This is a genomic window from Psychrobacter sp. NG254, assembly GCF_015277735.1.
Lineage (GTDB): Bacteria > Pseudomonadota > Gammaproteobacteria > Pseudomonadales > Moraxellaceae > Psychrobacter.
In genome coordinates this window covers 461,372-519,042 of sequence record NZ_JADHDA010000002.1, presented here as the reverse complement: position 1 = coordinate 519,042, position 57,671 = coordinate 461,372, and the positions used below count along the sequence as shown (strand labels likewise).

Below are 57,671 nucleotides of genomic sequence, written 5' to 3'. Positions count from 1 at the left end.
TTCCGTGCCGATGCGTAATACCTTATCCTTCGTTGCCGCTGCTTCAGTGGCCTCAGGGTTGGTATCAGCTGCGCTGTCTGAACCATTACTACAGCCAACGATGGCAAAGGCCGTCGCCAGTGCGAGTAACGGCATAGAAAGACGACTGGCCGTTATCGCATGAATAACAGATTTGCCAGTCATGGCAGAGGCTGGGGCACAATGGTTGCTCATAGTCATCCTTGAGTTTTTCTTTAGTAAACAGCAATTTTTGATGTATAGCATTTTTAGCGAGTCAACAGTCAACTCGCTAAAACACATATTAGTTAGCTGGCGCTTCTTCTGTAGCAACGTCGGTGGCATCATTAACGACCGCTTTACTTGCAGCAGCGGTTGAGCTGGTACCGAAATAGCTGCCCGTGATTTGATCATAGGTGCCATTATCTTTTAGCTCAGCCAATGCCGCATTGAATTTTGCGACTAATGGATCGCCCTTGCGGAATGCTATACCCATCGCATCATCATCGGTACTGATTTCTTGACCTTTGACTTCATAGTCTTTACCAGCGTCTGTTTTTAGCCAGTCGATACCGGTTACTTTATCAGACATCATGCCGCGTACTCGACCTGAAGTCAGATCTAGATAAGCGTTGTCTTGGGTGTCATATAGCTTGATATCAGCATCTGCATGCTCGTCTTGTAGATACTGCGACGCCACGGTTGAGCGCTGTGACGCGACTGGTAGACCTTTTAGCGACTCAACGCTTAAATCATCGCCTTTTTTACCGATCAAGATGATACCGCTATGGAAATACGGGTCACTGAAATCAACCACTTCTTTACGCTCAGGCGTGATAGACATACCAGCAATGGTCGCATCGAATTTTTGGGCATTTAGACCTGGAATCAAACCATCCCAGTCTTGAGAGATGACTTCACATTTGGCTTTCATTTGGGCACATAGAGCATCAACCAGCTCGATCTCATAGCCAATCAATTTGCCATCAGCATCGGTATAACTAAAAGGCTTATAGCTTGATTCTGTTGCGATTTTTATGTTCAATGGCGCTTCGGCTTCGGTCGCTGTATCCGCGGCAGCATTTTCTGCTGGTTCTGAGCTGTTGCTACAACCTGCCAGCATGAGTATTGCTGCACTAAGCGGCGCTAGCCACAATGCTTTTTTGCTCATTGATGATGTCATTGAAATTGTCATACGGGTTATTCCTTAATATGTTTATCAACCGTGTCGTCATTTGCCAATTACTAAGCCAGCTTATGAATACGACTCATAAGCTCAGCTCAATCCTTAAGACTTATTCACCAAAGTTTTTCTGCTCAAGGCGTGCAAGCTCACCGTTATTACGGATTTCGCTCAATGCTTTATCAAAATCTGCTTTGAGTGAGTCACCTTTACGCACAGCGATAGCAATATTGTCATCGTTATCAATCTCATCACCAACAACGCCAAAGCCTTCTTTATTGTCGGCTAACCATGATTTGGCAGATACTTTTTCAGCCAAAACCGCATTGCTACGACCAGACTTTAGGTCTAAATAAGCGTTGTCATAGTTGTCATACAATTGAACGGTGTTGCCTTCTTTGCCTTCGTAGTTATCTTGCAGATAAGCACCTGGCGTCGTAGAGCGTTGACCGCCTAGCGTGACGTTGCTGATCGCCATAGGATCAAAGCCACCATCATTACTGGTGAGCCATACCATGGTATTGGCAAAGTACGGTTCGCTGAAATCAACTTTTTCTTGACGTTCCGTCGTGATAGACATGCCGGCTATTACCGCATCATATTTTTGTGCCAATAGTCCTGGGATAATACCATCCCAATCCTGAGCGACGATTTCACACTTGGCTTGCATCTGGTCACACAAGGCATTGGCAACATCGATATCAAAACCTGCCAAGCTGCCATCAGCGTTGGTGTAGTTGAATGGAGGGTAAGCGCCTTCGGTTGCAATACGAATGGTTTTGCCAGTCGTTTCTGCAGCAGCTGTGTCAGCGTTGGCATCGGTGGCTTCATCGGCAGGTTGACTACAGGCGCTCAGCATTAATGCAGCGGTCATGGTCATCGACGACCAAAGTAGGCGAGAATTCGACATCATACGTTCCTTAAATTCTGATGGGTTTTGACATAAGTTTTGATAGGATTTTCTGACTTAGGGTTCTGATACTTTGTTCTCTGACGTCCCTGCCAGACAAGCAATATAGATAGCAAAATATATAGGCAGTCGCTAATATTGACCACCTATAAACCTTTTGATAATACCTGACTAAAATATCAAAAACAAACGTTTTGCATACTCACAGATATCATCAAGCAATAAATAGCCAACAATAGTTACGATAAGGTGATTTTTATACTACTTATAATATGGTTCTGTCAGGAATCAGCCGTTACTAGATATTAGCAGATGCTGTATTTTGAATTGGATTTGAGTTTGAGCTTGGTAAGGTCTGTATGGCGGCAAACGCTTTGCCACCATACAGATTAAGGAATAACGAATGTCATATTAGGTCGGGCGATGCGATGCCATAAAGTCTTTGACACGTTCAGAGGTAGGATTGTCAAATACTTGCTCAGGCGTGCCTATCTCTTCAACAACTCCTTGATGTAAAAAAACCACTTTGCTGGAGACTTCACGGGCAAAGCGCATTTCATGGGTAACGATAAGCATCGTACGTCCCTCTTCTGCCAGCTCGCGCATGACAGCAAGCACTTCATTGACCAATTCAGGATCTAGCGCAGACGTGGGCTCATCAAATAACAAGACTCGCGGCTGCATTGCTAATGCACGGGCAATCGCCACACGCTGACGCTGGCCACCAGATAGGTTCGCAGGATAAGCATCTTTTTTGTCAAGAAGACCCACTTTATCGAGTAGTTTCTCTGCATCACTAATCGCTTGGGCTTTTTTAATCTTGAGAACCTGCGTCGGTCCTTCGATGATGTTTTGCAAAATAGTTTTGTGCGGCCACAAATTAAAGTTTTGAAAAACAAACCCCACGCGAGCACGCAAGCTCTCTAATTGTTTTACATCTACAGCCTGCAGCTCACCTGATTTATTAGGCTTTAGCATTAGCTCTTCATTGCCAATGAGAATGCGACCTTGATTTGGGTTTTCGAGCAAGTTAATACAGCGCAGCAACGTCGATTTGCCTGAGCCAGATGAACCCAAAATAGAGATAACATCGCCATCATAGGCGGTGAGTGACACACCTTTTAGCACGTCTAATGAGCCATAGCTTTTATGGATGTCTTGTAAGTCTAGGGCGATAGGCCGAGTCGGAGTTTTTGCAGTATCAAGCATGGTTCAGCAGACTTCCAATAAATATGAGTGAATACACGAATAAAAATAAATAAGAGCCGTATATATAGTGTCAGTAGCACTATCGTGATAATGCGATGCCTGAGGCGGCAAAGAGAAAAATGCCGTATTGTCTCTTATTACACAGCAAAAAGGCAAATCTTGTGTTTAACCAGTCAGTTAGTCACTACTAACTAATGATAGATATTTTATAAGCGACTATTATAAATAGTCGACCTAAAAAAGCCCAGACTGCGTTTATCGCTCTGGGCTTTATTTTATCACTTTAGCGCACTAGACGTGGTTTTATCTGATGAGTCTAAGTCGACCATTTACCAGTAACTGCTGACATGCCTAGTGCTGGCAGCAATTAATAGGTCGAAACGTGCTCTGAATCCCCTGTACCATCCATGACTTCTGCATCATCTGCTGTCGCCACTGCCACATCATCGTTATTGGTAACGTCCATACCCTCATCATCAGCACTGGCCACAGCAACATCATCGGAGCTGGTCGCCGTTGCATTTTCTTCAACGCTCGTTTGTGCATCGACGGTTGTGTCAGTCTCAGCCTCCATTGGTGTCTCATCTTTTTTGCCGCAGGCACTTAAGGTTAGCGCTGCTGCGACAAGACCAACGGTTAGCCAGTTTTTGTAAGTCGTGTTTTTAGTAGCCATGTCATTCTCCATTATTCGTCATAGGATGGTTCATTGCTATCTGTTGATAGCGTCGCCTTACTAATGCCTACTATACTGAGGATGTCCTACAGCTACCTTAGTAGTTACAGCGCAGTTCTGTTGAAGGCACGTAAAAACCGTGTGCTTTGTTTATCGTGTCTATATCAAAAACCTCTCGCCTTACGCTCAAAGCTTCTGTCAATCTCCTAATTAAACTTGGCAAACTTGCTCATGAAGAATCACTAAACCGTCTCAAATAAATCTTTATAAACCTATGACAGGGCGGAATCTGTTCACAAAATCATCTTTACTATCGACTCAATCTGCTCTATGTTAAATAGCGTAATGCCCTATCGCTATTTAAGTAGGCATTAAAAACTGCTATTTTTGCTAAATTTTCGCCTTTTTGGGCGCTTTTATTTATATAAAATCCATATAACATAAGGAAAATAATTTATGAGTCAATCAAATACGACCGATATCGCCACCTATATGCAATCTGTTGGTAAGCAAGCTCGAGCCGCTTCTCGTGCACTTGCTGCTGCCAATACTGGCGATAAAAACGCTGCGCTCATGGCGATTCATGATGAGCTGGTCGATGCTAAGCAAGACATTCTAGCTGCCAACAAGATTGATATGGATAATGGTCAAAAAAACAATCTCGATAGCGCCCTACTTGATCGCTTAGAGCTAAACGAAGCGCGATTTAACGGTATGCTACAAGGTCTTAAAGATGTCGCAGGTCTCCCTGATCCAATCGGTGAAGTTACTGATATGACCTATCAGCCATCAGGTATTCATTTGGGCAAGATGCGTGTGCCACTTGGTGTGGTTGGTATGATTTATGAGTCGCGTCCTAACGTGACGTTAGAGGCCGCATCACTGGCGCTAAAATCAGGCAACGCGATTATCTTGCGCGGTGGTTCTGAAGCATTTGAGTCTAACCAAGCGATTGCTAAGTGCATCATCAAAGGTCTCAGCCATACCGACCTATCTGAGCATAGTGTACAAGTGCTACAGACGACCGATCGCGCTGCTGTTGGTGAGCTGATTACCATGACTGAATACGTCGATGTCATCGTGCCACGTGGCGGTAAAGGTCTGATTGCTCGTATCAGTAACGATGCCAAAGTCCCTGTGATCAAGCATCTAGACGGCAATTGCCATACCTTTATTGATAGCGATGCTGATCCTGAGATTGCGATCAAAGTCAGCGTCAATGCCAAGACTCATCGCTACGGTACATGTAATACCATGGAGACCTTACTGGTCGATGAAGCAGTCGCTAATGAGCTACTACCTAAAATTGCCGAAGCCATCATCGCTGCTGATGATGCAATGCAGCTGCGTCTTGATGACAAATCACAAGCCATTCTAAATGACAATGCTGCACTTAAAGGGCATCTATCCGCTGCCACGGCTGAAGATTGGGATACCGAATATCTTGCGCCTATCCTAGCGGTAAAAACCGTCTCAGGTATTGACGAAGCCATTGAGCATATCAATACGCACGGCAGCCATCATACCGATGTCATCATCACTGATAACTATACCAAGTCGCAACGCTTCATCCGTGAAGTAGATTCAGCCAGCGTGATGATTAACGCCTCTAGCCGCTTTGCAGATGGCTTTGAATACGGGCTTGGTGCTGAGATTGGTATCTCGACTGATAAAATCCATGCGCGCGGCCCTGTCGGACTCGAAGGCCTGACGTCGCAAAAATGGATCGTCTATGGTCATGGCGAAACCCGTGCATAGGTAATGCAAGAATGCTTTACTAACCTGAGGATTAATGCTTAAGTTAAGCAAGAACGTCAGCTACCGTGCTGGCGTTTTTTAATGTCAATTACCTAGGATGGCACAATCATGCAGAGTGGCAAGATTAAACATTGGAATAAAGACAAAGGCTACGGCTTTATTGATGTAGACAACCAAAGCGAAGACGTGTTTTTTCATGTAAGTACAGTACGGTTGTCACAGCCCATAACGGAGGGTCAGACCATTTATTTCAATAGCAAACGCAATGAGAAAAACCAATTGCGAGCCACTGAAGTCACTTCTACTGACCTCAGTCTTCAAGACGATGTTGATCACGGTTTACCTAAGCCTATGACTAATAATAGTAATGCGCGGAACCAAAATACGAGAAACAACAGCAAGGTTCGACCACATAACAGTAGTCGACCTAAAAAAAGCCCCCTATCTACCTTGATGAGTCTCATCGCGATTATCGCCGTCGCTTTTTATTTCTTTGATGATCTAAAATCAACCATTTTTGCAGATGATGTCGCCCCAACTACCCTATCGCAAACTGCATCTGGCAACACAACACAAGCAGTCTCTGGTTCTGCCTTCACGGGTGATGCACAAATAGACCAAACCATCACCCTTATTCAACAAGGCGGGCCGTTTCCTTATCCCAATAAAGACGGCACGACGTTTTATAATCGTGAAGGCAAGCTGCCTGCTCAGTCGCAAGGCTATTATCATGAATATACTGTACCCACTCCTGGCGTCTCACATCGCGGGCCGCGCCGTATCGTCACAGGTGGATATCCGCCTACCGTCTATTACTTAACTGTCGATCATTACGATAGTTTTCAAAAACTGCAGGTGCCCTAACATGGAACGAGCAGACATGAAAAAAGAAAATACTAATCAAGAAAGTAAGAACCAAGCCATCCACTACGTTCATCAAGACCACATTAACCAAAACGGTACAGCACTATATGCAGGCATTCCCCCTCAGGCTGTTACCATACTCGTGGGTGACACAGTGGATAAAACCACGCTACTGGCAAGTCTAGGCCACGCCTGTGATTTTCCCAGTTACTTTTCGCATAATTGGGACAGCGCATGGGACTGTCTGACAGATAGCGAGGTGGTGCACTTAACGCTTGATTTGACGGTGGTGAAGAGGATAAATACCGAAGACTTCAATGTTTTTAAGAGCCTCATTGAAGATGCTTATAGAGATTTTGGCAAACCAGAACTCTGGATTATTGTGCCATCTGAGGATGCCGTTTAGTCTAACTGTCAAAAGATTGGTCACCGATCATTATTCGTCATCATAGAAACCTGAATTCGAGATAAAGCCATATTTATCCCGAATTCAGGTTAATTTATTTTATAGAAAGGATTAACGTATGGAGATTACTTTAAACGGTTATTACACCTTGATATTGGCCACATTAGTACTATTACTTGGGCGATTTTTGGTAAGGAAAGTCAAGTTTTTAGAAGACTTTAATATTCCAGAGCCTGTCGCTGGTGGATTGATTGCGGCAGTCATTGTGTATGCCCTTAATTTTATTTGGGGCTACAGCTTTAATTTTCATCAGGGCTTACAGACAGCCACCATGCTGATGTTCTTTGCTTCTATCGGTCTGAGCGCTGATTTTGGTCGACTAAAAGCAGGTGGTACTCCGTTACTGATTTTTACTATTGTGGTATCAATATTTATTATCCTGCAAGACGTCGTTGGCGTGACAATGGCAAGTGCATTAGGACTTGATCCACTGCTAGGTCTGGTCACAGGCTCTATCGCGCTTACAGGCGGTCATGGCACCGCTGGCGCATGGGGCACTGTGTTAGAGCAAGAGTATGGCGTGGTAGGCGCGACGACGTTAGGCATTGCTGTTGCGACCTATGGCTTGGTCGCAGGTGGTATCGTGGGTGGCCCTGTGGCACGTCGATTGATTAATAAACTTGGCTTAAAGCCAACGCCTGCCAACCTTAATCCAAGTGATGTTGAAAAAGTAGCAGGCGCGCAGTCGTTATACAGTACCAAACACAGTGAAAAAGAAGCCAGTGACAATCAAGAGATGTTTGAGAAGCCTGACAACATCCGCCTCATTACCGCATCATCTACCATTGAAACCTTAGCACTATTTGCTGGTGCATTGGCTTTCGCTGACTTGATGACCATCGTTGCTGAAGGAACATCGTTTGAATTACCTACCTTTGTATGGGCACTGGCAGGCGGTGTGATTCTTCGTAATTCATTAACCATGATATTCAACTTTGATATGTTTGACCGTGCCATCGATGTGATTGGTAATGCCTCATTGAGCCTATTTTTGGCCATGGCGTTGTTGTCATTAAAGCTGTGGGAATTGACAGACTTGGCAGGCCCTGTACTCATAATCTTACTGGTACAGACATTCGTTATGATTTTATACGTTTATTTCATTACCTTTAAGGTCATGGGCAAAAACTACGATGCGGCGGTGCTATCGGCAGGTCATTGTGGTTTTGGTATGGGTGCAACGCCAACCGCGATTGCCAATATGCAAGCAGTCACTGACCGTTATCTGCCTTCGCCTAAGGCGTTTTTGATTGTGCCAATGGTTGGTGCATTCTTCGTTGATATCGTCAATGCGACAGTCTTGCAGATATTTACGAAGTTGCCGTTTATGTAAGCTAATGCTGTCGTAGCGCAAAACTTGATCAAATTAGAAAACACAAAAAGCCCGCCAAGACTACTCTTGGCGGGCTTTTTTAATTATCAAGCTATAATAGAGTATTCAATCAAACCCATTATTTATACTTTTTAACTTCACCACTTTTCACACGAGCCACGAAAGAATTAACCTCTCTTTTCACAACTGGCATCAAGAAGTATAGACCGATGATGTTAAAGATAGCCATAGCGAACAGAGCTGCATCTGAGAAGTCGATAACGAAGCTAAACTGTACGATAGTACCGATAACCACGAAAATCAAGAAGATAAGTTTGTATATCATCTCGCCAGCTTTACCTTCACCGAACAGATAAGTCCAAGCTTTTAGACCATAGTATGACCATGAGATCATCGTTGAAAAGGCGAACAATAATACCGCGACAGCTAAGAAGTACTGGAAAATTGGCGCTGTTTCCATAAAGGCGGCACGGGTTAGATCCACACCAGTGATTGCTTGTGTTTGCAAGTTTGCGGCAGTGTTCACCCCAGAGATAGTAATAACGAGCGCCGTCATAGTACAGATAACAACCGTATCAATGAAAGGCTCTAACAGCGCTACTAAGCCTTCAGTAGCAGGCTCACTTGTTTTTACCGCTGAGTGAGCAATAGCGGCTGAACCAACACCCGCTTCGTTAGAGAAAGTCGCACGTTTTAAACCTTGAATCAACGCACCAATAAAACCACCAGCCACGCCAGCACCAGTGAAAGCACCTGTGAAAATCTCTCCAAATGCGGCGCCGATATGATTAAAGTTTGCAACCAATACGATGACACTCATTGTGATATACAACAAAGCCATAAAAGGTACAACTTTTTCGGTCACTGCTGCAATGCTAGGCATACCACCAAGGATGACCGAACCAACCAAAAGAGCCAACCCAATACCAAAGAATATGCTGTAATCCGTTGGAATGCTAAAAGTAGAGCTCATGACTGCAAAGGCTTGGTTACCCTGAAACATGTTACCAGCACCAAAAGTGGCCAATATACACATAAGGGCAAAACCGACGGCTAATACCTTACCCAATCCACCCATACCACGTTCAGCCATACCGCGGCTTAGGTAATACATAGGGCCACCTGATACGACGCCAGATGGTAGTACCGTACGGTATTTAACACCTAGCGTACACTCTACAAACTTGGTCGCCATACCGAACAGACCAACCATAATCATCCAAAAGGTAGCGCCAGGTCCACCAATAGCGAGTGCTGCACCGACACCTGCGATATTACCAAGACCGACGGTACCTGACAAAGCCGTGGCTAGTGCTTGAAAATGGCTAACCTCGCCTTCTTCTTTGACAGCAGGGTTTGGATCAGTATATTTGCCTCTAACAATATCTAAAGATAAGCCTATATGGCGAAACTGAATAAAGCCAAAATAAAAGGTAAAGACTAATGCGGCAATTAATAACCAACCTACAATGAGCGGAAAGCTTACGTCGCCAAGAGGTACTGAAAAGAAAATAAGATCGACGAACCAGCCAAATATATTGGCCATAAAGGCATCGAGGCCCGCACCAAATGCTGCTAGACCTCCTTGTTGTTCTGCTGCTTGCGCAAGAGTAGTGCTAAGTAATAGCATCGTTGCGACTAAAGATTGTTTTTTCATGTAAATCCCTTTAGTGAAAATAATATTTATATAATTATTCAATCAATTACAGCGATACTAATACAAAGTGTAATTATTTATTATAATTTGTATTAGTATTATTACTCGATGTTCAATGCCAACTATATACTAATGCTTTTATATAAACAAAAAAATTTACATATTTTTCTTAATTAAACATCAACTTAACTCTTTAAGGCTGATAGCCGTACTCAACCAAGCTCACGGTAATTATCGATAAATATCGGTAATATTTTCAGTATAAATAACCAACCTAAATATAATTAAAAGGGCGAGATGACCACATCAACATAGGTTTGCGTTGAAGGGCCTAATACTTATAGAGCGTAAGAACAAAAAAACCGCTAAGCAAAAGCTTAGCGGTTTTTTTATTGCCATTCTAAAGTTTACTGATTTTTAGCATAGACTGGCAACTCTGCACAAATCGCTTCTACTTTAGCGCGTACTTCAGTAGCAACCACTTCATCACCGCGGCTGTCTAGTACGTCACAGATCCAACCTGCCAACTCGCCCGCTTGTGCTTCGTTGAAGCCGCGAGTAGTAATCGCTGGCGTACCGATACGGATACCAGACGTTACGAACGGAGATTTTGGATCGTTTGGTACAGCGTTCTTGTTCACAGTGATGTGAGCGTCGCCAAGCCATTTATCGGCTTCTTTACCCGTCATTTCTTGCTTAACGAGGCTGATCAGCATGAGATGGTTTTCAGTACCGCCAGAGATGACTTCATAGCCACGATCTTGAACGACTTTCGCCATCGCTTTAGCGTTTTTAACCACTTGCTGCTGATAAGTAGAAAAGTTGGCTTCTAATGCTTCTTTAAAGCAAACCGCTTTTGCCGCGATGACATGCATCAACGGTCCACCTTGGTTGCCTGGGAATACCGCAGAGTTTAGTTTCTTAGCTAGCACTTCATCACGTGCCAAGATCATACCTGAACGTGGGCCACGTAGGGTTTTGTGCGTAGTCGTAGTCACTACATCAGCGAAAGGTACTGGGTTTGGATAAACGCCACCAGCAACTAGACCTGCAACATGAGCCATATCAACCAATAGATACGCGCCTACTTCGTCCGCGATGTCACGGAAACGCTGCCAATCGACCACTTGTGAGTATGCTGAAAAACCAGCAATAATCATTTTAGGCTTATGCTCACGTGCTAGAGCGTCTACTTGGTCATAATCAATCAGGCCAGTGCCATCTACCAATCCGTACTGTACGGCATTGTAGTTCAGGCCTGAAAAGTTGATGTGTGCGCCATGCGTTAAGTGACCACCAGCGTCTAGGCTCATGCCCAATACCGTGTCATTGGCTTCTAGCAATGCTAAAAATACCGCAGAGTTTGCTTGACTACCAGAATGCGGCTGAACGTTGACGTACTCAGCACCGAACAACTCTTTTGCACGGTCAATGGCCAATTGTTCAATGACATCCACATGCTCACAGCCACCGTAGTAACGCTTACCTGGATAGCCTTCTGCGTACTTGTTAGTCAGGTCAGTGCCTTGCGCTTCCATCACTGCTTGTGAGCAGTAGTTTTCAGACGCGATCAATTCGATATGGTTTTCTTGACGAACGCTTTCTGCGGCCATCGCTTCAGCAAGTACTGGATCAAAATCTTTGATAGAAATATCTTTAAACATAGTGATGTCCTAAGTAGTGACTGTCATTGAAAAAATGTCATTGAAAAGAAGCTGATAGCCTGCCCACAATAAAACAACTACTGCGTCAACGTCGCTCGAGATATGTTTGATACCTCTGCACTCTGTTTTTTTACAATCTGTTTTATGGTATGACCATTATTGTGAATGGCGTCTATTAGCAAAGAGTAAAATAAGAACAAACACAGGCGAGTGGCCTGCTATTAACTTGACTGATTCGTCAATAAAATCGATATACATTTGCATCGATATCACTGCGAAAGATTAAGTGTAACATGAAAAATTGTGCTGCGAACGCAAAAAAACCTCACCTTAAGATGAGGGAATTAAATGGCCCTATAACGCAGATAAATAGCCAATAAAATAAAGGATTTATCCTCTTCAAATTCTATCATCCATGCTTTTTTATATGAATATTGACATTAAATATTTTTATAGGTCGCTAGATAAAAACGCCGGCAAGAACGTTTCACTGATCATTAGCGTGCGGCCATACCAATCATAACGCGTTTGCCGTTGCCAGCCCTCGGCGGTATGACTTATAAAACGCTGGTTTGGTAGAGTACGGCGGCGCTTGAATAACACGTAGCCAATCGGTGTGCTTTTGAGTTGCTGAAGACGACGTGCGCTTCCTTGCAAACTCGTTAAGGGAAAGATACTTTGCGCTTGCACCCATGGCGCTTCATCACAGCCGTATAGCTCTACTTCACGCACCCATGCCAGCATCGGACGACCCAGCATCCTACCTTGCAAGCCCAGTTGCTTTTTTTGTACCAAGCTCAGTCGTCGATAACCCTCAAAGCTGCGTTTCACGCGCAGTGGCTGCCCTGCTCTGTCTTCTAATATAGCAGTGAGAGAGCCTTCAGCATTTAGCCAAGGCAGCAGCTCAGTCGGAGGTGACAGAGGGTTAAAGCAAGACGTTTGAGTACTGGACATAGTTAACGGCTAATTATGAAGTATTAAATAAGAGGGGCTGGCACTCATTGTTTATATCAAAAGACTACTGGTTCACATCAAAATCCGGCATATTATCCGCATTAAAAGGCAATGCCTCAAATGCCTGCTGTCGATACTGTGCCATATGCTCGCGATCTCTGGCACAAAAATCGCCAATCGCCGGTACAAAACGTGGATCATAGATACGGTGCAGCGAGTGTGTCGTCGTTGGAATAAAACCACGTACCAGTTTATGCTCGCCTTGCGTACCGGGATCAAAGGACTTCAGCCCTTGCTCAATAGCGAACTCAAGCCCTTGATAGTAGCACAGCTCAAAATGCAAACTGTCATACTCACCAAGTGCGCCCCAATAACGACCATATAAGGTAGCATTATCAACAACATCACCATCAGCCTTGTCGCTATCGAGCTTATCATATAAGAACAGACTACTAGCGATGATCTCTCCACTGGCATCAAGTGCCTGCGCGAGCATTATATGCGCAGACAAGCTCTCTGCCAATGCCATAAAAAAATCTATCGTCAGATAAGGCTGCTGTCCGCGTACTGCATATGTCATTACATAACAGTGATAAAAAGCCTTCCAGTCTTCATCACTGATAGCATCACCGCACTTTCGCTGGCATACGATGCCCTGTTCTGCTACTTTACGGCGCTCAGCTCGAATGGTTTTGCGTTTTTTGGCTTTTAGGGTCATCAAAAATGCATCAAAATCTGCAAATGGCTTACTATCATTAAGTAAGTCTTTATTTTGCCATAAGAACTGGCAGCCTTGGCGCTCAAGTATCGGCATATCGATAGGCGCAGATTCTACGCCACGCTCTTGCGCGGCTATCGCCAGCGCCACATCGACCTCAGTCGGCATAGAGCTGGTCGCAACAGATGCCAGCTCAGATGTGACAAACAGTCCATGCCAGCTTGAAGCACCCACTTGTTGAGCGATATCGTCGACACCTGCGATGGCAGTTTTGAGGATATCCTCATTTAACGTCTCCCCTGTTGCCAACCACAGACGCTGACCCGTAATCGGCGTATAGGGTACGCTGCTGACTAATCGCGGATAATAGTCCACGCCGTAGCGCGCGTAAGCCTCTGCCCACGCATGATCAAACACAAACTCCCCGCGATGATGACCCTTTATGAATACGGGCATCACGGCCACAGTTTGCAATGCATTTTCTGCAGTGCTGTCTATCAAGCTATCGGCACTATTTTCACTATCAGCATAGTCAGCGACACGGTGTACCAAGATAAATATCGGTAACCATCCCGCCTGCTCACCAATGGCACCGGTATCCGCCAACGCTTGCCAAAATTCAAATGACATAAAAGGCGTGTCTGGGGTCTGCCACTCAGCCTGACTCTGCCAACTGGTATCATTAATCAGCGCATACTCTAAACTCATACTTTTTGTCATTATTATAGTCGCTATATATTTATCGATAACCGATTGATTAGTGACCTAGCCTAGCAAATTTTTGATAGTTTGCTGTCACAATTTGCAAAAATTCATCTATATGCAATAAAAAACCACCTACTATAATATAGGTGGCTGTGTTTTATGATGATGCTTATATCCTACTCTCAATCTCATTATAAAAGCCAATGAAACGACAGTAGTTTTATGGAAAAGATGATATCGAAGCCGATGACTGTTAGAATAAGGTTGTTATTAGCTTAATATAATTAGAAACCATAGGATATAAGCTAAAACAGTATACTTAGTTCATGGTATACGATTGACATCCTATCGGATTTATCATGGATTGATTATAATATGCCTTCAATGACCCGTTTTAAGTCACTCTGATATAGAGCATTGACTTACCATTTCACGATGTCATTGCAATAAATATTAGAAAAACAAAATGTATTATCAGTCTCAATATCTCTCAAAAGATACATGTGATGTACTTGATATAAGCGTATCATGCATTACTGCATAGTATCATTGACCCATATTCGACACTATCTCTGAGCTTTATTATTCACTACAGCCTAAAGGAAGATTATACTAATATGTCAAAAATTATTTATACAAAAACTGACGAAGCCCCAGCGCTGGCGACTCTGTCGTTTTTACCGATTGTAGAAGCATTCACCAAAACTGCAGGCGTTGAAGTTGAAACCAGCGACATCTCTGTTGCTGCGCGTATCTTGGCAGAATTCCCTGAGTACTTGACCGAAGAGCAACGTGTTCCGGACAACTTGGCTGAGCTTGGTCGTCTGACGCAAGACCCAAATACCAACATCATCAAACTGCCAAACATCAGTGCCTCTGTACAGCAGCTAAAAGCCGCTATCAAAGAGCTACAAAGCAAAGGCTTTGCGCTACCTGATTTTCCAGAAGATCCACAGACTGATGAAGAAAAAGAGCTACGTAAGCGTTATGGCAAGAGCTTAGGCAGTTCAGTGAACCCAGTACTACGTGAAGGCAACTCAGATCGCCGTGCACCGAAAGCGGTAAAAAACTTTGCCCGTAAACACCCACATTCAATGGGTGAATGGAAACAGTGGTCAAGCACGCATGTGTCACACATGCATGGCGGCGACTTCTATGATGGCGAGCAATCTATCACGTTAGACAAAGCCCGTACCGTACGTATGGAGTTGTTGCTGGATGATGGTACCCAAAAAGTATTAAAACCTAAAATTGCCTTGCTAGATAAAGAAGTCATCGATCTAATGGTGATGAGCAAACAGGCATTGCTAGAGTTTTATGAGACTGAAATGGAAGATTGCCGCGAAGCTGGTATCTTGTTCTCACTACACGTAAAAGCCACCATGATGAAGGTATCACACCCTATCGTGTTTGGTCACGCCGTTCGTATCTATTACAAAGAAGCCTTTGAAAAACATGGTGCTACGTTTGAAGAATTGGGCATCAACGTCAATAACGGTATGGCTGATCTATACGACAAGGTTGCAACACTACCAGCCTCAAAGCGTGAAGAGATTGAGCGCGACTTGCATGCGTGTCAAGAGCATCGCCCACGTCTGGCCATGGTTGACTCATCGAAAGGTATTACCAACTTCCATTCGCCAAGCGACATTATCGTCGATGCGTCTATGCCTGCTATGATTCGTAATGGCGGTAAAATGTGGGGTGCTGACGGCAAACTATATGATTGTAAAGCGGTCATGCCAGAGTCTACCTTTGCCCGTATTTACCAAGAAATGATCAATTTCTGTAAATGGCATGGTAACTTTGATCCAAAGACAATGGGTACCGTTCCTAACGTTGGCCTAATGGCTCAAAAAGCTGAAGAGTATGGTTCACACGATAAAACGTTTGAATCTAGTAATGCTGGTATTGCCCGTATTGTCGATATTGATACTGATGAAGTATTACTCGAAAAACGTGTTGAAAAAGGTGATATCTGGCGCATGTGTCAGGTCAAAGATGAGCCAATCCAAGATTGGGTAAAACTTGCTGTACGCCGTGCTCGTGAATCAGATACGCCTGTTATCTTCTGGTTAGACCCATACCGTCCACATGAGAACGAGCTGATCAAAAAAGTTAAACTGTATCTAAAAGATCATGATACCGAAGGCTTACGTATCGAAATCATGTCTCAGGTTCGCGCCATGCGTTATACGCTAGAGCGTGTCGCTCGTGGTCTAGATACTATCTCTGCGACTGGTAACATCTTGCGTGATTACCTCACTGACTTGTTCCCTATTCTAGAGCTAGGCACCAGTGCCAAGATGCTATCGGTTGTACCACTAATGAAGGGCGGCGGTTTGTTTGAAACTGGTGCGGGCGGTTCTGCACCAAAGCACGTTGAGCAACTTATCGAAGAAAACCACCTACGTTGGGATTCACTTGGTGAATTCTTGGCCTTGACCGTCTCTTTGGAGCATTTGGCCGAGAACGACAAAAATACCAAAGCCAAAGTGCTGGCCGATACGCTAGACAAAGCCACTGAAACACTGCTGTTGAATAACAAATCGCCATCACGTAAGACAGGTGAAATTGACAACCGTGGCAGTCACTTCTACCTAGCTATGTACTGGGCTGAAGCGCTAGCGGCGCAAGACGAAGATGCAGATCTAAAAGCCAAATTCAAACCGCTTGCACAAACTCTGCAAGACAACGAAGCCGCTATCATGAAACAGTTCAATGATGCTCAAGGCAAATCAGTCGATATCAAAGGCTATTACTTAGCTGATGAGAAAATCGCTGAGCAAGTCATGCGTCCAAGCGTGTTATTTAACGAAGCATTGGCATCGTTGTAGTTTGTTTAGATAGCTTGCTAATGTGATGATATTTGATTGTCTTCTTGTTTTTACGTAAAGGCGATCAAATTAATTTAGAGTAAAAGAAACACCTTAACAGTCTTAGGACGTTGAGGTGTTTTTTTATGGCTCATATATTTATAATTCTCATAAAAGCATCGTCGTTTATACAAAATCATAATTGGCTGGTTGTCTTTAAAATTATTAACAACAACCTTTTTAGCCACTTATTTTACATTGCACTTATCCTACAACAAAGTGATGACGATGCAATTATATTTGACTACTACTGTTAAGATCAGCTGCTTCTGCCTAGCCCATTTCTAGTAATCTGTTAGCATTATCTCGTTAGACAGCATGAGCGAACCTGCGAATAGTGAAAAAACACTTTATAATAGCTTGTAGGCTTCATCAAAAAAACTATAACAAAGTGAGCCATACTTCAATCCTGATAGCTATCAGATAACCAGAAAAAATGACTCACTTATATTTAGGAAATTTCCGCTTATGCCGACCTCTAGTCTCGTCTTATTTAACAAGCCTTATGGCGTGCAAAGCCAGTTCCGAGATGACAGCAATAATGATCACACCACGCTATCGGAGTATTTTACAGATAAGTCGTTGCGAGTGGCAGGTAGACTCGATGCTACATCAGAGGGCTTATTGATGTTGACCAATGATGGACGAGTCAACAAAGCCATCACTCAGCCACCCTCTGCTGCTGGCTTTGCGAGAAACAAGCGTAAACAAGCAAAGACCTATTTAGCACAAGTGGAAGGCGTAGCAACGGCGGCGCAGCTGAAAGAGCTTACCACTGGTGTTGCCCTAAAAGACGGTAAGACATTGCCTGCAACTGCCATCACAGTAGAGGAAGCTGATTTGCCTATGGACTTATGGCAGCGTGACCCGCCTATTCGTGAGCGCAAAAACATACCAACGTCGTGGCTTATGCTGACGATTTATGAAGGCAAAAACCGCCAAGTCAGGCGTATGACCGCTCATGTTGGTCTGCCTTGTCTTCGTCTGATACGCTGGTCAGTGGCAGGGTTTGAATTGGGCGACTTGGCCGTTGGTGAGTTTATACGGATTGAACTCAATAGCGAGCACTATCAGCAGTTGGGTATTTCTTAATAGCTGATGTTCTAAATTTCTGGTTAAAACATTATATAAGAAGAAGCGTTCAACACTATGCAAGAGGTTAGGACAAAAATCATATTGATAACAAGACATTGATCACAGATAGCTATAGAACGACCAAAAATTTTCGTCGATATTCTGAATATAAGTTTGATGAACCATTTAAGTTTAACCCTGACTTTACGTATTGAATGGACAATGCAGCAGGTTTGACCATGGGCGACGCAAGAATGAATTAACTGTCAAAAATAAAAAAACCAGTCAATTTAAACACCCTGTGATAGGGATATTATGATTGATAGGCGTGTTATTGAATTTTATATAGCAAAACGTTAAATAATAAGGAACGTTCCATGGAAGTAAAGGAAATAAATACTACCTTAGGCTTGGTCGAGCAATTACATGCATTACTAATTGACTGTGTTGAGAGTGGTGCGTCTGTTGGTTTCTTAACGCCAGTCGACGAGCGAGAAATACAATCATACTGGTCATCTGTAGAGACAGAACTTACATCAGGACTTAGGAAATTGTTTCTTGCATACGACGACGGAAGCATAATAGGCACAGTTCAACTTTCACTCTGTTCTAAGCCTAATGGTTCACATAGAGGAGAAGTCGAAAAACTCATGGTTCATACGGGTGCTCGAGGTAAAGGTGTTAGCAAGAAACTAATGTCGCTACTAGAAGGTGTAGCATCTGAGATCGGTTTGTCATTACTTGTACTTGATACCCGTTTAGGTGACATCGCATCTTCGTTATATCGTGCTATTGGTTATACTGAGGTGGGTCAGATTCCGCAATTCGCACGTAGCTCTACCGGAAAGCTAGAAGGAACCGTTTACTTCTTCAAAATACTGTAATTTAGGGTCTGTTGCAGGTTTTGAATTGGGAGACTTAGCCATTGGTGAGTCTGTAAACATTGAACTCAATAGCGAGCACTATCAGCAGTTGGGTATTTCTCAGTGATTTATCATTGTTGGATGAACCGTATCGGTATTTATTATAAAATAAATAAACTAAAACTGATTAAACTACGAGTCGTTAAACATCGTGTCTCGAATGGGTAAGGTTTATCTGCTAAGATTCAGCACGTCATTGGTTATGTATAGTCATCAGTTATTACCATGGGTTTGATCCATCTATCGTTTGGTTCTTTATAATAGGGATATGTCATGATTGCTTCTCATCGTTTGGTATTATTGGCCACTAGCATCTCTGCGGCGCTTATATTGAGTGCGTGTCAGCCAATGACAGAGAGTAATCAATCAACACCTGTAGAAGAGGCGACGACGCCTGTCACTGATATGTCCCATAGCGAGCATGATAGTACAGATGCTGATTCGCTCACAGACAGTGACAACGTCGCTGATGACTCTAAAACGTCTGATATGCTCAGAGACTACACCAAATCGATGAGCCAGATGCACGATGAGATGATGGTTGGTATGAATTATAACGACCCTGATACAGCGTTTGCTAAAGGCATGCTAGGGCATCATCGCGGTGCCGTGGATATGGCAAAAATCGAGCTAAAATACGGTACTGATGATGCCATGCGCCAACTTGCCCAAGACATTATCACAGCGCAACAAGCTGAAATTGATGTTTTGAATAAATGGCTAGCCAGCCACCCTGACTCTTCCAAACCCAAACCCAATACTGAGGCGATGCAGCAGGCCTATGCCAAAGGTATGAGTGACATGCATGGTGAGATGACATTGGGTGTTGCTGATCCTATTGCTGACATGGCGTTTGCACGTGGTATGTTGCCGCATCATATTGCTGCTGTAAATATGGCAACAACTCAGCTCATATATGGAACTGATGAAGAAATGCGCGTACTGGCACAAAACGTCATCGATACTCAGCAGACTGAGATTGATTTGATGAAAAATTGGATTGCCGCGCATCAGACGATGGATAATACTAAACACACAGCGGTTCAAGATAGCGATGCTAAAAATAACGATGTAAAGAGCGACGCTACTGAAAAGTAAAACCTGATTGCCATGACTGAAACCTCTAAAAACAAAACCCCTTAACAAGCCTTATGGCCTGTTAAGGGGTTTTTTAATGATACCTTGTATCTTAGACGATGGCGTTTATGATAGTGGACGCGTCATCACATTGAGCCACGTCTCCCACCCTGCCTGTCCTTGCAGACCATCTTCCTGACCCTCTAACCCTTTGTCGGCTTTTGCCAAGCGTAGACTGACTTTATAAGGAGATGAGTCATCATGACTGTGCTCTCGCCCCATATGGTCTTGGCGTTTTTCCTCGGTGAGTATGCTCGGCTGTACCTGCACGCGCAGTAGCTCATCACGGCGAAACAAATGACAATCAACCGCTCGTTTTGTATGACTCAGTGCCGCTAACTGTTTGGTATCTGCCTTGATACCATCAATCGCAATAATGACGTCATGTGCTGAAATACCCGCTCTAGCAGCCACACTATCACGCATCACCCGGTTGATTTTGAGTCCAGCAGGTGTATCATTACAGCGCATTCCCCATGGCACATGCTTGCTAGCACTCTCTTTAGTATTTGCCTGTATTTTGATACCATTTGCGAGCAGCAATGCTTCAATAGGTAGCTCTTCGACGCCATTGACATAACGGCGTTCAAAATCCTCCCACTCTGCCACTGGCATAAACTGCCCAATCACGGCGCCCATATCAGTGCTGTTGATACCTATGCGCTTGCTGTCATTTTGCTTGGCCTTATCATAAAAAGCTTTGACCACATCAAATAAACGATAGCGACCACTGGTATTTTTGAGCAAAATCAAATCCAGACAAAGGGCTACGAGCGCGCCTTTATTGTAATAGCTGATACCTGCATTACCGGTATTTTCATCGGTACGGTACAACTTAATCCAAGCATCAAAGCTGGACTCTGCAACGCTTTGATACGCACGCCCCGGTGTTTGATAATAGCGATTGATTTGCTCAGCCAACAGTTTTAGATAGCTTGGCTTATCAATCACGCCCGACGCTTGCAGCATAAAATCATCGATATAAGAGGTAAAGCCTTCAAACACCCACAGCAACGGTGTAAATGCCTCACGGCGCAAATCAACATCGATCATGACATCTGGGCGGACCGTTTTGACCCACCATGAGTGAAAGTATTCATGACTACATAGACCCAAAAATCGCTGATAGTCTGTACTCGGTATTTTTGGTTCATCAGCATTTGGTAAGTCGCGGCGCGGCGTAATCAGACTGGTCGAGTTGATATGCTCAAGGCCACCATAATCCTGACCGCTGGCAAACGTCATAAAAGTATAGTTATGGAATGGGGCATCACCCAACCAGTTCAGGTAAGTCTGACAAATTTTAGTCACATCTTGCTGTAGCCTGCCCATATTAGCGCTGTGCTTGCCTGACAGATAAAAGTGGTGTTGCAGCGTTTGATGCTCATTATTCTTAATAATAAAATCAAATTTTTGCTGCTCTGCGATTTCAAAAGGATAATCGATCAGCTCATGATAGCTGGCTGCTTGTAACTCATAACTGTGCTGGCTTCCCGTTTGCTGTTCGTTCGCTAGCTCATTATCAAAATGCATGTGAGTAGACGCTAAGCCGCAAGCTAGCAATATATTATTGGCCTCTTTATCTGCCATAAATGCGTCTGGTACAATCAAGCCAACCCCTACTGGTGAGTGCTCTTGTCCATCGATGGCCAATGCCAATGAGGTAAAGTTGCCATATAGACGCTGCTGATCTACATAGGCGGTACGCACCGACAGATCATAACAGTAGACTTCGTATTCCACGACCACCGTTTTCCCTGCACTGACCGCAGGCAGCTGCCACGTATGCTTATCCAATTTTTGCGCGCGATAAATGTCAGACTGTTTGTTTTCATCTGTGATTCGATAATGGACCGCTGTGATATTTCGAGCAAACTCACGCATCAAATAACTGCCCGGTATCCACGCTGGCAACCAAAGCTGCGGCGCATCAGTGGTCGCCATAAAACTCAGTGACACATCAACCAAATGCTCAACAAAGCGGGCAAAATTGAATTGGTAATAGATATGGCTCATCGTATTAATGCGTGCGTCATCGTGGCTGATTGAGACATCGCTCGTTGACTGATGATCGGTCGTTTTATCAAATGAAGTCATCGTCTTTCTCATCCTTATTTTTATCGTTATGGTAAAAGTGGTTTCTTAGAAACGCAACTTATGAACCCTAAATAGCCAGTAGCTATCAACTGACTATAGAAAATAGCAGCTATTATTGTAAATTGTCGCATTAATTAGATTTTTTTATGTTTTTTGCCTTGAAAGTTATGTGAGCCATCTCAATTAAAGATGCTAACTGCTACAGTTACTTTAATAAACTGATGATAATTGACTAATGATATGGCTATTTGGCTTGCTGATTGGCTTTTTTAGGTTTATTGCAACCACATTTAATTTTTTACATCGATATATTTAGGATATTTTATGACTACTATCGCAAAAGACACTGCCGTCAAATTCAATTACACGCTAAAAGATGACGAAGGCAATGTACTTGACCAGTCACCAGAAGGTCAGCCACTAGCGTACCTACATGGTCACAGCAACATCATCCCAGGTCTAGAATCACAACTAGAAGGCAAATCTGCTGGCGAAAGAGTGAATGCCGTTGTTGAGCCTGCTGATGGCTACGGCGAATACCAAGAGCAAGCAGTACAGCATGTACCACGTGATAACTTCCAAGGCGTTGAAGACATCCAGCCTGGTATGCAGTTTCAGTCAGAAGCCGGTGGCCAAGTAATGTTGGTAACCGTTACTGATGTAAACGATCAAGAAGTCACTGTTGATGCAAACCATCCGTTGGCTGGTAAGCGTTTGACTTTTGACGTTGAAATCCAAGAAGTACGTGCAGCAACTGAAGACGAATTAAACCACGGCCATGTACATGGTGCAGGTGGCGTTGAGCACTAATCTCTTTTTAGAGTATAGTGAAATGATTGGGTAATGGATGACTATTGATTCCGTTATTTGGTCGAAGGCTCAGTAGAGATATCTACTGAGCCTTTTTTATGCGCTTTAATAGCGGATATCTTTTCTGTATGGATGATTATAGATAGGCTTGAATATGAGTATAGGGAACAAGTAGCTAATCATCAGTTAACCATTAAGGATTCGACTAACTATCATTAGCTGTTGGTCATTAGCAGTTGGTCATTCATGTGATGAGAGCCATGCTGTCACAGTCCATAATTAGGATATTACAAGGGCATATCCTAATACCCAGACGTAACAAAGCCGCATAACGACAAGCATCATGCGGCTTTTATTACTAACCATCCATGTTAGCGTTACGTGATACCTAATCCCGGGGCATCTCATAACAGACAGGCATCCAGCCTTATTATCCTTAATCAGCAAACCACTTATCCCTAGTGCGACCCGTACGATACCAATCCCTAGTATCAATGAACCGTTTCGTTCAATCGTGCCGTACAGTTATAATCGCAGATTGACGCATTATTGGTAAGAGGTGTTAACGTCAATCCATGTAAGCATATGCTTACATGGATTACAAAGCGCCCTATTGAAAAGTACTCTTATGATCCGCTTTGTGCCAGCTTTTCTTCAGGACTGACTGGTCTTAGAGGGTCAGCGCTCAGCATGATATAAGCGGCTTCAGTAATGAATGCTTCGTCTTCTGGTAACTCTGGACGCTCAGACTCTTTCATACGACTGCGCTCTTCAAACTTAGCATCCATCGCAGCTTGATAAGTGTTCCAATTAGAGTATGGGCGCTCTCCAGTCGCTATCAGGCGTTTGTTCTCAGCTTCCAATGAGCGCTTTTCAATCAGCTGCATCTTAGCACGGCGACTATTGATATCTAAGGGAACTGGTTTTTTCTCATCGTCCATATTACGTATGTCATTGAGCGTTGATAAGTACGTAAACTGCGGGCTCTTTTCCTGACGGATTTTAGATTGCTGATTGAGTGTCGCCAAGGTGTCACTGGTGAACTTGCCTTCAGGCTTATAAGGCGAGGTTTTAATAGTGTCCCAAGGTAACGCATTTTTCTGAGCGCGCTCACCAAAGGTGGCATCATCGTAGATATTGACCAGCTCGACATCTGGGACAACGCCTTTATTTTGCGTACTACCACCAGTGATACGATAAAACTTGCGCTGAGTCAACGTGGCCGAACCTAGTGCCAGACTATCGAGCTGGATTTGGGCAGAGCCTTTGCCTGTTGTGGTGCTACCAACGACCAGCCCTCTACCATAATCTTGGATAGCAGCGGCAAAGATTTCACTGGCTGAGGCAGAGGCCAAGTTTGTGATGACAGTCACCTTGCCATTATAGAGCTGCTCACCACCATCATTGTCGCGATAGACTTGGATATTACCTCGATTGTCACGAATCTGTACCAATGGACCACTCTTAATAAAGAAGCCCAGCATCTTGGCAACCTCATCTAACGAGCCACCTGGGTTATTGCGTAGATCCACCACCAAGCCATCAATGTTCTTTTTGTTCAATTCTTTTAGGGCTTTTTCGGTATCGATACTGACACTACGGTAGTCTTCACCATTGCGGCGGGCACGGTAGTTCAAATAAAAGCTAGGTATCTCTAATACGCCGATACGCTTCGGTGTTTTATCGATATTGGGGCGTTGTACTTCTACGACGCGCTGGGTCACCCCTGATTCTTCTTGTTGAATAATGTCACGCACTACGGTGACCGTGCGGGCACTGGCGTCTGGTGTATTTGGCTGACGCAATTTGAGTGTCACTGAAGTACCGCGTTTACCACGAATCAAGCTGACAATCTCACGCGTAGACCAACCCACCACATCGGTCATAGTCTCGCCGTCTTTGGCGATACCCACAATCAAATCATTCGGTTTGATTTGACCAGATTTGGCCGCTGGGCCGCCATCTACCAAGGTCACAATACGAGTATAGTCTGGGTTTTTACGATCAGGACGAATAGAGACACCGATGCCTTCTAGTTGTAGGCTAGATTGAATCTGCAGTTCTGTCGCTTGAATCGGTGCATAGTAGTTACTGTGCGGATCGTAAGTCAGCATGGCCGTGTTTAGGACGGTTTCCATGACTTCGTCATCTTTTAGACGCTTAAACTGCTCTTGCTGGCGTGACAAACGATTTTGCAAAATCTCACTTGGCGTACGCTCATCATTGCGGACCAAATCCTGCCCACGCGTGATATCTGGATTGCTTAAAAAAACTTTTTCTTTGGCTTTTTCGTCTTCTTGACCCAGTGTGATACTGATCAGTTGGAACTTTAGCTGACGCGCCCAATAGTCACGTTGCTCTTTCTTGGTTTTAAAATGATTGAGCTTTTCCCGATCAAGGATGATGGTCTCATCGCCAGTCAACTTAATATCTGTTTTGAGCATTTTGGTTGCCATCGCAAAATACTCATTTGAGCGTTTGCGATAACGGTTAAATACCTCTACCCCTGCAGACAAATCACCTTGCTTGAGGCGAGCACCAAAGTCATCGGCGTATTTTCTCTTAAGCTCGTCCACATCTGACTGCAAAAACAACGTATGGTTTGGGTCCAGACTGTCGATATACATGGAGAGTATTTCACTGCCAGTTTTGCTGTCCAGTGACTGATTGAGATAATGACTACGATCCAACAAAGCGGCAACTTGGCGCGTGGTAACTTTTTGTTCTGGCGTCTGTATAAATTCCCCAGTATTGGTTTCTGCTACCGCTGTACCATAACTTTGGGTCAGGATAATACCAGCGATGCCCACGGATGCTGCGCTGAGTAACCACTGTGCCGGTTGTTTTTTCATCATATATACCTAGTTAATTAAAATGGATTGTATTATTGGTTTTATTTAGATTACGAATGGCTACGTTCACGATTGTCCAAAAGTGCTGTCTACTCTTATTCATGCTTAGCGGTCACAATGCTTTATTTCATGATCTCTGAGCGTTCAATTACTATTATTAGATGCTGATATATAGTCAAAAATCAATCAATACTAGCACGCTCATAAACGTCGAACTGTCTCAAACTGTATAAGCAATATTACACGCTACGCCTGCACATACCAAACTTTCTATTACTTTTATTACATAAGAGACATAGGTGTTCTGGACGTAAATTTGATATCGTTCATCCATTTTAAAATCGAGATGGCTCCACTCACACGGCCGCTAGCATAAACGCGCTTCAACACCCATCACGCTGACAAATATTAGGCACTAGGCATTTATAATAAAGGCACATAGGTGTTAACGTATCAATCTCATGTCGAACGGACTATATTTATTTTAACGTCATAATCTACCTTATTATGCTCGGCTCATAATAGCTGTCATAATAGCTGTCATAACCAGCATATCTCTATAAAGGCAATTTTTTGATAATGGCGAACAGTTTTTCAATACCCTTCGTTCGCCATATAACACTGTATAACATAATAAGGATTACGCGATGTACGGCGTCTTAATGATAGATATTGATAGTACTGCACTGACGGCTGAAGATATCAGTTTGATCAAGCAAGCACAGGTTGGCGGGGTCATACTGTTTGGTCGTAATGTGACCGATGCCGCTCAGGTGCGAGCTCTGTGTGATGATATACGCTATCACAACCCCGATATCCTCATTGGTGTCGATCAAGAAGGCGGACGAGTCGCCAGACTGCGCCAAGGATTTACAGAGTTGCCTGCGATGGGCCAATTGGGTGAGTTGTTCAATACAGACCCGAGCCGAGCACTCAACTGTGCTTATGATTGTGGCTATCTGATGGCCGCTGAAGTAATGGCGGTTGGGATCGATTTGAGCTTTGCGCCAGTGCTAGACAGAGACGGTATCAGCCAAGTAATTGGTGACCGTAGCTTTCATCATGAACTGCCAGCCATTACCGCATTGGCCACACAGTTTATGCGCGGTATGAAAGCGGCTGGCATGGCAACTACGGGCAAGCACTTCCCCGGTCATGGTGCTATCGCGCCTGATTCTCATGTGTCAGAAGCCATCGATACGCGTAGTTTGGATGAGATTATCAATAGCGATATGCAGCCCTTTGCACAGACACTGCCGTGGCTTGACGCACTGATGCCAGCACATGTGATTTTTTCGCAAGTGGATGATAAGCCAGCAGGATTCTCTAAAATTTGGCTAAAAGACATCATTCGCGATCAGCTGCAATTTAAAGGTGTCTTATTCTCCGATGATTTGTCCATGGCAGGGGCAAAAGCGGCTGGTGATGTCAGTGCGCGTGTCAAAGCAGCCATTGGAGCGGGCTGCGATATTGCGCTGGTATGTAATGATCGCATTGCTGCTCATGAAGCGGCCGCTGCTGCTCAAGATTTGCCGTACCCCAATCAAAAGCGCATCAAAACCATGTGTGGCAAGATACCAAAATGGCATGGTGACCTTGAGTCTACTTGTCAGCAGTTTGACTACTGGCAACAAGCGAAGCAGAACATCACGCAGACTTTTTTTGACGATCCATCTGAGACTACGATTACGGCAAAGCATCATGAACCAAAAGATCCCACTGCTTATAAATAATGGGTTAATATTTTGATGTATTAACTGATGACATATCCTCATCCAGTCCACTTAATAAAAAACCGCACCTTAATAAGGTGCGGTTTTTTATTATTGAACACTATTAGAGTCAGTGTGTAGTCAATAGGCTCTGAAAGAGGGGGCTATGGATCAATTGGCTGACGTCGCATCATCACCATCTGGTAACAAGTCATCATTATTGCTATCTAATGGGTTCAAGTCAGGGTCAAGTGAGTCACTGTTGATAGTCATACCATCGTTTGCGCCGACAACCTCGTCATTGACCATAAACTCAATACGGCGGTTACGAAAGCGGCCCTGTTCTGTTGAGTTATCTGCCACAGGTTCTGACTCGCCCATGCCTTTGGTCACCAATTTGCTTGCATCAATACCTTTAGAAACCAAATAGGCTTTGACTGAATCAGCACGCTCTTGCGATAGCTTCAGGTTATAAGCATCAGACGCTTGACTGTCTGTGTGGCCGATAATCATAAGCTCCATGTCAGGAACTTCGGTGATAATTTTTGTCGCACGATCTAAAAATGCTTTGTTTACATCTGGAATCACTGCCTCATCCACTTTAAAGTTGATAACTTGGAGACTCAGCGCACGAGCCACATCACGTGGATCTGGATTTTCACCCAGATTATTCATGGCAACATCTGCAGCAGCCAAGCTATCATCGATCTCACCTTGCAAATCTAGCGGGCCTTCTGCTTGTACCATCATCGCAGGAGCAGCCGCTTGTAAGTCAGCTATCAGCTTATCAAGTGCGGCTTGATCAGGGGCATTGACCGTGATTGTATCGCCTTTAATAATCATACTCGCATTTGGAATGTTTTTGATAATAGGCAATATCGTTGCTAGTTGGGCCGCCGCGGGCATGTCTGTTGCAAAGCTATCATCAACATCCGCACGGCATTTATTGGCTTCATCACCAAACACACTGGTCAAAACATTCATCACATTGGTCTGTAAGGTCTCATCACCGACGCTTAGATTGCAGGCATACAACTGTCTATTTTCACCTGTAGCAATACGCAACGATGCTGGCTGAATATCCGCTATCGCTGCACCTGACTCATTACCTTGTGCCACTTGCTGCGCTACGGCCGCCGCTGGTGTGGCTACAGGTTCAGGATTTTCTTGACAGCCTCGCAACAACGCCCAAGCCAATGCACCCAATATAATCAAGCCAATAATCGGTAGCAGTGCTTTCATAAAGCTACCTTGCGGCTCTTCTGTACGTTGTAGGGGGGCTGTGCTCACAGTATCAGAAAGAGGCACGCCTGCCGACGTAGCGGCTAGTGCGCTGGCTGGCAAAACTGCCGCTGCCCATGCAGGCACATGATGCTGATAACTACCCAGATTGTCATGCAAAAACTGCGGTACAGGTGTGGCGCCAGCTAAACTCTTGATTTCGTGAAAGGCAAGCGGCGCTGCCATGGCAATCAGGCCACGTGAGTCCGTCACATCTACATCGTGCTGACTTGCCAGCTCACGAGAAATCTGGTCACGCTGCCCCCCTTCTTCCCAAACCCGATCATAAAAAGCATTGTCATCACGGGCAATGGTTTCGTGAGCAAAACGATCATAAGTACTGGCATCTGCGAGTCGCGTCGCAAAAATGGCATAAAACTGCTCAAGTAGATTCTTTTTCGCTGGGCTACTGCCCTCCTCTAACACTGCTGGACTGACCGTGCGTGTCAGATGACTGATAATATCCATCATATAATTCTCCCCTTAATTTTTATTTGGGTATGTTCTCATTTTAAAATAGTAATAAGAATAGACTAATAACGCTTATTTCATGCTGTTCTAGTCTATAGCCTTACTTAATGATAGATATTATAAGAGCATTAATAGAACCGTCACAGTCGATGCGTTGTTGTACAAATGCTACATTAAGTAATATTTCCGTCATTACACGTAATCGTGAAGTGAGGAACACTCTGACTCCTGATGGTTGAGTACAGAGCGGCTTACAAACTTAAATTACTCTTAACAAAAGCACGTTAATTCAGCTACTAACATGCGGTGACATTGATTGACCATCACTGCCTCACTTGTGCAGGTTCAGCCATAATGATAGTACTTGCCATCTCATCCACTTCTGATTGTGAGAATGGACCTGGCGGTCTGGTCGTTCTATTATTTGAAGGTAGGTTGTTAGGAACGTTACTCGGCACGTTCGCTGGCATATTATTGGGAGTGTTGCTAAAGCCGTTATTGTTATTGGGCAAAGGAGCAGGTATCACACGATCACTAGTGTCATCATCTGCGGCTTGGTAATCCCCATTTGCATTATTTAGGCCGTCATTGTTATATTGATTATTAGCGTTAGCGCCATTCTCAAACTGATTATTTGGCCCATTCATACCTGCCACACCATTTGTCATATCGCCATTGCTAACACTATTAGAAAGTGGCAAGGGTGGATTGCTATCGATCGCCATGGCTGGTACTAGACTACGTACATTTTCTACCAATTGCTGCAACATTATGCTATCTGGCGCATCTAGTATGAGTCGATCGTTTTGCAGTTGAAGACGTGCAAATGGTGTCGATCTAAGCATGGTTAGGACGTTAGGGATGATATCTGTCGGCATATTGGTGATACTGGTGGATCTACCCTGCTGTATCGCCAACTCACAAATACTTGCCTGCTCCCCAAAGCTTGTATTGACCGCCTGTTGTATCGTGCTTTGTAATGCTGCGTCACCCACTGTCCCACTGCAGGTATATAGGTTGCCAGTATTATCAACACCGATGATAAGCTCAATAGGCGTGGTCTGCACAGGCGGTTCTGGTATGGGCGGTGGCACGGCAGGTACAACAGCCACGGGCGTAGCAGGTATCTCACTATTGGGTTTGATTAACAACACCCATGCTGCTAGCGCTAGTGCAGCAACGGCGACAACCAATAAAAACACACGTATCAGCAAGTCGTTTCTTTGATTTCGAGTGCGAACCTGCTCACGTTTTAGGCTGCCATTTTCTGCCAAGTGATGCGCGGCAGGGCTGGCATGGATAGCATCTAACCTATCCACATCTGAGGCGTTAGGTTTTGGCACATCGTTGCCTTGAATGTTGCTGTTTACACTATCTTGGCTATTACCTGTTTGCTCTACATACGTAGCCGCTGTACTTTTATCTAGATTGACACTAGAGATAGAGCTAACTATCAAATGATCAGGTTTATCTAATGAGACCGCAGTGACTGGCTCTTGGTCATTATCTTCGCCAATACTTTGCGGTGATGGATGCTCAACACCCTGTTCAGTATTCTGTGTCGCAGTGATAATAGCCGCAGACCATATGGGCAAATAGGGACGCAGTGCTGCCTGCTCTTTTTGTAGAAACGCTGGTAAAAACTGACCATTGGCTAAGGATTTTAGCTCTCGATAAGCCAAGGGTGCGGCATTTATCAATAGCTGTGTGGTCATAGACTCATCGATATGATGGGTGGCCGAAAGCTCTTTTATAATGGTTTGTTGCTGGCTGTGATCTTGCCACAGCTGCTCAAACAGAGGGGCTTCAGTGATATTGTCATTGACCACTACTTGATCAGTACGGAGTAATTGCGAGTAAACCTGCGATACTGCCAAACGTGCCGCTAAGATGGCATAAAACTGCTCCAGTAAACTGATATATGCCACACTGTCTAGATCGCTGCGCGCACCCAATACTGCTGGCGTAACGATTTTTTCTAACTGGTCAATAATACTCATAGATCACGGCCTCTTTTGGCTTTTTAAATCCATAAAAGTTAATCATTCATTTTTGCTAACAGATAGATGGTTGCCCTATCTTGCGATAGTATCGTCATTTATGTCAGCATAAACGTCGCTAAATAAGTTTCACTTACTGTACATGATACACTGCTACATTATTCCCTAAAAAAGCATAAAAATGCATCGTGTTGTCACACAATAACTATTTGTACCATCATAACTGCTGTTAATATTACTTTAATTAAAAACTTATACGCTGTATTCAGTATGATCTGTACTGCTTAGTAATACAGCCACTGCTTATTAGTAGTAACCAGTTAACGGCCACGAGCCTTTTACTACAAGTTATATAGCCATAGTAGCAATCTATCAATTATCGGTCATATGTTAGTTTTCATTCCGCCCTAACGCTTAGGCTTTGAACATTGTCATTTGTAACACTGTCACATATCAGGCATGGCCTAAGGATTTTCCTTTGTTAAACCATACGACCCTTATTATTATCATCACGGTTATTGTCAGCTTGTTGGCTTGGCAAAACAAGACACTATTCAATCGATTGATTTTTTACCCACCAGCGGTAAACAACGGCCAGTGGGATCGGTTTGTGACGCATGGCTTTATTCATGCAGATAGTATGCACCTGCTTTTTAATATGTTCACGTTGTACTTCTTTGGTCGCGCTATCGAAGGACTATATCAGTCATTCCTGTTTGGCTATGGTTTTGTAGTTTTTTATGTGTTGGCGATTATTGTTGCCATGATTCCAAGTTATCTGAAAAATAAAAACAATGCCAGTTACTTAAGCCTTGGCGCATCGGGCGGTGTATCAGCAGTACTGTTTGCTTTTATTTTGTTAGCACCATGGGAAAAAATCTATTTATTTGCGGTTTTACCTATCCCTGCGATATTGTTTGCCGTCGCCTATGTGTTTTATAGTATCTATGCTGACAGACGAGGTGGCTCAAACGTCAATCATATGGCACATCTGTGGGGCGGTGGATTCGGTGTTATCGCAACGATTGTCTTAGAGCCAAAAGTATTGCCGCACTTTATCAATGCGCTCCTCTCCCCTGGGTTTTAGACTTCCTGACGTTTGAATAAAGTTATAATAGCCCTTTATGAGCTTTATATTTTATCCACATTACCCTTATATTTGAGATTGAATAATTTGTTATGATTATAGACATTATCGGTGATATCCACGGCTATGCAGATAAGCTGGTAGGCCTGTTAAAGCAGTTAGGCTATGAGCATAACGGTCAATACTTTGTCCCGCCAGCTGGACATCGTGCTTTGTTTATTGGTGACTTGATTGACCGTGGCGCGCAGCAGTTGGGCACGCTCGAGATTGTCTTTGCGATGCTCGATGCCGATGTGGCGAATGCGGTGATGGGTAACCATGAATACAATGCATTGGCTTATGCTACTCCAGATCCTAATCCTGATATTGATACGGCCACACAGTATTTGCGCTCACATAATGAGGTGCATAGACGCCAGCATGAGGCGTTTTTGGCAGAGATTCCATTTGGTTCAACAGCGCATCAATACTGGTTACAACGCCTATATGAGCTGCCATTATGGATTGAAACCGACTATGCTTGCTTTGTTCATGCTTGTTGGGATACTGACAGTATGTCGGCGTTAAAGCCATTACTAACTGATGATAATTGCCTGACACCAGCAGGACTAATCGCAACAGCTAAAGAAGACACGGCAGGGTTTGACGCGTTAGAGCGAGTGCTAAAAGGGGTCGAAACACCGCTCCCTGATGGCATCGTCATGGTAGACAAAGAAGGCACTAAGCGTACACGTGTACGAGTACGTTGGTGGCTCGATGAGCTCAATGAGCGAACGCTACGTGAGGTAGCGCGCGCACCAACCTCTGCACTGGCGCAAATACCGCCTGATGCGCTGGCTAATAATATCGATTTTGCTCTCAAAACGGACAAGCCAGTGTTTGTCGGTCACTACTGGCTGACGGGTATGCCTGAACCACTTAGCTCACAAGTTGCCTGTACGGATTATTCAGCAGCGGTGGATCACGGCTATCTGACCTGCTATCAGCTCGATACCGAGCAGCCACTACCGCTGACCGCCAGTCAATTTGTACAGCATGTTCATGACAGTATTACCGCCATCAATGCGTAATATCTGCTCTATCGGCAACGCGAATGCATTAAACATCAAACTTGGCTTTACGAATGCAGCAAAACTTTTGTATGATGGTCTTTTTGAGGATATCCAATCATGAGCACCACAAATACTGCTACTGATCAGCACGCGCCAATCACATCACCGAACGGTCAGCCAAAAGTTGGCATCATTATGGGTTCGCAGTCTGACTGGGCGACCATGAGCGCTGCCGCGCAGTTGTTAGCAGATTTTGATATTGCCTTTGATTGCGAGGTGGTCTCTGCGCATCGTACGCCTGATAGATTGTTTGACTATGCCAAGAATGCAAAAGCCAATGGCCTACAAGTTATCATCGCTGGTGCAGGCGGTGCGGCGCATCTGCCTGGTATGTGTGCTAGCCAAACACCACTCCCTGTCTTTGGTGTTCCTGTAAAGTCATCTATGCTTAGCGGTTGGGATAGCCTACTGTCTATCGTACAGATGCCTAAAGGTGTCGCCGTTGGCACATTGGCCATTGGCTCAGCAGGTGCTTACAATGCGGCACTACTTGCGATTCAAGTCTTAGCCTTGCATGATGACACGATTGCTACTAAGCTAGATCAGATGCGACAGTCTCAGACAGAGACCATTCTTGCCAGCCCAACGCCAGGGATTATTAACGCCTAGGTACACATAGACTGGCCGGCTTTTATAGCAGAGTCTTTAAAATTGGTAGCCCAAAAATAAAAGCTATCACACTGTATTTTTTAAGCAAGTCCGATTAGATATAAGGTGCATACAGTGCACCTTTTCCTATTTTCACCCATTGATTTTTAGATTTTAATATACAAAAACCTTATTCACTTTTATTCAAAGAGCCTGCCATGACTACAGCAAACGCTTATCCTGTTACCCAAACCATTCGTACCATCGGTATTTTAGGCGGTGGTCAGCTTGGTATGATGCTTGCCGAAGCAGCCATGCCCCTAGGCTACCAATGTGTATTTTTAGAAGACAGTGCCGACTGCCCTGCCAGCCTATACGGTCGCGTGTTTCATAGCGAGCAATTAGAAGCATTTATCGAAGCCGCTGATGTTTTTACCTTGGAGTTTGAAAACACACCGACGGCGACTGTTGAACAACTTACTGCCTTATCAAAATCTGGTAGCAAACAAGGCATGTTTCCACCATTAATTGCGCTAGACATCGCTCAAGATCGCTTAAAAGAAAAGCAGATGTTTAACTCGCTTGATATTGCCACCGTACCCTTTATGGCTGTCAATTCTGAAGCTGAGTTGAAACAAGCTTGTGATGAGTTAGGATTGCCTATCGTCTTAAAAACCAGCCGCGGCGGCTATGATGGTAAAGGTCAGTTCGTCATCAAACAAGACAGCGATATTAAAGCTGCTTGGCAAGACCTTAAAGATGCGGTCACTGGAAAAGGCTCGCTCACCCCAACACCTGCACCATTGATTGCAGAAGGGTTCGTAAACTTTAGCCGTGAGGTATCTATCATCGCCGCACGCGGGCAAAACGGTCAGGTACGTTGCTATGATCTGGTTGAAAATCATCATCACCATGGCGTTTTGGCCAAGACTCAAGCACCTGCCGTCGGTACTAGCCATCTGTTCAAAAACGCCACGGATGCCATTACCAAAGTCATGAATCACCTTGACTATGTGGGTGTCATGGCACTTGAGCTGTTTGTGACCAAAGACGCGCGTGGTCATGATATGTTACTGGCCAATGAAATCGCGCCACGAGTTCATAACTCTGGACATTGGAGTATTGAAGGCGCTGTCACCAGCCAGTTTGAAAACCATATCCGCGCTGTGGTCAACTTGCCATTGGGTGATACAGATAACGTGCATCCTGCAATCATGGTGAACGTTTTGGGCCAATATCCAGATATCAGCGCTGTTTTAAACATCGATGGTGCTCACTATCATAGTTATCATAAAGCGGAGCGTGACAATCGAAAAATCGGCCATATCACCTTGATGCCCAATGACGTGATGGATTTGGAAAAATCAATGACCAAGCTAGTGGCGATATTACCGAACAAAGTGGGTCTAGACAAAGAGTATCCTAGCATCAATCTGCAGCCTAGCACACCGGCTATCGAGACAGAAAACGATGCTAAGAACAGTGCCACAGCTGATGATCTAGACAATAAAGATAGCCTGACAGCTTCTTCATCGAAACCTGAGAAGGCCAAGAAATAATGCAGATTTGGGTGGATGCAGATTCAGTACCATTGATTGCCAAAGACTTGATTATCAAAACGGCTGAGCGGACAAAGACGGTAGCGATATTCGTGGCCAACCAGTCAATCAAGTTACGCAAGTCGCCACTATTGGTAATGACAGTGGTACCGTCAGGGTTCGATAAGGCTGATGACTATATCGTTGAGCAGATACAGGCAGGCGATCTGGCCATTACTAGCGACATCCCTTTGGCCAACGATATTTTGGACAAAGGGGGGATGGTGCTGACGACACGCGGTGTGGTTTATGATAAAAACAACATCAAGCAAAAGCTCAATATGCGTGATTTTATGGATACGATGCGTGGCACTGGTGTACTAGAGCTACAAGAAATGAGCGGACAAAAACCTTATGGTGACCGTGATAAAAAAGCTTTTGCTGATGGATTAAACAAATTGGTGCGCTAGTTCACACTATACACCGGACATCCTGCATCTGGTTCCTTATCATGCTAACGTCTATTCTCAATGATATTTAGCTTATTTTTCCTCCTTGCAAACCGTATACACTGATAACCAAATACTATTAAATCGGCACGCTTCATAACGAAGCCTGCCGATTTTTTTGTTACTCTATATCCAGATTTTGAGATAAATACTTTTACTTTGAGTTTATACTCTTAGGTTAATAACTAACTTAACTGATAATCCAAATAGTAGTTTTCTATAAATAATAAACTTATATAAGAATAGGAATGATTATGAAAATTTTAGTAGTCGGTGCAAGTGGTCGCGTGGGAACAGATTTGGTTAAGCAGTTATTGGCTGATGAGCATCAAGTGGTTGGTACGACCCGTCAAAAAGAAAAACTTTTTAAGGATAAGCATTACAGCCAGTTGGATTTGGATATCACAGCTAGTAAAGAGTCTATCGTAAAACAGCTTGATCAAGACATAGACGCCGTTTATTTCGTTGCCGGTTCTGGCGGCAAAAATGTGCTCGACGTTGATTTGCATGGCGCTGTCAAAACCATGCAGGCGGCCCAAGAAAAAGGCATCAAACGCTATATTATGCTCAGCTCTGTCTTTTCGCTAGAAACTGAAAAATGGGTAAACAACCCTAGCATCGCAGATCTGAAAGAATATTATATCGCTAAGCATTATGCGGATCATTGGTTGGTAAGCAACAGCACGCTTGACTACACTATCGTACAGCCAGGCGCTTTAAAAGAACGTGCAGGTACGGGCAAAATCACTATCAACGATACCAGTTCTGGTGAAAACGCCATTGAAGATGTTGCAACTGCATTGGCCGCCGTTTTGACAGCAGATAACACCATAGGAAAAGTCTTTAACTTGCATAATGGTGATATCGCTATCGGTGAGGCAATTGCTACTGTATAAGTGAATTCAATATTAAAGATCGAGCTGCGTATTTAGTTGCTTATATTGAACTTTAAAAGCTGCTCATATAAAAGGTCGTTACCAATTCGCCGACACTTAACTGGCGAATCGGTAACGACCTTTTCTCATTCATTGTGTCGCTAAGTGAGTCATTTATAAATAAGTCTTAGATATAAATAAGTTTTAGATAAACAATTTCTGGATAAAAGAGGTATAGATAAAACAGAAAGCTTCTAACGAATTACGCCTTGCCACTAGGGAAAGGAATCACTTCTTCTACACTGCCTGCGCCTGTTATGACCATTAGCAATCTATCAATACCGACAGCGATGCCACTAGCAGGCAGTAAATCATCAGATGCTGCCAACAGATGCTCGTCGATAGGCATTTGGGGCAGGTTATGACGTGCGCGTAACCGATTGTCTTGTTCAAAACGTATCCGCAATGTCTGACCATCTGTCAGCTCGTCATAAGCGTTGGCAATCTCAATACCATTAATATATAGCTCAAAGCGCTTGGCGATTGTATTGCCTTCTTTATCTATTGCAGTCTTTGCCAATGCGGCTGTCGCAGGCGGATAATCTATAATCAGCGTTGGCAAATCATGACCCAAATGTGGTTCTACTGCATGGCTAAACAGTAAATCCAACCAGTTTTGGCGGCGATTTTCTTCAGTGTTGGCACCCGTACCAGCATTGGTATCGATGTCATTAAAATCAAATCCTAGCAGCCCCCTATCCTCTGCCACTGCTTGTAAAGCTGTCAGATTTGCTGTCAGTGGATGTATTCCCACAAAGTCCATAAAGGCATCGACATAGCGATAGTGACTCATCACTACCGGATGACCATATAACGCCTCTAGCAATTCATTCAGCTCAGCGGCCATATCGTCTAGGCTGTAATGTGGCTGATACCACTCGAGCATCGTAAATTCGATATTGTGACGAACGCCTATTTCGTTGTCTCGAAAGACAGGACAAATCTGATAAATAGGGACTTGCCAGCTGGCCAATAAACGTTTCATCGCAAACTCAGGTGACGTATGCAAATAATAAGTATGTGGTCGATCTTGATAAGTAACCTTCGCTGCCACTGACTGTAAAAAAGTATCAGTATTGCCCGCTTGTGACAACAGCGGCGTCTGCACCTCTAACACTTGCCGACGCTCAAAAAACTGCCGTATCTCACTCATGAACTGTGCACGGCGCTGCGCCATCGCCAGTGTCATGGTTGGCGCATACGTTGGTTTAGCGTGTGAATTTAGGATACTGCTTGATTGACTCATAATAACTCGCTGCAACTGATGCGCTGTAAATAACTAAACATCGATGACTAAAAGCAAATGCTTGAACCGTGTATTTGACACCTTAAGACTGCCACTCACGGCGCAGGTGATAGGTACGTCTTAGCCCATCAAAGTCAGCACCGCTGACTTGCCGCTCAGGTGTTTCACCAGATACTTTATCTCGCAGTGATGCATCATCTTGCATGATGTCATAAAACTTTATCAGTCTATCTGGATGCGCTTTTAATTCAGACCATAGAAATAAGTTAAGCGGTAATAACGTATGCATAGACTGCATAGGTATAACGGCCAGTTTCTCACATAGCGCATCATAAATGATTTGCGTGCCACGCAATTTACCTTCTAGCGTATAGCCAGCGATGTGCGGCGTGGCGATAGCAAGCTTGGACAGTAGGCTTTCTGGAACTTGTGGCTCGTGCTCGAACACATCTAGCACCACTTGACGCCCAGTACGTTCTATATCTACTGCTAGATCTTTTGCATTAATAACAGGGCCACGTGCACTATTGATCAGCATGGTATCGGACGGCATCATTGCCAATGTCTTTGCATCAATCAGATGTCGGGTCGGATAATCACTACCTTTAGGATTATTATCCTCTTTTGCATTTGTCAGAGGCACATGCAGGCTGATCACATCGCTTTGGGTCAGGACTTGTTCGAGGCTGGCATTATTAATATTAGAGCTTGGCAATAATGGATCGTAGCCCAATACCTGCCAGCCTAAATCATCAGCATACTGAGCCAGTGTACTGCCGATATTACCAAGCCCAATGATGCCCAATGTCAATGACGGCAACGGCTGCTGTAAATAGTATGGGCGTAACGTCAATATAGCCGTTAGCACGTACTGCGCCACAGAATGCTTGCTACAGCCCGCAGCATTAGCAAAAGTAATCTGACGGGTTGACAGATAATCTTGATCGACATGATCGGTACCAATGGTCGCAGAACCGACAAACTGTACGCTTCGATTGTCAGCCAACAACGCTTCGTTTACTGGGGTCACAGAACGTATGAGCAAAATGCTTGGCTGTATCTTGGCAAGTAATGCTGCATCAATATCTCGACCCGCCACCGTGATGATATTCACGGTTTGCTCATTCATTTGACCAAGTGTTGAGGCATTAAAAAATGCCTCTAAACTGGCAATATTACTATCTGCCACGATGGTTATGGCGTTGGTCATATCAGTCTGATCTTTCATAGCATTTCAACGTCTTTATTAGTTATCAATCATTGCACCTGTCATTGGCAGACTCTAGCTCAGACATCATTGGTATTTTGTTCTGGTTCTGGCTCTCGCTCTCGCGATCTCGATGGCGGCCGCGCCTGAGGATCAGACAGCAATATTTCTTGCTGAGCGAATATCTCGTTTTTGTGCTGCGATATCCACTCACGCCATACCGCAAGTCCAATAGCCAATACCACAGGGCCTATAAACAAGCCCACGAAACCAAAAGCTGTCAAGCCGCCCAATACTCCGATAAAAATAATAATAAAGGGAATTTTGGTCGCGCCGCTAATGACGATAGGACGAATCAAATTATCAACCCAACTGATAACCAATACGCCCCATAATGCCAAGCCAATACCTTCTGTGGTATGCCCTTGACTCATTAACCAAATAGAGATAGCGCCCCAAGCGAATGGTGTGCCAAATGGAATCAAGGCAACAATAAAAGTCACAATGGTCAATAAAATCGGACTTGGTGCACTAGCGAAATAGTAGCCTACACCAGCCAATAGAGCCTGTGCCAATGCTGTTAGTCCAATACCATATACCACAGCACGCGTGGTCGTACCGACAGAGTCGATGTAGCCATCAATGCGATTGCCAATGATATTGCGCAGTGCTTGGCGAATCTGACGAACCAAACTGGTACCATCACGGTAGAAAAAGAACAGGGTCATCAGCGCCATACCAAGCTTTGCCAAACTACTGAACACCACATCGAATGCAACTTTGCCATAATATAAGTGCGACTGAACCCAAAGGCGAAAGGCCTCTAACGTCCCTTCAGGGTTTTTATTGATTCGCCATAGCACATCTTTGACTTGCTGCCCAATAATAGGCAAGTCTTTGACAGAATCAGGCACATCCAAATATCCCACTTTGATACGATAAACCAAATTACTGATTAAACTGAGCGCTTCTTGCTGCAAGACAAAGACCCCGATTACAAGCGGCACGCCTATTATTAAGGAGATACTCATCGTCATGATAGCCGCACTAAAATTAGGACTTAGCTTGACCTTTTCATGAAAAAAGTTATAAATCGGAAACGTAACATACGCCAAAATCGCTGCCCACAGTGCCGGTACAATAAAAAACTGCACCACTTGAAAGCACAGTACAAATAGCGCAATCAGTAATGTAATTGCCAATAAGCGTTGGATGATAAATTCTTTTGTCCAGTTTTCAATCATAGCGTATAAACCAAGAGTGGACAGCAAACGATAACGTTACTGGCCAGTTTACAAATATGCGATGAATACCAGTCTGTAGGCCGTGCCTGCAAACGATATCCACTGACGAGGGTGGTAAATTATGAAGATAAGGTTTTAAACTTATGGTTCTAAATATATAACTAAAAATATGATCCATTTGTGAGAACATATGACGTGATCACATCATTTGTCGTATAGCATCACATAGCATCGTCAAATAATAGTAGTCATAGGTTGGCAGCTTATAACGCTAGTGGTAAATACCTTAAATAGCGCTGCTATCACGTTTTATTATGCAATAAAGTATGCGACTTATATAACGCTATGTTGTAACCTTTACTTACAACTTTGTCTATGCAAGCTTACTAGATGATGACAATAATAACTAGCCTGTTATCCATGGATTTGGTGTGTAAAAATACTGCCACAAAAACTGCTTTTATGACTGACTATTAAACTGTTATCTTATAAGGGAATTCACTGGTGCGTTCTATTTGTCTCGACAATTGATGTTATACTAAAACCATTATTTTAAGCTTTTCAGTGTAGTCAAGCTTATCTAATCGTATTTATTTACGCTGTTGTAAAGACATTATATTGGTTGATAGTATTCTAAAACCCTCATTTATTGTTGTTTTTGAGACTATTATAAAAACCCATTTTGAGGATGGTACTTTTAACATTGTACTTATAAGACCGTACTCGTAACACTGTCATCTTAAAAACCACATAAAAGCGTATGCAGGTATTAGGCTCATCACATCGGTTCAATATTCGAACTTGATTTGTAAGGGCTGTTTTTTGAGTCAATTTTGGATTTACTTTAACCAACTTTATCCACCACATTTTAATAATATATCGATAGGAACAATAACAATGTCAAAAGACACTGATAACCCCAATCTAAACCCGTCAAGCGATACCAGCAAGACCAATAAACCACAAGACACCGTCACTTTTGCTTTAGCACAATCTCACTTTTTGGTCGGTGATATTGCCGCCAATGTCGAAAAAATGCGTACGTTAGCATTACAGGCCCGTGAGCAAGGCGCTGATGTCATTGTGTTTCCAGAATTGGCACTATTAGGCTATCCTCCTCAAGACTTATTACTCCGCCCTAGCCTGTCAGGCCGCGTCAAAAGCGCCCTGTCTACGCTGAGCGATATCAATGATATCGTTATGATTGTCGGCTACCCGCATGTCGATCATCATGGTACGTTTAACTCTGCAGCTATCCTTCATAACGGCCATCAAAAAGGTTTTTACCATAAGCAAATTTTGCCAAACTATGGTGTCTTTGATGAGCGTCGTTATTTTGACAAAGGTCGTAATCAAGTTTTATTTGATTATAAAGGCATTACTATCGGCCTACTCATCTGCGAAGACTTATGGGAAAAAGCACCAATTGCTGAGCTCAAAAAACAAGGTGCTGACCTCATTGTCAGCTTAAATGCCTCGCCTTTTGAGATTGAAAAACAAGACAGTCGTAAAACCATGCTGGCTAAACGTAGCCGCGAAAACAAACTGCCTATCGTCTATGTCAACGCTGTTGGCGGCCAAGACGATTTGGTGTTTGATGGTGGCTCTATGGCGGTACAAGCCGATGGTAGCATCGCACATGAAGCACCGCGTTTTATGAATCAGCTGTTACTGGCCACATTGGATGTCAAAACTGCGAAATTCAACAACCAAACCAAAGCGCCTCTCAGCCTAAGCCGTGAGTCAGAGATGTATCAAGCCTTGGTCGTCGGTCTGCGCGACTATGTCAATCATTCAGGATTTTCAGGTATCATCGTTGGATTATCAGGCGGTATTGATTCTGCATTGACGCTTTGTATCGCTGTGGACGCATTAGGCGCTGACAAAGTATATGCGGTCATGATGCCGTACGAATATACGTCTCAAATCAGCCTAGAAGATGCCCAAGCACAGGCGCGTCGCCTCAATGTCTCTTATACTGTTTGTCCTATTTTTGATGCGGTCGAGGGCATTCGTCATACGCTAGCGCCACTATTCAACAAGTCGCCTGCTGACACGACCGAAGAGAACATTCAAGCACGTGCGCGCGGCGTTATTTTGATGGCACTGTCCAATAAATTTGGTCATTTGGTCATCACCACTGGCAATAAGTCAGAGTTGGCAGTTGGTTACTCAACGCTATACGGTGATATGGCGGGCGGTTTCGATGTCCTAAAAGACGTGTACAAATCACAAGTTTACAAACTGGCAAGCTATCGCAATCGTTTAGAGGACACGCCTGTCATTCCTGAACGAGTCATTACTCGTCCACCATCAGCTGAGCTACGCCCTGATCAAAAAGACCAAGACAGCCTGCCTGATTACGATATTTTAGATGGTATCTTGGCATCTTATATCGATGGAGATATGGGCTATCAAGAAATTATCGATAAAGGCTTTGATGCAGAAATGGTCGAAAAAGTCATCAAGATGGTGGACAATAGCGAATATAAACGTCTGCAATCTCCTATCGGTACCAAAATTAGCCACAAAGCCTTTGGTCGCGAACGTCGCTACCCATTGGTTAATAAATGGTCAATAAAAGGCTAAGTGCTAGTAAATTCTAGTTGCCTACTCACTTCTCTGGCTCAGGTTTATATAAGTCAGAAGTGAGTAGGTGCTGGTTAGCTAGTGCTACAAGAAATCGAATGTTCATGATTAGCTGGGTGCTTGCCCAGCTTTTTTAGTTCTTATCTTTAACAATCTTTAATATGCTCTGATATTCAATATTTTTCATTTATTACTTCTCTCTCTACTATTACCTTTGTCTTTTCATTATTTCTATCTCTTTTTTCGAGTACGTCATGAGTTTGCTTACCGCTAGTGTTTTTCTTATTTTATTGCTTGCACTAAGTGCTTGTGTTTCTGCTTCTGAGATTGCCATTGCTGCCGGACGCAAAATCAAGCTACAGATCATGGCAAAAGAAGGGGATGTTCGCGCCTTTGATGTCCTAAAAATGCAGGAACATCCTGGTAGCTTCATCACTGTGGTACAGGTTTTATTAAACGCAGTCGCTATTTCCGCCGGTGCCGTGGGCGAATCCGCCATCAGCCCTTATTTACAAAAACTGTTCAATAGTGAAGCCGTGGCCTCGGTCATATCGTTTGTGCTCATTACCAGCCTGTTCTCTTTATTGGCCGATCTGATGCCCAGACGATTGGCCATGTCAGACAGTGAAGCCATCGCGGTACGGCTAGTGCGCCCAATGATGATATTGATTTTTGTGTTAAAACCCGTCATCTGGGTGTTCGATGGAGCCGCGAACACCCTCTTTAAACTGCTTGGTATCTCTACCATTCGCCAAGACGATATGACACCAGAAGACATTTATGCCGTCATGGATGCTGGTGCTGAAGCAGGTGTGATAAAAAAGCAAGAACATCATTTGATAGAAAACATCTTTGATATGCAAGAACGCACGGTCACCTCAGTCATGAATCCACGAGAGAATATCGTGTATTTTGATACCAAGACCAGTACCGAAGAGGTGGTTCAAATCATGATTGAGCAACCACACAATAAATTTTTGGTCTGTCATGATGATGATTTAGAGCATATTGTTGGTTATGTAGAGTCTCGAAGTTTTTTAGCGTTGGTTCTAAATCAGCAAGAAGTTGGCTTAACGGACAAAACCCTATTAAAGCCAGCGCTCTTTGTGCCAGATACCTTGTCTTTGTTTGAAGTACTAGAGATGTTCAAATCTACTGGCGCTGATTTTGCGGTTATCGTCAATGAATATGGCCTAGTGGTGGGCGTTATCACATTAAAAGATGTGATGAGTATTGTCATGGGAGAGCTTGTGACGCTTGAGGAGCAGCCTATTGTCCAGCGTACAGACAACTCTTGGCTGATCGACGGCATGACTCCTATTGAAGACGTGATTCGCGCATTGGATATTGTCGACTTACCACGCAGTCAGAACTATGAAACCATCAGCGGTTTTATGATGTATATGCTGCGCAAAATTCCCAAAAAGACTGATACTATTGAGTATGCCAATTATCGGTTTGAGATTATCGCGACTGACAATCTCAAAATCACTCAGATGCTGGTAACCAAATTAGAAGAGCCTATCTGATGCATCGATCGGATAGGCTGTCTCTATGAGCTTGGTCTACTGAAAGTAAACTTTGTATCTATTCGCTTACTACCCTTAAGTACTCTTAAGGCTGAGGCATTTCTTCATCATAATGTGATTGAGCACGTCATAAAGAAGAAACGCCTTAGCTTCGTGTACCAAAGATAGCAGTGCCAACACGTACCATCGTCGAGCCATTGTCTATTGCCTCTGTCATATCACCACTCATTCCCATACTAAGCGTATCCCAAGTGCTCAGCTCTGGGTGGCTCACTTGGACCTCCTCAAACAGCGCTTTGGTGCGAGCAAAAGCATCGGTATCTGCCTTGGCAGGTATAATCATCAGCCCGCGCAGCTGTAAGCGCTCATAGTCTTTGATCGCAGTGATCAGCTCTGGTAGCTGAGCCGGTAGACAGCCTGACTTACTATCCTCATCGTCGATATTCAGCTGAATCAGCACATTCAGCGGAGGCAAGTCAGCTGGACGCTGGTCGTTCAGGCGCTTGGCGATAATATCGCGCTCAAGTGTTTGCACCCAATCGAAATGCTCGGCAATATCACGGGTTTTATTACGCTGAACACTACCGATATAATGCCAAACGATGTCTTTGCCTTCGGGTTGCACTTTTAAAGTAGTGATTTTTTCGATCGCTTCTTGTAGATAATTTTCCCCAAAGTGGCACTGCCCCTCTTTTGCTAATATTGCCAACATCTCAGCAGGCTTGGTTTTTGAGACAGCCAATAAAATTCTGTTATCAATAGGGGCAACCGCTTTCTCAGGTGCCTGCTCATAAGCTTGCATCATTTTCTCTTTGACTTGCTGCCAATTTTCAATAAGTGCCAATTTATCGATATTCTTGTCTGTCTCTGTCATGTCTTTCATCTGTATCACTCTCAAAATTTATTCATTTTTTTTGCTGTTCTGTTGTAGTGCGCTTTATATATAAAAACACTTGCTCATCAACAATATGTCATCAATACCTAGTAAATACTGTCTTGTACACATGAATCTTACGAAAACTAATTTTGCATTTTGACTATATGGTAGATGGTTAAATCTCTACAGTCTTGTTATGATATTGTTACATGGTTTAACATTTGCCACCAAATGTGGTAGCAATGGTGAAGACTACATTGTATTCACGGTCTCGCCATACTAAGTTGGGCCTAGCAAAATAGTTCATTGACAGTCTACCACGTGCTCTTGTGCGCTTCTGTACTACCCTTACTGATTGATAGGAATATCTGATTATGTCTGAGAAAAACAATTTAAGCATCGAAGATTTATTGCGTTTTACGGTCAAACATAAGGCGTCAGATTTACATATTTCAGCCGGCATGCCAGCGATGATTCGTGTTGATGGTGAAATGACGCGTATCAATATGCCTTCAATGACCCATCAAGTGGTACATCAGCTCATTTATGACATCATGAATGATAAGCAACGGGCTGACTTCGAAGAGTTTTTTGAGACGGATTTTTCTTTTGAAATTCCAAATTTGGCACGTTTTCGTGTCAATGCCTTCAATCAGAACCGCGGTGCAGGTGCGGTGTTTCGTACCATTCCATCCAAAGTATTGACCATGGAAGATTTGGGCATGGGCGAGGTTTTCAGACGTGTATCGGATTTCAAACGTGGGGTGGTACTGGTTACCGGTCCAACAGGGTCTGGTAAATCAACCACGCTTGCTGCCATGATCGATTATATCAATGAGAGCCGTAAAGAGCATATTTTGACCATTGAAGATCCAATTGAGTTTGTCCACGAATCCAAAAAGAGCCTGATCAACCAACGTGAAGTCCATCGTGACACATTAGGCTTTGAACCAGCTCTACGTTCAGCTCTACGCGAAGATCCAGATGTGATTTTGGTGGGTGAGCTGCGTGACCTTGAGACCATTCGCTTGGCACTGACAGCAGCTGAAACAGGACATTTGGTATTTGGCACGCTACATACCAGTTCAGCAGCCAAAACTATTGACCGTGTCATCGACGTGTTCCCCGCTGCAGAAAAAGACATGATCCGTGCAATGCTGTCGGAGTCACTACAAGCCGTTATTTCACAAACCCTATTAAAGCGTCAAGTAGGAGGCCGTGTGGCAGCGCACGAAATCATGCTAGGGACACCTGCTATCCGTAACTTGATACGTGAAAATAAAATTGCTCAAATGTACTCTGCTATTCAAACTGGTGCAGGCGATGGCATGATCACGCTCGACCAAACCCTCAAAAACCTGGTGGCCAAAGGTACAATTAGTAAAGACGTTGCTCGCCCTTATGCCAAGCAGCCTGAAGCGTTTTTATAGCATTGGCATCAAAGATAGAGACCGTTTTAAATATTAGAAAAGACAAAATGGATTGTGTTTTACTATTAATTGCTTCTATTCACAATACGATTTTAAATCATTTTTGATCGACTGACGACACATGCAGGTACGATATGGACATTGATAAACTATTGCAGCTAATGATCAATAAAAATGGTTCTGACCTTTTTATTACAGCAGATGTAGCACCTTCCATGAAGGTGAATGGAAAAATTTTACCCGTTGGTAAAACGCCTCTGAGTGCCGAGCAAACGATGAGATTGGTTAAGGGTGTCATGACCCCAAGCCAAAGAACAGAGTTTGAAGAGACCAACGAGTGTCAGTTTGCTATCGCTGATGAAGCGCAGCAAGCGCGGTTTCGAGTCAGTGCCTTTATACAACGTGATATGGCAGGTATGATTTTACGGAAAATCGAAAACAAAATTCCAACCATGGAAGAATTACGCTTACCGCCGTCGCTCAAAGATTTATGCATGAAAAAGCGAGGTATTATTTTATTGGTCGGGGCAACAGGTACCGGTAAATCGACGACGCTAGCCTCCATGATAGGGCATCGCAACCAAAACTCTCATGGTCATATTATTACCATAGAAGACCCCATTGAATTTATCCATAAGCATCGCGGCTGTATCATTACCCAACGCGAAGTCGGTATCGACACACATTCATTTGAAGCGGGTCTAAAAAATACTCTACGCCAAGCCCCTGATGTGATCTTAATCGGTGAGATTCGTAATCGTGAGGTCATGAGCTATGCGATTCAATATGCAGAAACCGGTCACTTGGTGTTTGCCACTCTCCATGCCAATAATGCCAACCAAGCGATCGACCGTATCATTCACTTTTTCGAGACCAGTCGTCACAATCAGTTGTTTATGGATCTGTCATTGAACTTGCAGGCTATTATTGCTCAGCAGCTGATACCAGCCCCTGATGGCAAAAGTCGACGTGCTGCTATTGAGATCTTATTAAACTCACAACTGATTAGTGATTATATCCGCAAAGGTGAAGTGCACGAGATCAAAGACGTCATGACGCGCTCACGAGATAGTGGCATGCAAACCTTTGACCAAGCACTGTTTGATTTGTATGAGCAAGGAGAGATTACCTATAAAGAAGCCATTCTGCATGCAGACTCCCCTAACGACTTACGTCTCAAGATTAAACTGAGCAGCAAAAATGGTAATGCCAATTTAGATGAGGGTGCTGATAGCTTGTCATTAGATGTCAGCTAGACTATTGAGCTTGCCGCAGTCTTATAGTAAAAATAATAAAAAGCCCTCATTATCAATAATGAGGGCTTTTTGCTACAAAAAGAACTTTAAGACATATGAGAGATAGCATCAGGAAAATAAATGGCTTCACATGTTGATTTAGTACTGTCTCTATCTAGCACTGTCTCTACAGGCTTGATCGGCACAGATACCATATAATACTAATGAATGGCCTGATAGTTTAAAGCCATGTTTTTCTGCCACTTTGAGCTGCTCTTCTTCAATCACCTCATTGTGAAACTCAATAATTTTGCCACAAACATCACAAACCAGATGGTCATGATGTTCTTCTTGGGTAATCTCAAACACAGATAGATTGTTTTCAAAGTTGTGACGCTCAACGATACCCGCTTGCTCGAACTGTGTCAGTACACGATATACCGTCGCTAATCCAACGTCTTCGCCTTGCTCGATCAGTGCTTTATAAACTTCTTCTGCACTCATATGATGCAGTTCTGCGCTTTCAAGCAGCTCTAGAATTTTGATACGGGGTAACGTGACCTTTAACCCTGCTCTGCGTAAATCTTGATTGGTAAAAGAAGCCATAATATTCCTTTTGACTGTAACAGTCTTAATAAATAAAAACCCAAAAAATATGAGATAAATAATCCCTGATACTTGTTTTTTGACAAATATCACATGTGTTCACGCTATCAAATCGACTGAATCTGTGCGAGCATTTCTTTTATTATTTTCCAAGTTATCTCAATGCAAGCCCATGAATTTAAAATATAAATAACCCAATCGATTAGAGGGTGTTTGGTAAATAATGTCTTAAGTGGTAGGCAATTGCAAGTAAATGACGTATCATTTGTCCAAGATTGTCGGCCACACTCGTACCATCTAGATTCGGCCGCACCTAATTCATTTCTTATGAGTCATCTTACCATGATAAAGACATTAAATTTTCGTCCGTTAAGCCATGCAAGTACATTGCGCACCCTTGCCATCACCAGTATGCTTAGCGCTACTGTCGCTATGTCTGGCTGCTCATTATTGAGTGTTTATAAGATTGATTTGCCGCAAGGCACGGCCATTACTCAAGTCCAAGCGCAAAAGCTGCAAGTGGGTATGAATCAGAACCAAGTGCTTTATATTTTGGGTAGCCCAGCGATTAAAGACACGCTTGAACCTAAGCGCTGGGATTATATCTATGATTATAAAGCAGGAACAGAAGGTAGCCGCAAAGGCATTGCTGATGTTAAAAATGCTAGTCAGCATTTGGTGGTCTACTTTGATAATAATGGCTTGGTGACACGTATTGAAGGCATGGAAAGTCTACCAGCCTCGTAACAAATCCTACTTATCAATCTAGCGACTCAACTGCGAGATTTGTTTTTGCGCTGAGACATCGGATCAGCGCTCAAACTGCGATACACCTCTATGCGATCAGATGGCTGTAATACATAGCTCAGCGGTTGTTTCTGCGCATAGATGCCGACGTGCCAGCGTTTGGCAGTTGGTGTAGCCACATCTATGACCTGCTCACACCACTTTTCCAATTCTGCAAATTTCTCAAGCCATCCTGCTTGCGCCAACGCTGCGTATAAGCTGGTACCATGACTGACCTGTAAAGACAAATAATGCTGGCGCTGCTCATCTTCAGCATAGGCCAAATATACTGTCATCAGCGCACTCTGCTCAGCATATTGTGCCGTATTCACGCTTGTTAGCTCAACCACTGCATCACCCAGCCTATTAATGCCAATATGAGTGCCAACGGAACAATCAAGCGTATCGCTATCCGCCACAGATTATAGAACGCTTCACTACCAAAATTCAGTGACTTACGTAAATGACTGATTTTCATCTGCCACCCTGCAAACACTGATAACAGTAGTACGGCAATGCTGCTAATAATAACCAAGAGACTGACTAGCCATGTTGTTGGAATCGCCATCACTAATAGCAAGGCTAAGGCAAACGTGATTATCAAGCTAACCAATAGCCCAAACTTATGCGTTAACTGTTGGGTACTATAATGTAATAAGTAACTGGCAACGAATAACACCCCTACCCAGTACAGCAATTGCCCAATCGATGGTAATACCATCCCACTGAGGAATAAAGCCACGACGCCTATCAGCAGCTGTAATATCCAAATCGGTAATACCAGCTTAGTAGCGCGATACTCACGGGTAGCCGCCCTGCTTTTTGCTTGTTGGCTATCGTCTGCGACCGCTGTGACGGTTTGCTTGCTGACTAAGTTTTGACCAAACCAATATAACCCTGTACCCGCACCAACACTGACCAATGCTAGGGCGACTGCGCGTGCCCATTCGGTCAAGCTAATACCCGTCATGGCAAAAGCAATATGGGGTATACCATTGGCAATGCCCAGTAGTAGTCCTATGACCATGAGCCCAAGCCCAATAGGTAAAGGGGCGACGCCAAGCAAGCTCAGTAATACCGTAATAACCATAAGGCCAGCTGCCACTGCAAAGCTGGGAATGCTAGGTGCGCTATTGAGCTCAGTCAACGCAGCTAAGATGCCTGTGCTAGCACCCGATATGACCAATGCGGCAATAGTGATAGATACCAATGCCGCAAGCCAGCCAAAGCTGCGCCATACTGGGCTCGCATCGGCTTCACGAGTCAGCTTTTGCATACCAGCGACAGGTCCCTCGACACTGCGATACGCCAATGCAATCTCAGCATAAACAACTGGCAGCGCGACCAAGACCATTGCCACTAGCCACAGCAACCAAAAATCAATCTCGCCGATGGATGCTGGTGCAAACCAACGAAATAGCAGCAGTGGTAATAATGCTGCGATAAAATAAGAAGCATAACGGATCATCATAATTTCAATCCAAACGATCTAAAGTAAATAACGATAATTTATAATTATACAGAGCAATGATTAACGCGTGTCATCATTAACCTCTGTAAATGAATTCATCTGCATATTGTCTGCTTAATATAAGGGACATACAGTTATGAAAAAACCCCGAAATCGGGGTTTAGTGGTTCAGACGTGATTCACATGCGATACAGTGCTTAGTGGCTTTGCCAACAAAATAAGCACCAGATAGGTATCATAGAGGCTATTCAATTAATGAATGGCGCTCACATAGTCTGCCAAAATGCGAATATCATTGTCTGATAGTTTTGATGCGACTGTCTGCATCATGCCCATCTCGCCTTCTTTGGCAGCATCGTTGACTCGTTTTTGATCATCGCTAGCGATATCATCAACACGCCCAGCGGCACGGAAAAGCTTTAACTGAGTGGAGATGTACTGTGCATGCTGTCCGCCAAGCTTTGGAAATGCAGCCCAGGTGTTACCCGCAGCATCTGGACCATGGCAACCAGCACAACCAATCACACCGCGTGATTTATCACCGCCTAGAAATAGCTTAGTGGCTGCTTGGTTAGTCGCAGGGTTGCCGTAACCGACACCCCAAGACGCTTGGCTAGAATAATAGCCTGCCACATTGGCCAAATCTTGCTGAGACAAATTGGCAACCTGTGATTGCATGATACCGTTTTTGCGATAGCCTGCTTTAAAGTTGACCAACTGTTTGTAGAGATACTTTACATTTTGGCCGCCAAGGTTAGGCTGCGCAGGAACAATACTGACCCCATTAAGACCATGACAAGCAGCACAAACAGTTTCTGCAATTTTTTGACCTGCATTAACATCATACTCAGGAACAACAATAGCAGCTTGTACGCTGAAACTTGCAACGCATAAGCTGGCAGCAGCGATTAACTTTTTCATTGATACAAATCCTACTAGCTCGGTGTAAGCATTATCTAGAACGGTTGCACTAATAAGATACCCAGTAAAAGCGTCCTCTTTATAAGATAGGACGGATTATATTTTAGGCTCTTGCACACAAGCAGTCTGAAAGTACTTACTAATATCAGGGTTTATTTTCGATTATTATAGCAAGACTTTGTATCATTTGCCTACTTAATCGCAGTATCCATCAGTTTTCTAACAACATGCGTTACATTACCAAGCGAAAGCAGAAATCATATATAAACAATAAATCTGATGCTCTATCAAGGTATATTCAAGCGTTAGATTATTCACTCATGTATTCAATCAACTGGCGATAATCGTTGTCGCTGCACTTATTGCATAGACCGCCCGCTGGCATCTGAGGCATACCTGATTTGACGGATTTAATGAGGGTCGGCATGCTTTTTTGTTTGATAAGTTGCTGCCATTTTGCACTATCGCCTTTTTTGATAGCATTTAGCGCACCGCTATCATGACAAACAGCGCATGAGTTGTCGTAGGTCTTGGCAATATCAGCAGCACCTGCACTGCCTGCCATAGCACCACTAATCAGTACCGTAGCAACGCCAGCGGTGACAGCGCGATAACTTTTGCTAAGCAGTCTATTGATTGCAAACATGGAGCACCTCCTCGTGATATTTCACGTGTCTAATCCATCGTTCTAATAAGTATCTCTTATCAAATATTGTAACAATATATGTCATGCAAATATAGGTAAATTGGATAAGGCTTTGTTAATGCCCAAAACTTGTGCTGATGAATGCGCAATTTTAATGTTATCCTACTATTTATATGACGCTAATTGCAGTTATTTCAATAAGTAAGACAGGTAATGGTATAGAATAGCCGTTAATGTAAAATAGCTGCTTTTATAAGCTGTCTGATGTAGACCGCTACCGTGAATTATCAGCTGATTAAAACGTTACAACTGTATCCAATTTTTTAAGATTAATGAGCCATTTATGAATACCCCGTTTACAGATGTTGCCGCCGAACATGCGGTGTTCAACACCAAATCCCGTCAAAAAATTCAGCAAACAGAATTTTTGATGTCAGCACCTACTTTTCGTCTTTGCCCACCTGATATGGGGCTAGAAGTTGCCTTCGCTGGCCGCTCAAACGCGGGCAAATCTTCTGCTATCAATGCCTTAACCAATCAGCGCCAACTGGCTCGCTCTTCTAAGACCCCTGGCCGTACGCAGATGATTAACTTTTTTAGTATCGGTGATAATGACCGAAGACTGGTCGATTTGCCTGGTTATGGCTACGCCGCCGTACCGCTTGAGATGAAAAAAGAATGGCAGGTAGAGCTAGAGGAATACCTAGTATCGCGCTCAAGTCTTGCAGGTTTGGTACTGATGACGGATATTCGCCATCCACTGAAATTCTTTGATGAGCAAATGCTACGCTGGGCAAATGATGGTGAACTGCCTGTTCATATCTTGTTGACTAAAGCAGACAAATTGAAATATGGTGCCTCTAAAAATGCATTGCTTAACACTCGTAAAAGACTAAAAGAGCTAGGGTTGAACTGTAGCATTCAGCTATTTTCAGCACTCAGAAAAGAAGGTCTGGATGAGTTGGCCGGTATTATGGGCAACTGGTATGAATATCAGCTCGAAGCCGACAAAATTATTGAGTCCTCTTTTGCGTTATTAGAAGGCGAAGAGTTAGAAGAGGCTATTGAAAAAGACAGCGCTCAAAAAGAAGACAAGTAAATACCCTAATCTTCTATTAAAAAAACCTTCTAAAATAGCCTTCAACTAAAAAAAGGTTTATCGTTATCGCGATAAACCCTTTTTTATGGCTGCTACTTTTATGATTACTACGTCTGTTTTTTATCATAAAGACTCGTGCCCACACAACAAATCCGCTAGTGCTTGCGGTGTCTCTACTTGATAAGTAGGATGCTGCGCAGCAAGTTCAGCATGAGATGCCGTACCATAATTGACTGCTATACTGGTCATGCCGAGTGCAGTTGCCATCTGGATATCATAAATGCTATCACCAATAAACACGGCATCTGAGATTTCCTGCTGCGTATCATTCAAAATCTCAGTCAGCATCTGTGGATCCGGTTTTGAGCCTGCCTCATCAGCGCAGCGTGTCATCACAAAATACTGATGACTCTGTGAAGCATCTAGTACCCGATCTAGCCCTTTTCTTTTTTTGCCCGTGGCAACCGCTAGTTTTTTACCCTGCTGCTGCAAAGTCTGCAACATAGCTTCTATCGGTGCAAAAAGCGGTGTACGGTGACTGTTGGCAATATAGTAATCTGCGTAGGTCTGCTGAATGGCCAGTTTTTGCGATTCATCTGCTTGCGGATATAAAATCTCGATACCTTTCATTAGGCTTAGGCCGATAATGTCCTGCACGGCTTTATCCGTCGTCTCGAACCCATGCGCCTCTCCTGCCACATGCATAGAATCAACTATTAAGCCGATTGAATCCATCAACGTCCCATCCCAATCAAAAATAATAAGGGTTTTGTGAGCCAAGCAGTACTCTGCTACTGGCTGAGCGTTTACGGTAGGTTCTGAGGCATTAATAGGCGTTGATTTAGTCATGGATATACCTTAACGAATGACAGTAATAAATGGCAGACAGCAAAACGTCACGGTGGCTTATTGATTCAATAAGGTATCGTGACGTTTAGGGATAACACAAAGGCTCTGGCTTACAACCTAAATTTGAAAACCTATTCAGGCAGTTTAATGGTCTCTGGCAACCAATCTGCCATCTCTTCTGGCAATGGCGCAGTGATGGTCTTATAACCTGGAATGTCTAAGCGCCACGCATGTAGACATAGACGATGAACACCTGATTTGTCATGAACGTTGTATTTATCATCGCCCAAGATAGCATGACCGATATGAGCCAAATGCACACGGATTTGATGCGTACGACCGGTTAACGGTTTGGCTTCAATCAAGCTCACTGGCTGATCTGCAATCGTAAAACGACCGTGAACAACGATGTCTGTCTGGCTTTCTTTGGATTGCGGGTCTTGCGCATCTACTTTGACGCGGCGTTCACCACTAGCGACAGTATAACGTAGCAATGACGCATCGATACGCTGCTCATTAAGCGTCGGTTGTCCTTTTGCCAGACACAGATAGTGCTTTTGAATGGTCTTATCCACCAAATGCTGCTGCAACACTTTGAGCGTTGAGCGTTTTTTGGAAATCATTAGCAGACCTGATGTGTCTTTATCAATGCGATGTATCAGTTCTAGGTATTTTTTACCCGTCACTTCACGCATGGCTTCAATCACGCCAAAGTCCAAACCACTACCGCCGTGAACAGCGATACCAGAAGGTTTATTTAGCACGAGTAACCCATCGTCTTCATAGACCACACGGGCGAGCAAGCTTTTGGCAAACTCAGTGCTAATGATTGGCTTTTCGCGGGTGGCAAGCACCACTGGTGCGATACGTACGACGTCTTCACGCTGTACTCTATCGTGTGCTTTACAGCGCTTATTATTGACGCGTATCTCATCTGAGCGAATCATTTTGTAGATATGCGGTTTTGGTAACCCTTTTAAGCGGTTCAGCAAAAAGTTATCCAAACGCTGGTCGTGCTGATGGCGTGTCACTTCAAGGTAGTTCACCTTGCCGAAGTTACTAATCTCATCGTCAGCGCTTTGTGGGCGTGTTTTGCTATTAAAAATAGCAGGGGCTTCATGGGTAGGAGCGTCGTCAGTCATTTTTGAGTTTGTCATTTTTAGTTAGGTATTTACACAAAGATTTGTTATAGTTTAGCATGTTGAGCGACAATTAAGCAGAGGTTACAACAATAATCATTGTTGTTCCAAATAGTTGACCACCATTTTATCACTTGTCAGTTTTTTACTGCTGGCGAGCAAAGCGGTTTTCTCTATTCACCCTGCTGACATGACACGTTTCATCTGATTTTGAGTGTACTGTCTATTCAAAGCTACTACCTAAAAAAGGTATTACTGACCAAAGACAGCCTCATAAATTGAAAAAACTGTACTGAATTTTTTCGGTGCCATAAAATAAATAGTGACACTAGATACCATCGCGTTAATAAACCTGATAATAAATCAGCTTATTGACCGATTACAACATAACACTGACTCACTCATCGCATGACAACGACTTTATTTGATAACTGTTCATTATTTAATGATTACTTATCTAATGGTTTTTTACGCCAGCATAGTTGAGCAAGTATGGGTAGTTTAGCGTTAGGATCGAAAAGTAAATCGAGAGCTGCCTAAGTATTGGTGGTCAAACAGATGATGATAAAAAGGTGACCATAATACCACGCTGACAAGCTGGCCCCTTACTCTGTTTGCCAAGTACGCCCCGCTGATAACCAAGCTGCGATACCTAACCTTGAAATACCCAAGATATATTGACGTTATATAAAGAACGATAAATACAGAATCAGCAATCGCTTTACCTGAGTAAAAAATCGCTGAATGACGCTATTATATATAGCCATCATGACCGCGATATTATTGTTAGACTTTGATGGATGAACAAAAGCAGCACCATGCTTTTTTAATATCAGTATTTTTTAGACCCGTAACTGACCGTCGCAGGCGCTTACAACGTTTATTGACAATCACTACCAATAGAATGTACTGACTATAAGAGAGCCTCGATACGCTGATACATTCATATATGTACCGAGTTTATTGATGATAAAGTATGAGTACTATAGCCTTACAACCTATACTGTTTATATCCATGTTGTCCTCGCTGACAGCTTCAGGTAAAAAGCCATTGAAAAAGCCCACGTGCTTTATGAGACCCACGGTTTACGTTCTATCGTTAATTAACATCTGCAACTGCTAATATCGAATTAGCCATACTTGCCACTGTACCTTGATCTAAAAGACTGTTTTATCGTTGTTATGCGTACTCATAGGATATAAATATGAAACGCATTTTAATCAACGCCACTCAAAACGAAGAGATTCGTGTCGCCTTATGTAAAGGCAATCATTTATACGATTTTGATCTAGAAAACCGTACCCGCGAGCAAAAAAAATCCAACATCTATAAAGGTCATGTGACTCGTGTCGAGCCATCGCTTGAAGCGGTATTTGTTGAATATGGCTCTCAGCGTCAGGGTTTCTTGCCGATTCGTGAAATCTCTGCCGAATACCTAAGCGGCAATCCACGTGATGAAAACATCAAAAAACTGATCAAAGAAGGCGACGAGCTAATCGTCCAAGTCGAAAAAGAAGAGCGCGGTAATAAAGGCGCTGCCCTATCGACTTATGTATCCTTGGCCGGTCGCTATCTGGTATTGATGCCAAACAACCCTCGTGGTGGCGGCATCTCACGTCAAATCTCGGGCAAACTGCGCGAAGATATGAAGCGTATGCTGGGCAATCTTGATTTACCAAAAGGTATGAGCGTTATCATTCGTA

48 protein-coding genes (2 of these 48 running past the window's edge) are annotated in these 57,671 nt (G+C 43.7%); 24 read left to right on the top strand and 24 right to left on the bottom strand.

Going from position 1 to position 57,671, the window contains the following annotated elements; translation table 11 throughout:
* The 5 genes from IP510_RS04830 to IP510_RS04810 all read right to left on the bottom strand — a co-directional run.
* Nucleotides 1-213, bottom strand: the start of a protein-coding gene (locus IP510_RS04830) for an ABC transporter substrate-binding protein (protein ID WP_194363633.1). It extends 717 nt beyond the left edge of the window; 213 of the gene's 930 nt are visible here — the first part of the coding sequence; the start codon lies at nucleotides 211-213; the stop codon falls past the left edge of the window.
* An 88-nt stretch (nucleotides 214-301) separates the two neighbouring features.
* Nucleotides 302-1,192 carry a transporter substrate-binding domain-containing protein gene (locus IP510_RS04825; RefSeq protein WP_194363632.1) on the bottom strand — a complete coding sequence of 297 codons (891 nt, stop codon included), beginning with the start codon at nucleotides 1,190-1,192 and terminating at the stop codon, nucleotides 302-304.
* Between the two features lie 100 nt (nucleotides 1,193-1,292).
* Nucleotides 1,293-2,093 carry a transporter substrate-binding domain-containing protein gene (locus IP510_RS04820; RefSeq protein WP_194363631.1) on the bottom strand — a complete coding sequence of 267 codons (801 nt, stop codon included), beginning with the start codon at nucleotides 2,091-2,093 and terminating at the stop codon, nucleotides 1,293-1,295.
* A gap of 408 nt (nucleotides 2,094-2,501) precedes the next feature.
* Nucleotides 2,502-3,299, bottom strand: a complete 798-nt coding sequence (locus IP510_RS04815; protein ID WP_194363630.1) for an ABC transporter ATP-binding protein — start codon at nucleotides 3,297-3,299, stop codon at nucleotides 2,502-2,504.
* 367 nt (nucleotides 3,300-3,666) lie between these two features.
* Nucleotides 3,667-3,972, bottom strand: coding sequence for a hypothetical protein (locus tag IP510_RS04810; RefSeq protein WP_194363629.1), 306 nt, complete (start codon nucleotides 3,970-3,972; stop codon nucleotides 3,667-3,669).
* Between the two features lie 456 nt (nucleotides 3,973-4,428).
* Here IP510_RS04810 and IP510_RS04805 point away from each other — a divergent pair, with 456 nt between their 5' ends.
* The 4 genes from IP510_RS04805 to gltS all read left to right on the top strand — a co-directional run bounded on the left by IP510_RS04805 (nucleotide 4,429) and on the right by gltS (nucleotide 8,393).
* Nucleotides 4,429-5,730: a glutamate-5-semialdehyde dehydrogenase gene (locus tag IP510_RS04805; RefSeq protein WP_194363628.1), complete on the top strand. Its 1,302-nt coding sequence runs from the start codon at nucleotides 4,429-4,431 to the stop codon at nucleotides 5,728-5,730.
* A gap of 108 nt (nucleotides 5,731-5,838) precedes the next feature.
* Nucleotides 5,839-6,594 carry a ribonuclease domain-containing protein gene (locus IP510_RS13810; protein ID WP_194363627.1) on the top strand — a complete coding sequence of 252 codons (756 nt, stop codon included), beginning with the start codon at nucleotides 5,839-5,841 and terminating at the stop codon, nucleotides 6,592-6,594.
* Nucleotide 6,595: 1 nt separating this feature from the next.
* Nucleotides 6,596-7,000 carry a barstar family protein gene (locus IP510_RS04795; RefSeq protein WP_227669477.1) on the top strand — a complete coding sequence of 135 codons (405 nt, stop codon included), beginning with the start codon at nucleotides 6,596-6,598 and terminating at the stop codon, nucleotides 6,998-7,000.
* 118 nt (nucleotides 7,001-7,118) lie between these two features.
* Nucleotides 7,119-8,393: a sodium/glutamate symporter gene (gltS, locus tag IP510_RS04790; RefSeq protein ID WP_194363626.1), complete on the top strand. Its 1,275-nt coding sequence runs from the start codon at nucleotides 7,119-7,121 to the stop codon at nucleotides 8,391-8,393.
* Nucleotides 8,394-8,511: 118 nt separating this feature from the next.
* On the opposite strand, the gene IP510_RS04785 is transcribed toward gltS, so the two are convergent.
* From IP510_RS04785 to IP510_RS04770, 4 genes are all read right to left on the bottom strand, one after another.
* The gene (locus IP510_RS04785) at nucleotides 8,512-10,050 is read right to left on the bottom strand and encodes an alanine/glycine:cation symporter family protein (RefSeq protein ID WP_194363625.1); all 1,539 of its coding nucleotides are present in this window, start codon (nucleotides 10,048-10,050) and stop codon (nucleotides 8,512-8,514) included.
* A 407-nt stretch (nucleotides 10,051-10,457) separates the two neighbouring features.
* Entirely contained in the window at nucleotides 10,458-11,714 is a 1,257-nt protein-coding gene (gene glyA / locus IP510_RS04780) for a serine hydroxymethyltransferase (RefSeq protein ID WP_194363624.1), read from the bottom strand.
* Between the two features lie 450 nt (nucleotides 11,715-12,164).
* A complete protein-coding gene (locus IP510_RS04775) occupies nucleotides 12,165-12,668 on the bottom strand; it encodes a chorismate--pyruvate lyase family protein (protein WP_194363623.1) in 504 nt (167 codons plus the stop codon).
* A 64-nt stretch (nucleotides 12,669-12,732) separates the two neighbouring features.
* A complete protein-coding gene (locus IP510_RS04770; RefSeq protein ID WP_194363622.1) occupies nucleotides 12,733-14,094 on the bottom strand; it encodes a GNAT family N-acetyltransferase in 1,362 nt (453 codons plus the stop codon).
* A 614-nt stretch (nucleotides 14,095-14,708) separates the two neighbouring features.
* On the opposite strand from IP510_RS04770, the gene IP510_RS04765 reads away from it, so the two are divergent.
* The 5 genes from IP510_RS04765 (at nucleotide 14,709) to IP510_RS04750 (ending at nucleotide 20,062) form a co-directional block, all read left to right on the top strand.
* On the top strand, nucleotides 14,709-16,928 hold the full coding sequence (locus IP510_RS04765; protein WP_194363621.1) for an NADP-dependent isocitrate dehydrogenase: 2,220 nt from the start codon (nucleotides 14,709-14,711) through the stop codon (nucleotides 16,926-16,928).
* A gap of 507 nt (nucleotides 16,929-17,435) precedes the next feature.
* Nucleotides 17,436-18,059, top strand: a complete 624-nt coding sequence (locus IP510_RS04760; RefSeq protein ID WP_194363620.1) for a pseudouridine synthase — start codon at nucleotides 17,436-17,438, stop codon at nucleotides 18,057-18,059.
* 83 nt (nucleotides 18,060-18,142) lie between these two features.
* Nucleotides 18,143-18,256, top strand: a complete 114-nt coding sequence (locus IP510_RS13940) for a DUF6434 domain-containing protein (protein WP_413786459.1) — start codon at nucleotides 18,143-18,145, stop codon at nucleotides 18,254-18,256.
* Between the two features lie 162 nt (nucleotides 18,257-18,418).
* Nucleotides 18,419-18,925, top strand: coding sequence for a GNAT family N-acetyltransferase (locus IP510_RS04755; protein ID WP_194363619.1), 507 nt, complete (start codon nucleotides 18,419-18,421; stop codon nucleotides 18,923-18,925).
* 312 nt (nucleotides 18,926-19,237) lie between these two features.
* Nucleotides 19,238-20,062 carry a DUF305 domain-containing protein gene (locus IP510_RS04750; protein ID WP_194363618.1) on the top strand — a complete coding sequence of 275 codons (825 nt, stop codon included), beginning with the start codon at nucleotides 19,238-19,240 and terminating at the stop codon, nucleotides 20,060-20,062.
* A gap of 105 nt (nucleotides 20,063-20,167) precedes the next feature.
* On the opposite strand, the gene IP510_RS04745 is transcribed toward IP510_RS04750, so the two are convergent.
* Nucleotides 20,168-22,198 (bottom strand): M61 family metallopeptidase, encoded by a 2,031-nt coding sequence (locus tag IP510_RS04745; protein WP_194363617.1) that lies wholly within the window; start codon nucleotides 22,196-22,198, stop codon nucleotides 20,168-20,170.
* Between the two features lie 324 nt (nucleotides 22,199-22,522).
* Here IP510_RS04745 and IP510_RS04740 point away from each other — a divergent pair, with 324 nt between their 5' ends.
* Nucleotides 22,523-23,008, top strand: a complete 486-nt coding sequence (locus tag IP510_RS04740; protein ID WP_194363616.1) for an FKBP-type peptidyl-prolyl cis-trans isomerase — start codon at nucleotides 22,523-22,525, stop codon at nucleotides 23,006-23,008.
* Between the two features lie 626 nt (nucleotides 23,009-23,634).
* Here the strand turns inward: IP510_RS04740 and IP510_RS04735 are convergent.
* Entirely contained in the window at nucleotides 23,635-25,860 is a 2,226-nt protein-coding gene (locus IP510_RS04735; protein ID WP_194363615.1) for a carboxy terminal-processing peptidase, read from the bottom strand.
* A 647-nt stretch (nucleotides 25,861-26,507) separates the two neighbouring features.
* Here IP510_RS04735 and nagZ point away from each other — a divergent pair.
* Nucleotides 26,508-27,593 carry a beta-N-acetylhexosaminidase gene (gene nagZ / locus IP510_RS04730; protein WP_194363614.1) on the top strand — a complete coding sequence of 362 codons (1,086 nt, stop codon included), beginning with the start codon at nucleotides 26,508-26,510 and terminating at the stop codon, nucleotides 27,591-27,593.
* 150 nt (nucleotides 27,594-27,743) lie between these two features.
* On the opposite strand, the gene IP510_RS04725 is transcribed toward nagZ, so the two are convergent.
* Complete coding sequence (locus IP510_RS04725; protein WP_227669476.1) at nucleotides 27,744-29,324, bottom strand: OmpA family protein; 1,581 nt, start codon at nucleotides 29,322-29,324, stop codon at nucleotides 27,744-27,746.
* 323 nt (nucleotides 29,325-29,647) lie between these two features.
* Complete coding sequence (locus IP510_RS04720) at nucleotides 29,648-31,324, bottom strand: hypothetical protein (RefSeq protein ID WP_194363613.1); 1,677 nt, start codon at nucleotides 31,322-31,324, stop codon at nucleotides 29,648-29,650.
* Between the two features lie 478 nt (nucleotides 31,325-31,802).
* Between IP510_RS04720 and IP510_RS04715 the strand changes: the two genes are divergently transcribed.
* From IP510_RS04715 to IP510_RS04690, 6 genes are all read left to right on the top strand, one after another.
* Nucleotides 31,803-32,411, top strand: coding sequence for a rhomboid family intramembrane serine protease (locus tag IP510_RS04715; protein ID WP_194363612.1), 609 nt, complete (start codon nucleotides 31,803-31,805; stop codon nucleotides 32,409-32,411).
* A 92-nt stretch (nucleotides 32,412-32,503) separates the two neighbouring features.
* On the top strand, nucleotides 32,504-33,481 hold the full coding sequence (locus IP510_RS04710) for a metallophosphoesterase (RefSeq protein ID WP_194363611.1): 978 nt from the start codon (nucleotides 32,504-32,506) through the stop codon (nucleotides 33,479-33,481).
* A gap of 99 nt (nucleotides 33,482-33,580) precedes the next feature.
* Nucleotides 33,581-34,132: a 5-(carboxyamino)imidazole ribonucleotide mutase gene (gene purE, locus IP510_RS04705; protein WP_194363610.1), complete on the top strand. Its 552-nt coding sequence runs from the start codon at nucleotides 33,581-33,583 to the stop codon at nucleotides 34,130-34,132.
* 197 nt (nucleotides 34,133-34,329) lie between these two features.
* Nucleotides 34,330-35,670 carry a 5-(carboxyamino)imidazole ribonucleotide synthase gene (locus tag IP510_RS04700; RefSeq protein ID WP_227669473.1) on the top strand — a complete coding sequence of 447 codons (1,341 nt, stop codon included), beginning with the start codon at nucleotides 34,330-34,332 and terminating at the stop codon, nucleotides 35,668-35,670.
* Nucleotides 35,670-36,119: a YaiI/YqxD family protein gene (locus IP510_RS04695; protein WP_194363609.1), complete on the top strand. Its 450-nt coding sequence runs from the start codon at nucleotides 35,670-35,672 to the stop codon at nucleotides 36,117-36,119. Before IP510_RS04700 ends, IP510_RS04695 begins: the two co-directional genes overlap by 1 nt.
* A 293-nt stretch (nucleotides 36,120-36,412) precedes the next feature.
* Complete coding sequence (locus IP510_RS04690) at nucleotides 36,413-37,054, top strand: NAD(P)H-binding protein (protein WP_194363608.1); 642 nt, start codon at nucleotides 36,413-36,415, stop codon at nucleotides 37,052-37,054.
* 241 nt (nucleotides 37,055-37,295) lie between these two features.
* On the opposite strand, the gene epmA is transcribed toward IP510_RS04690, so the two are convergent.
* From epmA to IP510_RS04675, 3 genes are all read right to left on the bottom strand, one after another.
* Entirely contained in the window at nucleotides 37,296-38,339 is a 1,044-nt protein-coding gene (gene epmA, locus IP510_RS04685) for an EF-P lysine aminoacylase EpmA (protein ID WP_194363607.1), read from the bottom strand.
* An 82-nt stretch (nucleotides 38,340-38,421) separates the two neighbouring features.
* The gene (locus IP510_RS04680) at nucleotides 38,422-39,567 is read right to left on the bottom strand and encodes a 4-phosphoerythronate dehydrogenase (RefSeq protein WP_413786452.1); all 1,146 of its coding nucleotides are present in this window, start codon (nucleotides 39,565-39,567) and stop codon (nucleotides 38,422-38,424) included.
* A 59-nt stretch (nucleotides 39,568-39,626) separates the two neighbouring features.
* Nucleotides 39,627-40,790: an AI-2E family transporter gene (locus IP510_RS04675; RefSeq protein WP_227669471.1), complete on the bottom strand. Its 1,164-nt coding sequence runs from the start codon at nucleotides 40,788-40,790 to the stop codon at nucleotides 39,627-39,629.
* An 897-nt stretch (nucleotides 40,791-41,687) separates the two neighbouring features.
* On the opposite strand from IP510_RS04675, the gene IP510_RS04670 reads away from it, so the two are divergent.
* A complete protein-coding gene (locus IP510_RS04670; protein WP_194363606.1) occupies nucleotides 41,688-43,379 on the top strand; it encodes an NAD+ synthase in 1,692 nt (563 codons plus the stop codon).
* Between the two features lie 254 nt (nucleotides 43,380-43,633).
* A complete protein-coding gene (locus IP510_RS04665; protein ID WP_194363605.1) occupies nucleotides 43,634-44,908 on the top strand; it encodes a hemolysin family protein in 1,275 nt (424 codons plus the stop codon).
* A 145-nt stretch (nucleotides 44,909-45,053) separates the two neighbouring features.
* On the opposite strand, the gene IP510_RS04660 is transcribed toward IP510_RS04665, so the two are convergent.
* Entirely contained in the window at nucleotides 45,054-45,791 is a 738-nt protein-coding gene (locus IP510_RS04660) for a YggS family pyridoxal phosphate-dependent enzyme (RefSeq protein WP_413786451.1), read from the bottom strand.
* Between the two features lie 368 nt (nucleotides 45,792-46,159).
* On the opposite strand from IP510_RS04660, the gene IP510_RS04655 reads away from it, so the two are divergent.
* Both IP510_RS04655 and IP510_RS04650 read left to right on the top strand, forming a co-directional pair.
* Nucleotides 46,160-47,215 (top strand): type IV pilus twitching motility protein PilT, encoded by a 1,056-nt coding sequence (locus tag IP510_RS04655; RefSeq protein ID WP_194363604.1) that lies wholly within the window; start codon nucleotides 46,160-46,162, stop codon nucleotides 47,213-47,215.
* A gap of 134 nt (nucleotides 47,216-47,349) precedes the next feature.
* Complete coding sequence (locus IP510_RS04650) at nucleotides 47,350-48,471, top strand: PilT/PilU family type 4a pilus ATPase (protein WP_194363603.1); 1,122 nt, start codon at nucleotides 47,350-47,352, stop codon at nucleotides 48,469-48,471.
* A gap of 150 nt (nucleotides 48,472-48,621) precedes the next feature.
* Here the strand turns inward: IP510_RS04650 and fur are convergent, their stop codons facing one another.
* Entirely contained in the window at nucleotides 48,622-49,056 is a 435-nt protein-coding gene (gene fur / locus IP510_RS04645; protein WP_194363602.1) for a ferric iron uptake transcriptional regulator, read from the bottom strand.
* A 327-nt stretch (nucleotides 49,057-49,383) separates the two neighbouring features.
* Here fur and IP510_RS04640 point away from each other — a divergent pair, with 327 nt between their 5' ends.
* Nucleotides 49,384-49,803, top strand: a complete 420-nt coding sequence (locus IP510_RS04640) for an outer membrane protein assembly factor BamE (protein WP_194363601.1) — start codon at nucleotides 49,384-49,386, stop codon at nucleotides 49,801-49,803.
* 26 nt (nucleotides 49,804-49,829) lie between these two features.
* On the opposite strand, the gene IP510_RS04635 is transcribed toward IP510_RS04640, so the two are convergent.
* The 4 genes from IP510_RS04635 to IP510_RS04620 form a co-directional block, all read right to left on the bottom strand.
* Nucleotides 49,830-50,174 (bottom strand): RnfH family protein, encoded by a 345-nt coding sequence (locus IP510_RS04635; protein ID WP_320154172.1) that lies wholly within the window; start codon nucleotides 50,172-50,174, stop codon nucleotides 49,830-49,832.
* A 5-nt stretch (nucleotides 50,175-50,179) separates the two neighbouring features.
* Nucleotides 50,180-51,313, bottom strand: coding sequence for a hypothetical protein (locus IP510_RS04630; RefSeq protein WP_194363600.1), 1,134 nt, complete (start codon nucleotides 51,311-51,313; stop codon nucleotides 50,180-50,182).
* Nucleotides 51,314-51,565: 252 nt separating this feature from the next.
* A complete protein-coding gene (locus tag IP510_RS04625; protein ID WP_194363599.1) occupies nucleotides 51,566-52,234 on the bottom strand; it encodes a c-type cytochrome in 669 nt (222 codons plus the stop codon).
* Nucleotides 52,235-52,544: 310 nt separating this feature from the next.
* Nucleotides 52,545-52,880 (bottom strand): c-type cytochrome, encoded by a 336-nt coding sequence (locus IP510_RS04620; RefSeq protein ID WP_194363598.1) that lies wholly within the window; start codon nucleotides 52,878-52,880, stop codon nucleotides 52,545-52,547.
* Nucleotides 52,881-53,223: 343 nt separating this feature from the next.
* Between IP510_RS04620 and yihA the strand changes: the two genes are divergently transcribed.
* Nucleotides 53,224-53,979: a ribosome biogenesis GTP-binding protein YihA/YsxC gene (gene yihA / locus IP510_RS04615; protein WP_194363597.1), complete on the top strand. Its 756-nt coding sequence runs from the start codon at nucleotides 53,224-53,226 to the stop codon at nucleotides 53,977-53,979.
* Nucleotides 53,980-54,102: 123 nt separating this feature from the next.
* On the opposite strand, the gene IP510_RS04610 is transcribed toward yihA, so the two are convergent.
* Both IP510_RS04610 and IP510_RS04605 read right to left on the bottom strand, forming a co-directional pair.
* Nucleotides 54,103-54,828: an HAD family hydrolase gene (locus tag IP510_RS04610; protein WP_194363596.1), complete on the bottom strand. Its 726-nt coding sequence runs from the start codon at nucleotides 54,826-54,828 to the stop codon at nucleotides 54,103-54,105.
* A 131-nt stretch (nucleotides 54,829-54,959) separates the two neighbouring features.
* A complete protein-coding gene (locus IP510_RS04605) occupies nucleotides 54,960-55,970 on the bottom strand; it encodes an RluA family pseudouridine synthase (protein WP_194363595.1) in 1,011 nt (336 codons plus the stop codon).
* 1,202 nt (nucleotides 55,971-57,172) lie between these two features.
* On the opposite strand from IP510_RS04605, the gene IP510_RS04600 reads away from it, so the two are divergent.
* A protein-coding gene (locus tag IP510_RS04600) for an Rne/Rng family ribonuclease (RefSeq protein ID WP_194363594.1) crosses the window boundary here: on the top strand, nucleotides 57,173-57,671 show its beginning. 3,788 nt of this gene lie beyond the right edge of the window; the window shows 499 of its 4,287 coding nt (coding positions 1-499); the start codon lies at nucleotides 57,173-57,175; the stop codon falls past the right edge of the window.

Excerpts from the sequence above, each read along its gene's own strand:
- IP510_RS04660 (WP_413786451.1), bottom strand. The coding sequence starts at position 45,791 with ATGAAAGACATGACAGAGACAGACAAGAATATCGATAAATTGGCACTT.
- IP510_RS04710 (WP_194363611.1), top strand. The coding sequence starts at position 32,504 with ATGATTATAGACATTATCGGTGATATCCACGGCTATGCAGATAAGCTG.
- IP510_RS04745 (WP_194363617.1), bottom strand. The coding sequence starts at position 22,198 with ATGACTTCATTTGATAAAACGACCGATCATCAGTCAACGAGCGATGTC.
- gltS (WP_194363626.1), top strand. The coding sequence starts at position 7,119 with ATGGAGATTACTTTAAACGGTTATTACACCTTGATATTGGCCACATTA.
- IP510_RS04610 (WP_194363596.1), bottom strand. The coding sequence starts at position 54,828 with ATGACTAAATCAACGCCTATTAATGCCTCAGAACCTACCGTAAACGCT.
- IP510_RS04675 (WP_227669471.1), bottom strand. The coding sequence starts at position 40,790 with ATGATTGAAAACTGGACAAAAGAATTTATCATCCAACGCTTATTGGCA.
- IP510_RS04650 (WP_194363603.1), top strand. The coding sequence starts at position 47,350 with ATGGACATTGATAAACTATTGCAGCTAATGATCAATAAAAATGGTTCT.
- IP510_RS04815 (WP_194363630.1), bottom strand. The coding sequence starts at position 3,299 with ATGCTTGATACTGCAAAAACTCCGACTCGGCCTATCGCCCTAGACTTA.
- IP510_RS04630 (WP_194363600.1), bottom strand. The coding sequence starts at position 51,313 with ATGATGATCCGTTATGCTTCTTATTTTATCGCAGCATTATTACCACTG.
- IP510_RS04795 (WP_227669477.1), top strand. The coding sequence starts at position 6,596 with ATGGAACGAGCAGACATGAAAAAAGAAAATACTAATCAAGAAAGTAAG.
- IP510_RS04700 (WP_227669473.1), top strand. The coding sequence starts at position 34,330 with ATGACTACAGCAAACGCTTATCCTGTTACCCAAACCATTCGTACCATC.
- IP510_RS04825 (WP_194363632.1), bottom strand. The coding sequence starts at position 1,192 with ATGACAATTTCAATGACATCATCAATGAGCAAAAAAGCATTGTGGCTA.
- fur (WP_194363602.1), bottom strand. The coding sequence starts at position 49,056 with ATGGCTTCTTTTACCAATCAAGATTTACGCAGAGCAGGGTTAAAGGTC.
- IP510_RS04740 (WP_194363616.1), top strand. The coding sequence starts at position 22,523 with ATGACTACTATCGCAAAAGACACTGCCGTCAAATTCAATTACACGCTA.
- epmA (WP_194363607.1), bottom strand. The coding sequence starts at position 38,339 with ATGAGTCAATCAAGCAGTATCCTAAATTCACACGCTAAACCAACGTAT.
- IP510_RS04620 (WP_194363598.1), bottom strand. The coding sequence starts at position 52,880 with ATGTTTGCAATCAATAGACTGCTTAGCAAAAGTTATCGCGCTGTCACC.
- yihA (WP_194363597.1), top strand. The coding sequence starts at position 53,224 with ATGAATACCCCGTTTACAGATGTTGCCGCCGAACATGCGGTGTTCAAC.
- IP510_RS04775 (WP_194363623.1), bottom strand. The coding sequence starts at position 12,668 with ATGTCCAGTACTCAAACGTCTTGCTTTAACCCTCTGTCACCTCCGACT.
- IP510_RS04625 (WP_194363599.1), bottom strand. The coding sequence starts at position 52,234 with ATGAAAAAGTTAATCGCTGCTGCCAGCTTATGCGTTGCAAGTTTCAGC.
- IP510_RS04820 (WP_194363631.1), bottom strand. The coding sequence starts at position 2,093 with ATGATGTCGAATTCTCGCCTACTTTGGTCGTCGATGACCATGACCGCT.
- IP510_RS04785 (WP_194363625.1), bottom strand. The coding sequence starts at position 10,050 with ATGAAAAAACAATCTTTAGTCGCAACGATGCTATTACTTAGCACTACT.
- IP510_RS04750 (WP_194363618.1), top strand. The coding sequence starts at position 19,238 with ATGATTGCTTCTCATCGTTTGGTATTATTGGCCACTAGCATCTCTGCG.
- IP510_RS04760 (WP_194363620.1), top strand. The coding sequence starts at position 17,436 with ATGCCGACCTCTAGTCTCGTCTTATTTAACAAGCCTTATGGCGTGCAA.
- IP510_RS04810 (WP_194363629.1), bottom strand. The coding sequence starts at position 3,972 with ATGGCTACTAAAAACACGACTTACAAAAACTGGCTAACCGTTGGTCTT.
- IP510_RS04695 (WP_194363609.1), top strand. The coding sequence starts at position 35,670 with ATGCAGATTTGGGTGGATGCAGATTCAGTACCATTGATTGCCAAAGAC.
- IP510_RS04770 (WP_194363622.1), bottom strand. The coding sequence starts at position 14,094 with ATGAGTTTAGAGTATGCGCTGATTAATGATACCAGTTGGCAGAGTCAG.
- IP510_RS04665 (WP_194363605.1), top strand. The coding sequence starts at position 43,634 with ATGAGTTTGCTTACCGCTAGTGTTTTTCTTATTTTATTGCTTGCACTA.
- IP510_RS04735 (WP_194363615.1), bottom strand. The coding sequence starts at position 25,860 with ATGAAAAAACAACCGGCACAGTGGTTACTCAGCGCAGCATCCGTGGGC.
- IP510_RS04755 (WP_194363619.1), top strand. The coding sequence starts at position 18,419 with ATGGAAGTAAAGGAAATAAATACTACCTTAGGCTTGGTCGAGCAATTA.
- IP510_RS04725 (WP_227669476.1), bottom strand. The coding sequence starts at position 29,324 with ATGATGGATATTATCAGTCATCTGACACGCACGGTCAGTCCAGCAGTG.
- glyA (WP_194363624.1), bottom strand. The coding sequence starts at position 11,714 with ATGTTTAAAGATATTTCTATCAAAGATTTTGATCCAGTACTTGCTGAA.
- IP510_RS04805 (WP_194363628.1), top strand. The coding sequence starts at position 4,429 with ATGAGTCAATCAAATACGACCGATATCGCCACCTATATGCAATCTGTT.
- IP510_RS04680 (WP_413786452.1), bottom strand. The coding sequence starts at position 39,567 with ATGAAAGATCAGACTGATATGACCAACGCCATAACCATCGTGGCAGAT.
- IP510_RS04765 (WP_194363621.1), top strand. The coding sequence starts at position 14,709 with ATGTCAAAAATTATTTATACAAAAACTGACGAAGCCCCAGCGCTGGCG.
- IP510_RS13810 (WP_194363627.1), top strand. The coding sequence starts at position 5,839 with ATGCAGAGTGGCAAGATTAAACATTGGAATAAAGACAAAGGCTACGGC.
- IP510_RS04690 (WP_194363608.1), top strand. The coding sequence starts at position 36,413 with ATGAAAATTTTAGTAGTCGGTGCAAGTGGTCGCGTGGGAACAGATTTG.
- IP510_RS04655 (WP_194363604.1), top strand. The coding sequence starts at position 46,160 with ATGTCTGAGAAAAACAATTTAAGCATCGAAGATTTATTGCGTTTTACG.
- purE (WP_194363610.1), top strand. The coding sequence starts at position 33,581 with ATGAGCACCACAAATACTGCTACTGATCAGCACGCGCCAATCACATCA.
- IP510_RS04605 (WP_194363595.1), bottom strand. The coding sequence starts at position 55,970 with ATGACTGACGACGCTCCTACCCATGAAGCCCCTGCTATTTTTAATAGC.
- nagZ (WP_194363614.1), top strand. The coding sequence starts at position 26,508 with ATGTACGGCGTCTTAATGATAGATATTGATAGTACTGCACTGACGGCT.
- IP510_RS04670 (WP_194363606.1), top strand. The coding sequence starts at position 41,688 with ATGTCAAAAGACACTGATAACCCCAATCTAAACCCGTCAAGCGATACC.
- IP510_RS04640 (WP_194363601.1), top strand. The coding sequence starts at position 49,384 with ATGAGTCATCTTACCATGATAAAGACATTAAATTTTCGTCCGTTAAGC.
- IP510_RS04720 (WP_194363613.1), bottom strand. The coding sequence starts at position 31,324 with ATGAGTATTATTGACCAGTTAGAAAAAATCGTTACGCCAGCAGTATTG.